This is a genomic window from Occallatibacter sp. (assembly GCF_036502485.1).
Classification (GTDB): domain Bacteria; phylum Acidobacteriota; class Terriglobia; order Terriglobales; family Acidobacteriaceae; genus Telmatobacter.
Window position 1 is genome coordinate 57672 of the sequence record NZ_DASXYM010000061.1, and the last position, 40566, is coordinate 98237.

Here is a 40566-nt window from a genome sequence, read left to right on the forward strand (position 1 = left end):
CGACGTTGAAGTGATTCAACATGTTCGGCGTGATGGTGTGATCCCAGCCGCCGCGAATGTAGTGGGTCTGGAAATCTTGTGGGTAGGTGTTATTGACGTACGGTTCAGGGAGCGAGGGCGATCCGTAGCGGAAGTTGTCGCGCGAGCTGTAAGAGAAGAACACCTTGTTGGAGTCGTTGATCGACTCGTCGATACGCACTGTAAAGGTGGTGTTCTCGTTGGTCCCGGTGCCGGTCTGCACGTAGTTATTGGCGAAGCCGTGGATGCTCGTCGAAGTCGGCGCCTGGTTTGGATCGGGCAGGCCAGCCAGCATGGCTTTTGCGGAGTCGCGGATACCAGAAGGAAGAACGTTGTTGTTGTAGGCCACGGTGCGACAAGGGGTGCCGTCAGGAGATGTTTTGACTGACGAAGGGTCGAATATCTGGTTCTGCAGGGGATACTCTCCCGTGCAGGGATTCACGCCTGCGGATTTGTTGGTGGCGCCCAGAATGGCCGAAAAATCGCCGTTCTTTTCGTCCGCGGTGGGAACGGTGGAGATGCTGGTATTGCCGTAGTTGAACTTGAACTGCTCCCAGGCGAAGAAGAAGAAGGTCTTATCCCGGCCGTTGTAGAGCATACGGCTCGGATGGATTGGATTCAACATGCGCAGCGGGCCACCAAGGGTGCCGCCGTAGTCGAACTTGCTGTCCTGACCTTTGAGGAAGCCGCGGCAGTTCGAGGTGGTGGTTAAGCGATCGCCGGTGCATGCGTCGTAGGCCCAATAAGCGTTGTTGTACCAGGTGTTGGCGTCGAAGGCGGCGTTCTTGATGATGCCGAAGGCCGTGCCGTGATAACCATTGGTGCCGGACTTGGTGGCGAAGCTCTCAAAGCCCGCTGTGCTGCGGCCGAACTCGGCGGACGGGCCGGAGGTGGTGACCTTGAACTCCTGCAGAGCTTCAATGGAAGGCGAGGTTTCGTCAAAGGAAGAGCCGTTTTCGCTGCGGGTGATGCTGGAACCATCGAGCATCACCTCAGTGCCGAAGTTTTGGCCGCCGCCGAGGCGAGCAAAGAAGACGCCGTTGCCGGTGATGGAACTGGGCGACTGGACGGATCCCGCGCCCGGGCCCGTCGTGCCCGGCACGAGAAAGGCGAACGTCTCAGGCGAGCGGAGGCCGCTTACGCCGTTGGCCATGGACAGAGGCAGATCGTTGATCTGCTGTTGAGAGATAGTGCCGCTAATGTCAGAGGACTGAGATTCGACGCTGGGAGCACTGGCGTCTACGGTAACGGACTCGGAGACCGTACCGGGGTTAAGCGTGACGTTCAAAACCGAGGTGGAGTTGATGGTGATTAGCACACCGGAATTGTTGACCGCGCTGAATCCGGTCATGGTTACGGCAATGTCGTAGCGTCCGAGGGCGAGTTCGGGGAACCGGTAGGTTCCGGCAGTGGTGGAGACGGTTTCGTACTTTACCTGCGTCTCAAGCTGCGTGGCAACGATTTTCGCGCCCGGGATGACCGCGCCGGTAGGATCTGTGACGGTTCCGGCGAGGGAGCCTCGGGTGGACTGGGCCCAGCCACAGAGGGAAATCGCCAAGACTGCGAAGGCCCAAAGGCACACTCGCCAGCCTGATTTTGGAATTTGGAACATACTGCCTCCTGATGAAGGTTGCCAAGGTCTTGGCTGCGTGGAAAGTAAATGTTTTCTCGCGCGCCGCTAAAAACTTCCTGTTCTGAGGAACGGCAGGAATTGTAGGCCGGGCAATATACGGCTGTCAAGTAAGCGTTTTCCAAGGCTGGTTGCCCCTTGCAAAGCCTGCCCCACACGGGGAGCTCGAGCCATGTTTTCTCCGCTCAGGCGATAGGTGTTTGTTGTGGACGAGGGCCCATTGGAACTCTGCGAGAAGCGATCCAGGTTCGCGTGCCAGAAATGATCGCAATGAAGAACTTAGGGGAAGCGATTCCTCTCACAAAAAGCATTTACTAAATCGGCTTAGTTAAACGTTTACATTGGCGCATCGGGTAGGAAGCAATCTCGACTATTGCGGCTCTTCCACTAGGAGGGTCTGATCGCCTGAGACGTTACTGAGCAACTGCGAGCGTCCGCTGGGCCACTGAATGTCGATGGAGTCGGCGTGAGTGGCCGAACCCAGGCCGAAATGCGCGCGCGGATCGCTGGAAGACAGATATCCGCTGCTGGTGGTGACCGTCACCCACTGCGATTGGCCCCCAGCGGTCACTTTGATGACCGCTCCGATGCCGTCCCGGTTGCTGGCGTGACCTACAAGCTTGAGGGTGATCCAGTGGCCGGTATCGGCGGTTTCGTTGTGGAGGACGTGGGCAGGTCCGCCGTTGGTGCTGACAACGGCGTCGATGCGGCCGTCGTTGTCGATATCTCCTATGGCCATTCCCCGCCCCACCCAGGCTTGGTGAAAGACCTCGCCAGACATGGCGGAAATATCCTTGAATCCTCTGCCGGTGTTGCGCAGGAGCATCATTGGCTCTCGATAGTGGAGTTGCGGGTAGCTCTTCTCCACCGTGTCGAGGTCGTGGCCCTGAGCAATCAGCAGATCTTTGCGGCCATCATTGTCGTAGTCGAGGAAGCGCAGGCTCCACCCGGAGTGCATGAGGGTCATGGCAGCCACGTCCGTCGAATAGCTGGCGTAGTCGAAGGTGCCATCATGCGCGTTGTGGTACAGCGCATACTTCTGGTTGGCGAGATCGGTCACGACGGCATCCGGGAACCCGTCGTTGTCGTAATCTGCAAAATCGACGCCCATGCCGGCAAATGTGCGGCCGTCGCCGTCGACGGCAACGCCGCTCTCGAGGCCCACCTCTTCGTAGGTGCCGTCCTTCTTCTGGTGAAACAGAAACTCCGGCATGGAATCGTTGGCGACGAAGATATCAGGGCGGCCATCGCGATCGAAGTCGGCCACCGCGATACCGAGGGCCTTGGCTGGCCGATCGAGGCCAAGTTTCTTTGCGATCTCAGTGAAATGGCCGTGACCGTCATTGTGGTAGACCAGCATGGTGATGGGCTGGAATACGTCGGGATGGCAGTAGCCGCGATTGTCGGGCTGACCGCAGAACTTGTCATCCCAGTCCCAGGTCACGTATCGATCGACCACAAGATCGAGGAGACCATCGCGGTCGAGGTCAACCCAGGCCGCACTGCTGGACCATCCGCCGCCCCCCACGCCGGCGGTAGTGGTCACATCCGTGAAGGTGCAGTTGCCGTTGTTGTGGTACAGGTGATTGCTCCCGTAGCCGGTGACGTAGACGTCCTCGTAGCCGTCGTTGTCGTAGTCGGCAATGGCCACGCCCATGCCATAGCCCACGCCTTGAAGGCCGGCCTTTTCGGTGATGTCCTCGAACGTGCCGTCTTTCTTCTGGTGATAAAGCCGGTTCCAGTACTCCGGGCCGGTCTTCTGGGGGATGGTCCCGGGGGGAGTTGGGTCGGGGTAGGGCGCCCCGTTCACGAGGAAGATGTCGAGGCGGCCGTCGTTGTCGCAGTCGAACAGGCCCACACCGGAACCCATGGTCTCGATCAGATATTTACGAGAGGTGTGCGGCGCCTGGTGCTGGAAATGGATGCCCAGTTTATCGCTGATCTCAACGAATTTCCCTGCTGTGCCGGCGATGGGCGCGACTGGCGCGGAGGCTTTGGTCTGGGCAATGGCGGGGAACGCGAGGAAGAGGCTCAGGGTGATTTCAGTGGGGAGGTATATCGCAATGCGGCGACGTTTCACTTGGAGGAAGGTGCTCCTTCTGTTGTCACTGCAGTGCTGGCTACCGACTCTATTCACCCTAGCAGAACCGAGGAATCCGCTTCAGATCGAGTCGAACATCATTTCTGGTCAGCGGCGGAGCCCAGTGCGGCATGCGGCCAGCCATCCTTCCATGCCAGAGTGGAAATTTGCAGGGACGGTCTGCCCGTGGCCGCGTCGTAGGCATGGAAGACGATGATGTCGCCTCCGGGCCGCTGCAGCACCGACTCACCGCCCGGACCGAGCCAGCGCTGGTTGGCGGTAAGCAGGGGAGTGCCGCCTCCCTGCATCATAGGTTTTCGGTCAGCGTCGATATAAGGGCCAGTGACGTGCCTTGAACGGCCGACCATGGTGCGGTAGGTACTGTGAATGCCGCGGCAGCAGAGGTCAAAGGAGACAAACAGGTAGTAGTAATCGCCGTGATGAACGATGAAAGGAGCTTCGATGGCCTGCCAGTTGGCAGGCAGCCCCGGCGGGGCGGGCTCCGGATGCTCGGGAGGCTGGCGTGAGGCGAGGGAGTAGGTCCGCGTGTCGGCAGGCGAAAGCTTGCCGGTTGCCGCATCCAGACGGCGCATTTTGATTCCGGACCAGAAGCTGCCCAGGCTGAGCCACGGCACGCCTTTGCCGTCGAGCACCACGTTGGGATCGATAGCGTTGAAGTCGTCTGTGGCGGTGGATTGCAGCACCAGCCCTTCGTCGATCCAATGGTACTTGGGGCTGGATGGGTCGAGGGTATCGTTGGTAGCTAGCGCGATGCCGGAGACGTTGGAGCCGAAGGAAGAGAAGGCGTAGTAGAGGTGGAACTTGCCTTTGAAGAAGGAAATGTCAGGGGCCCAGAGGTCGCGGGTCTTGGGGCTCTGCTGGTGGATCCAGTCCGGTACTTTGTCGAAGACGCTGCCGCAGCGCTTCCAGTCGGTCAGATTGTCAGAGCAGCGGACTGCAAACTGACCGCCGCCGGGGGCGCCACCGGTGGCAAAGACGTAGTAGCGGTTCCCTTCTCTGGCGATGGATGGGTCGTGTGTACCGGCGACGTCGCCGGAAAGGCTGAGGGCGGCTGGATCCTGGGCGGGAGCGTAGACCCAAGGCAGAGCCAGGAAGGTGAAGAGCGTGAGCAGGCGAGCGTTCATTCGCACCTCGACGTTGCCGGGGAGTGATGCGGCAGCGCAGCAAGCGTTTACCAGACAACCCATGGTAGGGTAGCACCTGCGAAGCAGGCAAGCGGCGGGGCGATGGATCGCGACTCCCTCGAGGGGTTTGACGGGCGCGCAGGATTTGGTTGATACTTGCGCTTTCCGGAATTCAAGCTGATTTCCAGGGGCACTTCCGGCGGATCGAACCGGTTCGTCGATATGTGGGAAGGTGCATCCGAGAAAGCGCTTTCCGCTAAGTTGCTGACGCAACTTCAAGGGAGTAAACGTTGAAAGCTCTTCTTCATGTATTCGTCTCAGCGTGTGCGATAGCAGCTCTGTCGGGTTGCGGCGGAGGCGGGACCTCCACCACAACCGGAGGAGGAGGAGGAAGTACGTCCACTCCTGAGAGTGGAACGCTCACCAGCGTCGGCTTCAACTATCAGTACAAGCTGAAAAGCATGCAGACTGGTGGCGTGCTAGGGATCTCCGGGCAGAGCCAAGCGGCGGGCACAGCGATCGTCACGGAATCGGACGCCGGTGGAACGGATGCGCTGTGGCACTTCATCCCGATGGATAACCAGCAGTTCAATGTCGAGAACCTGCTGACGCACCAGGTAATTGGCATCACGAACGCTTCAAAGACGGCGGCATCGGCGGCGGTGCAGTGGGCGGATAACGGCACGAGCGATCATTTGTGGTCGTTCTATCTTCTCTCGGACGGGAATTACCTCATCAAGAACGTGAACAGCGGGCTTTACCTCGAAAACTCCTCCGGAGCAACGGTGGACCAGGGAGCGCGCGCCACTTCGGGATCGGGTTGCATGTGCCAGGAGTGGGCGCTGAGTGCGACGACGAGCCCGGCCTATCCGGCTCCCACCGCAGTGAGTGGAACCGGGATCTACGTGCATGATCCCTACATGCTTCAGGATCCGGCGACGCATCACTACGTGCTCTACGGAACGCACCAGACGCTGGCCTACTCCACGGACGGCAAGACGTTCACGTACACGAATGGCAGTTCGCCGGAGGGGGCGTGCAGCGCGGCAGATGGAACAGCATGGCTCAGCGCGGATCGGCACTGCCCGATCGTCGGGCCCGATTTCTCAAGCTGGAACGGCTTGCAGGCGCCGCTTGCAGCCAACAGCGGCCTGAATACGGACGTCTGGGCGCCGAGCGTGCTCTATGCCAACGGAGTGTATTACCAGTACTACGCCATTCCTTACGAGCCTTCGACGGGCGCAGAGGCGGTGATCGGGCTGGCGACGAGCACGACACCTTACGGTCCGTGGTCGGACAAGGGGTACGTGGTGACCTCCTGGACTGCGGCCAGCAGCGCGCCGCCGGCGAATAATCCCTGGGGATTCAGCAGCACGTCGACGTGGAATGCCATCGATCCGGCACCCCTTGTGGATGCGGACGGGAAATGGTGGATGGTCTTTGGATCGTGGCAGGACGGAACGCACCTAGTCCAACTGGATCCGACGACGGGATTGCGCATCGACACCAAGATGTATGGCGTCGGGGCGCGGGGGGCGGGTGAAGAGGGGCCGTTTATCTATTTCTGGAAGGGCTACTACTACTATTTCGCGGCGACCAACGCGTGCTGCAACGGCGTGAACACAAGGTATCGGACGATTGTGGGCCGCGCGAAGACGATTACCGGGCCCTATCTGGATCGTGGCGGGGTCGACCTTGCCGTGGGCGGCGGTACTATTCTGGTGAGTTCGCACGGCAACATCATTGGCCCCGGCGGCGCGAGCGTTTTCACGGATACGGGCGTGGACGGCACGGCGTCGCTTCCGACGCTGGTGTATCACTACTACGATGGGGGCAACAGCGGAGTGCCGACTTTGGGATTGAACCGGCTGGTGTTCGACTCCGATGGGTGGCCGGCGGTCCAGTAAATGCTTTGTCAGGATGAGATGAAATCCGATTCGCTTTGCCTCTGGATGGCCGCAGCAGCATTGCTGGTGTGCTGTGTGCTGCCTGCGCCGGCACAGGAGAGCAACGCGGAGAAGGTGGTGGCGCCGAAGCAGAGCCAGACCTTTGCCGGCGAGACGGCGCCGGAGGGCGCGACGCTGGCTGCGGAAGAGGCTGAGCTGAGGCAGAAGGCCGGAGAGAGCCCGCAATCAGGGGATGTGCTGTACCGGCTGGGAATGGTTCTGCGGCTGGAGCGCAAGTACAAGGAGTCGCTGGAGACGTATACGCGCGCGGCCGGACTGCGCAAGCCCGATGTGATGGACCTTCGTTCGGTGGCGTTTGATTATGTGCAGCTGAACGACTATGACGACGCGATCCGCTGGCTGCGCATCGCCTTGGGGATGCAGCCGGACAATGTGGACGTGCTCTACGCGCTGGGGCGGTGCTTTTACACCCAGAACGATTTCATCCATGCCGAGGCGGCGTTTACCCGGGTGCTGCAGCTCAAGCCGGATCATTTGAAGGCTGAGGAGAACCTGGGGCTCACGTACGACGGCCAAAACAAGCCGGAGCTGGCGGAGAAGACGTTGCGCACGGCGGTACTGTGGGCCGATCAGCGCCAGGTGAAGGACGAGTGGCCGTACATCGACTACGCGTCAGTGCTGCTGGATCAATCGCGGTGGGCGGAGGCTTTGCCGGTGCTGCGAAAGGCTGTGATGATTGCTCCCGAGTCGGCGCCGGGGCATGAGAAGCTGGGGCGCGCGCTGCTGGGTTCCGGCCAGCCCGCGGAAGCGGTAGTGGCGTTGGAGAAGGCTGTGAGTCTCGATCCGCAGAATCCGAAGGCGCACTTCGAATTGGGGAAGGCTTATCGGGATTCGGGACAGGCGGGGAGGGGGCGGGCCGAGTTTGAGATCAGCAAGCGGCTGTATGGGACGCATAACCAGGAGTGAGGGAGCCGGGGAGGATGGTTGGTAGGGGGGGGTGGGTATTTACTCTTTCGTTAATCCCCTGGTTGCCGCGCTGGTTCGGATTCTGCCTGAGCTACTGAGAGAGAGGGCCTCGAAATTGTGATCTAAATCACCACTTGGTTTCTGCTAACCTTCGACTGTTGAGCCATTTAGCTTGTTTTCGATGGCAAAGGCAAAAAAACGGACCAGTTAATTTTCTGGTAACAGAGTGCGTCGGAACCGAAGCGGAGGAAGCGAGCGCGCGGATTGGAAATGATATCCATATCGGAGCCAATTGAGGGAGTTCGATTATGGGACCGGGTGGGCCGTTTGGATGTGCTGGTCGTCACGCACGTGTGTGACGCAGGATTGTGTGGCCGGTGAGTGGATTGCGCCGGACGGGAAGGCTGTTGGGATACATTGGGCTATGCCCTTGAGGGTTGGGAACAAGACCATGAGAATGCTGAGCGTTATTCTGACCATGATGACTAGTGTTGCCGCTGCACACGCCGCTGTTTCGCATGCCGATTTCGGCAAGCTGCCGGACGGCTCGCCCGTAACCATTTACACACTCAAGTCTCCGCAGGTGGAGATGCGGGTGATGACCTTTGGCGCGCGGGTGGTCTCGATCACCACACCCGACCGGAACGGCAAGCAGGCCGACGTTGTCCTGGGGTATGACAAGCTCGAGGATTACGTGAAGGACAATAAGACGTACTTCGGTGTGGTGCCGGGGCGATACGCGAACCGTGTTGCGAACGGCAAGTTCACGCTGGACGGCAAGGAGTACCAGCTGAGCGTGAACGAGGGCACCAACACGCTGCATGGCGGCAAGGATGGGTTCGACCGCCGCAACTGGACGGGGAAAGAGATCCCTGGGGGCGTGGAGTTCACGCTGGTAAGCCCGGATGGCGACCAGGGGTTTCCGGGCAAGCTGACGGCGCATGTGCGGTATACGCTGCAGGGCAACAAGGTTGCGATCCACTACAGCGCGACGACAGACAAGCCAACGATTGTGAATCTGACCAACCACACGTATTTCAACCTGACCGGCGCGGGCAGCGGAACGATTCTGAACGAGAAGATGACGATTTACGCCGACAAGATGACGCCGGTGGATGCGAAGCTGATCCCGACGGGCGAGCTGAAGCCGGTGGCGGGTACACCATTCGACTTCAGGAAGGCGGAGACGATTGGGGCGCGTATCAACGCGGACGATGAGCAGCTCAAGCTGGGCAAGGGATATGACCATAACTGGGTGCTGAACGGAAAGATGGGCACTCTGCATCCGGCGGCGCGGGTACAGGATCCGGCCAGCGGGCGCGTGCTCGAGGAAGAAACGACCGAGCCGGGCGTGCAGTTCTACACCGGGAACTTTCTGGACGGTTCGTTCTCCGGGCCGAACGGGAAGTATGATTTCCGCACCGGGCTCTGCCTGGAGACGCAGCATTATCCTGACTCGCCGAATCATTCTTCGTTCCCGAGCACGGAGCTGAAGCCGGGGCAGACGTATTCGAGTGAGACGACGTGGACGTTCAGCGTAGAGAAGTAGCGCGAAAGGGGTTCTGAAGGGCGCGGCCGCGATGGCCGCGCCTTTTTTATTGCCGGCAAACGGGCAATCAGAGCGTCTACAGGACTGCGGTATGATCGCTGCGATCGGAGTTCCTCCCATGAGGCGTGGCGCGGTTTTGCTGGCTGTTTCGCTGATCGCACTCCCCATGGCGGCTCAGCAACCTTCTCTCGAAGTGCAGACGGCGGATGGGCGGACGACGTTCCACACGGGCGAGCCGATCGTGCTTAACCTCACGATTGCTACGCCGGTGGATGGGGTGTATGTGGCGGCCCCGTGGAAGACGCCGCGGGGCGGCGAATTCGATATGGACACGATCGCGGTGAGTCCTGCGACGGGATGGTCTGATCCGCTGGCGCTGTACTTCAAGCAGAGGATGATTCGGATGGGGCATGGCTGGCAATGGCCGCCCCTGGAAAAGGCCAAGCCGGCGGCCATCCCGATGGTTCTGAACGACTGGGTGCGCTTTGAGCAGCCCGGGGACTACACGGTGACCGTGACCACGCATCGCATCTCTGGCAAGACCGACGAGAAAGAACGGCCGACGCCGAGCGCGGCCATCCGCCTGCACATCGAGGCCGCACGTGCGGAGTGGCAGTCGGCTCGCCTGGAGGAGATTCGTTTGAGGCTGCCGGTCAACGATCCTTTGAAGTTCGACGAGGGCGCGCTGAGAGAGCTCAAGTACCTGGGCACACCGGAGGCAATCGACCTGCTCTCCAGGCTGATGCGCAACATTGGGTGGTATGTGGAGTGGGAGGCCGCGATGGGTCTGGACGGTCTCAAGGATGCGATGCGCCCGATTGCACTTCATGCGATGGACAAGCGGATAGCGGAGGCGGATTTCCCTATATCGCCGGAGTTCTTCTCGACCTATTGTTTTCTCCAGGTGCGCCCGGGCTCGGAGATGGAGAGCATAGAAGCACAGATAGGAAGCAGCAGGGCTGCTTTGTGGCCGAAGGTGTTTGCGGCGGTGGCGTCGAAAGAGGGAAAGGCGCGAGCACAGACGGTGCAGACGCTGCTCCTTTTCGGACGCGAGATAAAGACACCGGAGGTGCAAGCGCGGATGGGGTCGCTGCTCTCCTCTTCGTTTTTCGATCTGGATGAGCGGAGCCAAATCGACGATCTGCGCCAGCACTGGGACATGCTGAACTCCGCGGAGTTTGTGGCTGTGCTGCGAAAGCTGGCGGAGATGCCGTTTGAGAACGACGACGCAAATGTGCCCTACTCGAGCACCGACCTGCGAGCGGCGGCGTTCCAACGCTGGCATGAACTTGATCCGGCGGCCGCGCGGAGGGAGGCGCTGCGACAGATTGGAAGCTCATCGCCCACGATGCCGGCACAAGCGGTCGCGTTCCTGGCAGACAAGTCGCTCGCGGAATTCGAACCGACCTGGGCAAAGGCGTTTGTCGAGACGACGGAGCAGTTGACGGAACGCAGACTAGGTTCATTGCTGGTGCGGTTTGGGACTGGTGCGGCGACTCCGCAGATGATGGCCAAGCTGGATGCGCATACGGACGCGTACCCGTGCGACGCACATGTGTATGCACTGGCTTATCTGGCCCGCTTCAATCCAAAGGAAGCGCGGCCGCGGCTGCGTCATGAGGTCGCTGCGGATGAGGGCCGCTGCGGCGGGAGTTTGTTCCAGTGGATCTCACAGCAGACGGCAGCGCCGGTGCTGAATGATGTTGCAGTTGAGAATCTCGCGAACAGCAGCGAAGAAGTTGTGCGCGGCGCGATTGAGTATCTGACAGCTTACGGCAGGCCCGAGGACAAGGCACCCGTGCTGAAGCGCTTCGAGGAGTGGAAGCCGGACTGGAAGAACTATCCGAATTACTTCAACAAGGCATTGGACAAGCCGCCGGCGGACCCGGGCAACTTCATCGTTGGGGAGGAACTGGCGCGCGCGGTGACGGCCAATCAGGGATGGCTGGCAGACAAGGCACTGATCGACAGTGTGGTGGCCCGCTGCGCAGGTGAGGCAATGTGCAGCTCGCTGCGCGGAGTGCAGGTCTCGAGCGGGGCTCCGTATCAGGTGAGGTTGCCGGACACGACGGAGCCTATGGGATTCGCGAATCCATCCGGATTTGGAGTGGCGCAGTACGGGCCGCGCACGATGGAGTTGCTGGACGCGAAGCTGCAGCAGTTCCCGCGCGGAACAACGTTTGCGCTGCAGCCGCTGATGGGAGAGCGCAACAGCGATCGCGAGAGGCTGGAGGCAAAGGTGCGGGCTTTGTTCGCGAAGCGCGGGATGGTTCTCAAGGACACTGGCAAATAGGTGCTGCGATGCTGATGGAAGGGTCTCCGTGCGAGGCTCGTGGTTCGACCGTTGTTCTTCAATGTGCTGCTGAATAATCAGGCCGAGCGCAGCGGGCGAACTCCACGCGAAAGACGCAGCGGGAAGAAGAGTTTTTTATTCTCTGTCACGATTCTGGCGGAGAATTCCACTATCAGGCAGACATTCTCTGGTGCTTCATCAGAGTAAGAACTCCCCTAAAGGAATTGGAACATGAAAACTCTGTCGTCCGCCCTTACGGCGGCTCTAGTCCTTGCTGCGCCTGTAGCAATCGTGGCGCAGAATAGCTTAGCAAATCCGATAGCCACACCGCGTCACCTGCAGCCCAACGAGCACGCGTTGAGTCTGCCGGGTGCTACCACCATTGAAGCGCCTGCGGCCGACTTCGACCCGATCTCGGCATCAGACGAAGAACTTGCGTATCACGGCTTCCCCCCGCGTCCCAATCAGAACGACGTGAAGGCTTATGCGAGCTGGGCGGAAGCGATGCAGCATTCAAAGACCCGGGTGACTCCGAAGCTGCAGCAGACCAGCATCTATCATGGGCCAGCCCAGATCAAGAAACAGGTGAACACAGCCGCTGCGGAGAGACAGCCCGGCCTGGCGCAGCAGCCGAGCAACACTTACTACTCCTCTAACTGGAGCGGCTATGTGGCTCTGAGTGGCGCCACCAGCTACGGTTCCTCCTCCTACTATTACCTCATCAACGACATGGTGGTTCCGATTGCGCAGCAGCGTCCCGGCGCCTGCACAGGCGGATGGGCTTATGGGTCGGAGTGGAATGGCATTGACGGATGGGGATCATCGGACGTGCTGCAGGCGGGAGTGGAGTTTGACGCTTATTGCAGCGGCACCGCGCGCTCGACGTTTTACTCGGCGTGGTATGAGTGGTATCCCTACGGCGAGGTCCGCATCAGCGGTCTGCCGGTGACGGCGGGGGATGATGTGTTCGTCGAAGTGTGGCACACATCGGCAACCCAGGGCTATGCGTACCTGACAAACCTCAACACCAATCAGTCGGTGCAGGTGGGATTCACGGCGCCTGCGGGAGTATCGCTGAAGGGCAATTCGGCCGAATGGGTTGTGGAAGCTCCCACGGTGGGCGGAAGCCTCGCCACGATGGTGGACTACACGCGGGTTCCCTTCTGGGACTCGTATGCCTACACCGAAGCTTACGCATTCTATGACGTGGCTAATTCGACCGCGGTGGACATGGAAGTGGGCACCACGATTGTTTCGTACCCGGAGTACGTGGGTGTGGAAGGCTTTGTGATGCACTTTCAGTAACGAACCTGTTCAAGCGGTATGCATGCGATGGCGAGGGCCGGCGGCCCTCGCCATCGCACGCAAGAAATGGCGGAAGATCAGTGGAACAGGCGGTAGCTTGCGCCCACGCTGAATCCGTTGGGTGAGAGGCCGCGGGGCCCGTTGGTTCCAACGAACCCTGGCCAGATCTGATACTCGTAATCTCCTCGGAGCACGAGGCGAGGGGAGATGCGATATCCCAGGGTAGCCCCGGGCGCGAAAACAGCCCACCCACCCGTGTTGGACCTCTGTTGGAACGTAGCGCCACCGGCCAGGAACTTCGCGTTCAGTGACAGTCGCCGGCCTCCAAGGACCTGGAAGCGCGGACCGATAAGGTAGTTTGATTCCGAAATGCCTGACACCCCGTGCCAGGGCATCCAGCGGGCTTCCCCCTCCATCCCGATTCTGCCGATGAGCCGATTGGCGTCGGCGAACGCCGCGACGCCCAGCAGGCGATGGTCCCAGCACGAGAAGGGCGAGGCATTCGGACAGCCCCAGTCCGGATTGAAGGATGAGAACTCAGCCCCTACCCAGATCGACCTCCGTCCGCCTTCGGCGGATGGAGCCGATTGCGCAAAAAGCGCGGGGGAGAGCAAGAACAACAGGCATGCGAGCAAAACGTTCTTAGTCAACTGCAACAACCTCCTTCGTAGAGAACACAACCGGCCACGGAAACGCGGGGCCGCCCTCTCCTTTTAAGCCTATAGCACGACAATATACAAGGCCAGACGGCTCCCGAACTTGAGGAGTGCGCCGGCCATCCCCGGATTCCGCTTCTCGGGTTAGAACGAGATCTGGGGCACCCGTCCTTCCATTTAGATTCCTGAACCCCGCAAAACTGACGATGTTGCTGTCGAACATCATCGCAATTGCATTTAACTCCCTGCTCCCGAAGTTCTGTTCGGAGCTGACGGCTGGTTCCGGAGGGAATGCCCGAGGCAATCCAGCAGCTCAGACCGGTTCACGCCGCTCGAGATGGATAACGCCAGGCAAGGGGCCAGAGCGACCTGCCTCGCGTTGTCCGAAGATGCCTTATCGTACTGCATTGAATATGGATTACGCAGCATCCGGGGATGGATCATTTTGTACTCCTATATTCAGCGAGCCGTCTTGATTCCCCGCTCGGTACCGGTGAAACTGGCCAGCCGCATCCTGCGTCTGGCTCGTTCACAGCGAGTCGTCAGCGCGGCAGCGGGAGGCACTGGGTACCTTCGCCGCCGCTCCTGCGAATTTACTCAACGGTGACGGATTTGGCGAGGTTGCGAGGCTGGTCGACGTCGCAGCCGCGGCGCACGGCGATGTAATAGGACAGCAGTTGCAGGGGAACAATCTCCAGGAGCGGCGAGAGCAATTCGATTGTGGCGGGGATGTGGATGACGTGCTCAACTAGTTCCCCGATGGTCGTGTCACCCTCGGTTGCAATGGCGATGACGCGGCCGGAGCGCGCGGTGACTTCCTGGACATTCGACAGCGTCTTTTCGTAGCGCAGCTTGGAGGCCGGATCGGTCTCGTCGCGGGTGGCCAGGACCACCACGGGCAGCGTCTCGTCGATCAGCGCGTTGGGGCCGTGTTTCATCTCGCCGGCAGGATAGCCTTCCGCGTGGATGTAGGAGATTTCCTTCAGCTTGAGCGCGCCTTCGAGGGCAATGGGGAAGTGGATGCCGCGGCCGAGATAAAGGAAATCGCGCGCATTGGCAAACTCCTTGGCGAGTTGTTCGCATTGCGGCGAAGACACGCGCAGAATCTCCTCAATCTTTGCGGGCGTGCGGCTCAGTTCCTCCATCAGGGCGACGGAGCGCTCCTTGTCGAGGCGTCCACGCAATTGTCCCAGCTTGAGCGCGAGCAGAAACAGCGCGGTCAACTGCGAGGTGAAGGCTTTGGTGGAAGCGACGCCGATTTCCGGGCCGGCGTGCGTATAGATGGCGGCGTGCGCTTCGCGCGCCACCATGGCGCCCACCACGTTGCAGATGGCGACGGTCTTGGAGCCGAGGGCTTTCATCTCGCGCTGCGCGGCGAGGGTGTCTGCGGTCTCGCCGGACTGGGTGATGAGCAGGCCGAGGGCGTTGCGATCGGGAATGGGATTGCGATAGCGGTATTCGCTGGCGTAGTCGACATCGACTGGCAGGCGCGCGAGGCGCTCGATCATGTATTTGCCGGCCATGCCCGCATGCCAGCTTGTTCCGCATGCCGCGATGTTGATGCTGGAGGCGGCGGCGAGCTCTTCGTCGTCGATGTCCATTTCGCCGAGGTAGACTTTGCCGGAGTCGAGCGAGAAGCGGCCCAGGGTGGTGTCGCGAATGGCGCGCGGCTGCTCCCAGATTTCCTTGAGCATGAAGTGCTTGTAGCCGCCCTTTTCCGCCTGGATGGGATCCCACTGGATGCGTTGCAATTCGCGCTTCACAGGCTCGCCGGCGAAGTTGGTCAGGGTGACGCCGTCGGGCGTGAGGATGGCCATGTCGCCGTCGGCGAGGAAGTACATATTGCGGGTGTGATGCAGGATGCCGGGCACGTCGGAGGCGACGAAGTACTCGCCTTCGCCTACGCCGACGACCACCGGCGGACCGAGGCGCGCGGCGATGATCTTGTCGGGTTCAGAAGAAGAAAGGATGCCCAGTGCGAACGCGCCGGTGAGGTGCTTCACGGCCTCGCGGATGGCGTCTTCAAGCGGGAGAGGCTTGCCGGCGGCTTCCGCATCCTTCTGGACCTGTTCGATGAGGTGGGCGATGATTTCGGTATCGGTCTCGGTGACGAACTTGTGGCCCTGCGCGATGAGTTCGCGCTTGAGCTCAAGGTAGTTCTCAACGATTCCGTTGTGAACGACGACAATGCGGCCCGTGCAGTCGCGGTGAGGATGCGCATTCTCTTCGGTGGGCCGGCCGTGCGTGGCCCAGCGTGTGTGGCCGATGCCGAAGGTGCCCTTGAGCGGTGTATCCCGGAGTACGCCCTCAAGGTTTTGCAGCTTGCCTGGCGCGCGGCACACTTGCAGCAGAGCGCTTTCGGGGCCTCCCACGGCGATGCCTGCCGAGTCGTACCCCCGATACTCGAGCCGGCGCAGTCCTTCAATAATGACCGGAACGACCTCTTTCCGGCCCACATACCCTACGATTCCGCACATGGGGACATTGTAAGGGAGCAGGAATCATTTTCAGGTGAAGGGTCAGTCCCCCAATTGGGTCATTGCCCCTTGGCGGCAGGAGCATCCGCTGTCTTCTCCATGAGGGACTTCATCTTCAAATACACCGAGTTGGTCCAGCCGAAGCCGATCTGGTTCTGCTTGTAGCCTGTAGCCACCTGCACATCAGCGTTGGCCTGGACGACGTTGTACTTTTCGCGGATGGTTCCCTCCTGCGCAAAGCCGCGATCGACGGTGTGATTGAACTTCTTCGCAATCCGCGCGGCCTCCTCGTGGAACCCGGCCGTCTCAAGGCCCGACACCGAGATCCAGTTGGTGGGAGCCCATCCAAAGGGCTCGTCCCATTGCAGGCCGGTGTTGGTGTTGCTCATGGAGAGGCCGCCCTGGCGCTCAAACAGACCCAGCTTGGCTACAACCTGCCGCGCTTCGCTCTCGGTGGCGACGCCGGCCCACAACGGGTAGAGCGACGAGATATAGGCGTACTGATCAGGCTTCGAGTGCTCAAAATCCCAGTCGGCAAAGACGCCTTCCTTCGGCCACCAGAGATATTTGTGGATTGCCGCGTTCCGCTTCACCGACCTGCGGCCCCATCGCACCGCGTCCTGCGGCTTGTTCATCAGGTTGGCCATGTGCTCCATGTCGCGCTCGTAGCGATAGAGCAGGCTATTGAGGCACACCGGTGCGAAGTGGTGCGTCTCGCCGCTGAAGGGACCGAACCGGTTGCTGGGGTCGAAGCCCGACTCGCGCATGGCGCGATCGCCCAGATAAAAGTCCTTGGTGAGCCGGTATCCGGCGGCCCAGGCGCGCATGCACACCACGCTCGCATCCACGTCGCAGCTGGTCTGCTTCAGTTGCTCCGACTCGGCGGCATTGGGATGCTCTCTGCCTTTGAGGAGGAATGCTTCGCCGCCCGAGTGGGGATGCGCAACAATCCAGCGGATCACGTCCGGGTAATAGCTGTTGTCGTCGGCCATCTCCGGGACCGGGCCCTTGCCGTAGTCGAAGTAGCGGGCCAACCCAGTGGCGCCGGCCAGGTGCTCGGGACGCGTCCAGGTGGAGTAGTCCTTCTCCGCGAGCATGTAGGCCTGCTCCAGCCACAGGCGGGCATCGGCACGGCCTTGCGGAGTCCGCGGGAAGCTGGCGGGATTGTCATAGACGGCGAGGATCATGGACGTGAGAAACGGCGGCTGCGAACGGGTCAGGTAGTAAGTGCGGTTGGCGTTGAGGACGCCGCCGTAGTTCTGAATCTCGAACAGAAAATTGTCGACCATGTTTTTGGCAAGGGCCTCGCGATGATCGGCCTCGAGTCCCAGGAGGATGAAGAAGCTATCCCAGCCGTACATCTCGTTGAAGCGGCCGCCGGGCACCACGTAAGGCTCCGGCAGATAGAGCAGCCCCGCGTCGGGGAGTGCCTTCGGGTCCAGGTCGCCGAGTTTCTGGATCGGCTTGGGAAGCGAGAGAACGCGCACGTGGCACTTCTCGGTCAGTTCGCGCACCGGCGAGGGCATGGGCAAGCCGGCAGGCAAATAGAGGATGGGATTGCTTGTGACTTTGATATCGACTAACGAGTGGCAGTCGGTCATCGAGCGTGTCAGCGTATCCCACGCGCCATGGATGTATTGCAGAGTGGCTTCAGGGTTGGGACCCTGCGCTCGATCCTGGGCGCCTGCGATGTGGATTGCGACTACAGCGAAAACAAACAATCGAAGCAGCTTCATTTCTAACCCCGCCAGGTTGTTCCCGGTCATCGACCGGAGTTTACAGTACGCAGAATACCGTCCGCCGCACATTTCTTCTTTGCTCTGGGAACAGTTTCACGGGAGGCGGTGTCTACACAAGCACAGTGGTACCGAACGGGATGTGCGGAGTGAAGCCTCGGAGGACTAAACGCCGACGAGGCGGGTGAGGTCCGTTCGCCGCGCGTGATTGCGCAGCGACCGGCAGGGACCCTCGCGCGCCGAAAAACGGCTCTGCCTCCCGCGCGGCGACCTTGAAGGAGGCAGGCCATGTTTGAAGATTCCACCTTTGAATCGGCACACCGCATTCGCACCCGCAGCCGCGGCTGGAGTCTGGCGGCATTCGTCTTCAACGGAGCCATTCTGGCGGCGCTTATTGCGATTCCGCTGATCTATCCTGAGGCGCTGCCGCAGCAGATGATGAGTCTACTGCTGGTGGTGCCGCCGCCTCCGCCGGCTGCGAGCCATCCAGTGCAGCAACAGCAGAGGGCTGAAACCTTCCATGGGACGCACGAGTTCGCGGACATGCGACTGACGGTGCCCCAGCGAATTCCAGGCGCCATTAACAATCACATCGAGGAGAGCGCACCGGGCAATGGGGAGACTCTTTCGATGGGCGACGGCGGCACTGTGATTGGCGCCGATCCATTCGGGAAATCCATCTACAAACCGCCCGTGGTTGTGCGCCAGGAGCCGCGCGGCCTGTACACGATTTCCCGCGGCGTGGCTGAGGGCATGCTGATCAACCGCGTTGTTCCGCATTATCCACCCATCGCGTTGGCATCGCGCACGCAAGGGGCGGTGGTGCTGCAGGCCGTGATTTCAAAGGCAGGAGCCATTGAGAATCTGCGCGTGGTCAGCGGCTCTCCGATGTTGCAGCAGGCGGCGCTCGAGGCTGTCAGGCAGTGGCGCTACCGCCCTTACCTGCTGAACGGCGAACCTGTGGAAGTGGAGACCACCATCCATGTGGTCTTCAATCTGAACTAGTGATTGCAGGGTTGGCGGCACGGCTGAGCGAGACCGTGCCCGCCGCCTTCGCCATGGGAGGCCACACGCTCCCTGGCGAGGTTCGATCGGCGCCGCAGGTCGGCTGAGCCGGAGAGGCGAGCACCCCTCCTCTGGAGAGTCGTTTCTTCGGCGCTGCTTAGATTGGTCAACACGGATTCCGGCATTTGCCGGCGTGTCATTCGTAGCGAAGCGCGATGACTGGATTCACAGAAGTAGCACGTCTAGCCGGGATGGCGCAGGCCAACAGAGTGACCAGCAGGAGCGCGCTTGAGGCAGCAAGCATGAGGATTGGATCGCGCGAGCTCGCCTGACTCTCCGGCGACCAGTGCGCCATGACCCTGCTGAGGGCAACGCTTAGAACGAGTCCGACGCCTGCTCCCACTCCGACGCTGCCGACCATCGACAGGAAAACCAGCTTGAGGACGTGGGAACGCGGAGCCCCGAGCGCCAGACGAATCCCAAGCTCGTTGGTGCGCTGCGCCACGGTATAGGAGACAACGCTGTACAGGCCGACGGCGGCAAGCGCGAGGGCGAGTGCGGCGAAACCGCCAAACAGCCACGCGACGAGATGGCCACGGGCCCACTCAGGTGTTTCCTGAATCCAGTGCTCAAGATCGCGCACCCTGGAGTTGGTCTGCTGCGCGTGGTCGATGGAGTTGATTTTGACCTGAATGGCATGAAGCAGCCCCATGGGTGCGGCCTGGGACTTGACGAGGATCTGAGTGTACATGGTGGTGAGGAACGGATAAGGCACGAAGAGTTCCGGCGCGACAGGTTTGGCGAGCCCGTCGTCGAGTTTGTCTCCCACCACGCCGATGATTAGAACCGGGCCTGTGGCCGCAGGTGAAAGCAGCAGGAAGGGAGGCCTGGCGACCGATGCAAGCTCGGGAACCTTGATGGAGTGGCCGATGGCATCTCCGCTGGGGAAGAAGCGCCGTGCCAGTGCCTGGTTAATCACGCCTATAGCCATCCCCTGGTGATTTTCATCGGCGTTCCAAAGACGGCCCTGCAGAAGCGGAACGCTGAGGACGCGAAAGTACTCGGGGCTGACCAGGTTGAAGCGCACTTCCCGATCATGACTGGAGGGCTGGCCTAAGATTTCAAAATGCGTGCGGAATCCGTTATCGGGCGGTGTTGCATTGGAAGACATCGCGGCCGCAGAAACGCCGGGCACGCTGCGGACCCCGTCAATCAGTTTTTCGAAGTAGCTGGCACGCTCGGCCCAGGTGCCATAGGTACCTTGATGAATGGGAATGCCCACCGACATGACGTTGTGCGGATCGTAACCGAGCGGTGTCTGGGAGAGGCGGACGAATCCTTCGATGGCCGCACCGGCACCGGCGAGAAGCAGCAGGGTAAGGGCGATCTGGCCGGAGATGAGGGCGCCGTGGAGACGTTGCCGGCCTGCCGCGGCAGTCGTCTTTCGAGAACTCGCCTGCATGGCTTTGGCGATGTCGGGGCGGGAGAGCTCAATCGCCGGCCACAGCCCGAACAGGATGCCGGTGGCCATAGCAAGAGAGATGCTGAAGACCAGCACTGGAATGTTCAGATGGATGGCTGCTTCGTGGGGGAAGGAGAATTCCGGCAGGTTGGCTACGATCATCCCGATCAGCTTCCAGGCCAGCAGCACGCCGAGCGCGGCGCCGGTGAGCGACAGGAGGAGAGCCTCTGTCAGCAGTTGGCGAACCAGACGGCGGCGGCTGGCGCCAATTGCGGCGCGGACTCCAAACTCGCTGCGACGGCCGGTGGCGCGTGCCAGGAGGAGAATCGAGACGTTCCCGCAACCGATCAGGAGCAGCAGCGCGACGGAGCCAAACATCAGGTACAACGTACCGCCGATGTCGTGCATGAAGTCGTCGTTCAGGCCGATGACCGTGAACTTCATTTTTTCATCCGGGAAGTGCTTCGGAGTTTCCTGGCGGAACTGATCGATGAGAGGCGCCAGCGCGGCGTTCGCCTGATCGTGCGTCACCCCAGGCTGGAGACGCAGCCCGACGTAGTAGCCGGGGACCGTTTCCTGGGTAATCTTTTTGGGCAGGTAGACGTCGGAGTCGTCCCAGGTAAAGCGGGGGGCAGCGATGCCTATCACGGTGTAAGTGTGGTCGATGAGACGAATGGTTTTGCCGATGACCGAGGTGTCGCCATTGAAGTGGCGCATCCAGAACTTGTAGCTCATCTCCGCGACCGGCTGCGGATCCTGGCCATCGATTGCATCGGAGGGCTGGAGATTTCTTCCCACATAGGAAGGCACGCCCATGAAGCTGAACGTATTGGAGCTGACGTAATCGGCTTCCACATCTTCAGGAACGTCGGTTCCGGTGATGGTGAGGCTCCAGGTCCCGTCGGTAAGGAAGGCATCCTCCACCACGGGGGACTGACGGATGCGCTGCCACTGTCCTCCTGTCAATCCGAAGCCGCGATTGGAGCCATCGGGCTTGAGCAGCCGCATGTGCACCATCCGATCCGGATTGGCGTAGGGATAAGGGTCGACAACGATGGCGTAAACCACGCTGAACACGGCTGTGGTCGCTCCAATGCCCAGTGCCAGCGAACACACGGCAGTAAGTGCAAAGCCCGGCGTTTTAGCCATCTGACGAAGACAGTAGCGCAGGTCCTGAAGGACAGTTCGCATCAATTGCCGCCTTTGGATGGTGATTCTTTGGGATTCCGGTAAGTGCGGTGCGAAGGATGGGGGCCCGGTGACTGCCGGTCACCGCAGGGACAACTGCACCACGCAGTTTCCTGCGATCACTCAACTACGAGAACATTCGTACTTATGCACGCCGGCTGCCAGCAGCAAAACCGCTAAGTTGCACATTCGCGGGGACGGTGTTGGACGGCGGGAAATGGGAAGATGTTCAATCCTGATTGTCACTGTCCGAAACCGGACAGACATGGAGCCGGCACGCCTGTTTCGAAACCTGATGCTAGGCTGGGACGCATGCGTGCCGTCATACAGCGTGTCTCGAGAGCTTCTGTCACTGTGGATGAAAAGGTTATTGGCGAAATCGGGCCGGGCCTACTGGTGCTGCTGGGTGTTGCCACCACGGACGCCGAAGCGGATGCCGACTATCTGGCTGATAAGATCGCGGGGCTGCGCATCTTTGAGGACCAGGACGGCAAGATGAATCGGAGCGTGGGGGAGGCCGGCGGGGCGGTACTTGCCGTCTCGCAATTCACGTTGTATGGCGATGTCCGGCGCGGCAAGCGGCCTTCGTTCGATAACGCGGCCCGCCCGGAGCGTGCCCGCGAGCTATACGAGTATTTCGTGGCCCAGATCCGCCACCGTGGTCTGCACTGCGAGACGGGCCAGTTCCAGGCCATGATGTCCGTGGCCCTGGTCAATCAGGGGCCGGTGACGGTGCTGCTGGACAGCGCGAAAGTGTTTTAGCTCAGGAAGTTTGTCGCGCCGCGCGGGCTGCGCGATGTGGCTGCGCAAAGGAGGCTGAAAGCAAACAAGCCCCGCTCCCGGTCTTACGGGTGAGCGAGGCTTGCAGTACTCAGTTTTCGGCGATGCTTAGGAGTGAACCGGCTTGGCTGCTTCGCCGGCGGGAGCGGCCGCGGGCTGGTTCTTGGCATCGGGTTTGCGAATGTCGATGCCGCCCTTGAAGAACGCACCGTCTTCAATGCTGATGCGGGCCGCCGCCACGTCTCCGGTGAGGGCGCCTTCGGCGCGAATATCCACGCGATCGGTCGCCGTAACATTGCCGCGGACCTTGCCGAGCACAACCACTTCGCGAGCGGTGATGCTGGCGGCCACATGGCCATTACGGCCCACCGTGACGCGATTGCCGTTCAGGTTGACGCTGCCCTCAACCTTGCCGTCGATGAACAGCGATTCAGACCCGGAGATCTCGCCTTTGATAAACAGACCTTTGCTGATGGTGGCCTGGTCACCTGCAGTCGCGGAGCCGCCAGCGCGGCCGGCTGTTTCCATTGCCGCTGAAGGGGGGGCCGGACGCACCGGCTCTTGGGGAGTGTTAGACACGGGGGGCTCGGGTTGGCTTGGTTTCCACATACGATTCAGACAATTCCTTTCCTGGCCGCTCGGGGGATTAACGTACAAGCAGGGCGATAGAACGACACGCGGCTGTCACCATTCTAAATAGCCGTCTCCTCACATACCTGCGGCTTTTCTGGATTCGCCCGGAGCAAGGCTGGCAAAACTGCAATGGAATGATTCTCGCACATGGGGCTGTGGAGCGGGGCAGCCTGGCGGGCCTTCGATCCCCTGGGCCATTTCTCGTCACCTGCACTCGAAGCCTAGACGTGGACGGGGTCCGCCGGCTCAATTTCCTGCGGAATGTCAGGAGTCTGGACGGCGACCGGCGCATCGTCCCGCCGGATGTCGATGCCCCCACGAAAGTACGCGCCATCCTCAATGCTTACCCGAGCCGTGCTCACGTCCCCGGCGAGCGTCGCATGGGCGCGCAGATCGACACGGTCACTGGCGACAATGCTGCCGGTCACCGATCCCATGATGACGATTTCGCGGGCGGTGATGCAGGGTCCTGGATGGTCTTTCGCGGCGACTACGTTTCCATCGTGACCGATGGTGACGCGCTCGCCGGGGATGTGAATCGTTCCCTCCACTGTGCCGTCCACATGGAGCGGATCAGTGCCGGTAATGTCTCCACGGACGACGATGCCCTTCGCGATGGTCGCCTGGTCAACCCTGGCTCGAATCGCGTTCGGCCGGACATCCGCGGTCTGTAAGGGGGTGGGGACTCGCACAGGTTCAGTGGGAACAAACGGCTGACTGGAGACGCTCTCTGATTTCTGCTTCCACATGGGTCTTTCCTTTCGGGACTATCGCAGAACGTGCTCACACCAGATGAATCGCCCGCTCCAGAATGAGCTTGGGGGCTGCATGGAATCTGCGGGCCTCGGCGCGAACTCAGAGCGGAAATCTCGCCAGTGAAGCTGGATGGATTCTCGCACAGCCGGACTTTTGCCGCACCTCGTTCGATACGAACGCGACGAGGTCCTTTGCGGCGATGTTCCACATTGAACCCCGTTCCTCAATACTCGTCCCCATCTTCTCCAATGGGCTGGCCCGGCGGGGTGGGGAGCTCCAAAGGGAGAGCGAATTTGGAGGGATCCTGCCGGAAGCGGTCGATCTCAGCGATAGCGGCTGAACGGTGAGCAGCCCCCTCCGCCGAGCTGCCCGACTCACTGTCCTTGAGCCAGCGGTCCAGTTTGTCGATCTCCGCCATCGCGAGCGCACGCGCTTCAGGCGATGCGGCGCCGCTTGCCCCGCTGCCGCCGATGCGGATGCCTGCGGGGAATGCCGCGCCCGCGGCCTGGCCTGCGCCACCGCCGGAGGCCGCCAGGCGGATCAGGTGATCGAGAACGATGTCCTCCACCGTGAACTGCGTTTGGGCCTCAAGCCCGGATTTGCGAGGCGCCTGCCAGGTGGCCTGAACAATGGAGTCAAGCACCTCCTGCAGGGACGGCTGTTGCTCCTGGCGCGCATGATGCTCCACCAGGCGCGAGGCGCGCTCCGGATTGAACAGCAGCGAACATGCGAGCGAGGCGGCCGCTTCCACTGGCCCCTCGGCATCGAACGTCAGCCCGGTGCGGGCGCCAAACGATTCGCGCGTGCGCGGATAGCCCGGCGGGCGGGGAGGAAATATCTTCAGCAGTGGCTCAGGCAGTGTCAGGTTCTCCGGCGAGAGCGTCTCCAGCACCGCCTTGAGCGCCTCACGCTGCTGGTCCGCGGGAAGGAACCCCGTGACCATGCCGCCATCGCCGCGCATCGCGTAGCGATAGTCCAATCCACCAACCCACTTGGAAGCGGCCTCCGTCTGATAGCGATGCAGCAGGTAGAGGGGAACGAACGTGTCTTCAAGCTGCGCCATGGGTGTGCCGGTGCGGATGGCGTTCTCACTGAAGCGGGCCAGCGCTGCTTTGCGAACCGCGAGAATGCGCCTAAGTTCGGCAGGAGGATAAGAGCCGTTGTCCCAAAGGTGCGCATAGGGGTGTCCGCCGCCGAGGGGGCGTGCATCTTCATCGGTCATGTAGCGCAGGCCGTTGGCTTCGGCATCCCGCAACATCTTGTCGAGAGCGGCATGCTGGTCCGTCTCCGCAGGGAACTGCGCGTAGCCATACTTGATGGCCGCCTTGTCCCATGCGCCAATCCCAACGGCGTACGCATGCGACAGATCCGGCCGGCCATTGGCGTCGACCGTGATCCACGGATGCGGATAGTCCATCACCGACGTGCTCTGCGCGATGGACGATGCCGCGAAATTGTGCATCAGGCCCAGCGTGTGCCCTACCTCATGCGCGGCCAGCTGGCGCGTGCGGGCCAGCACCATCGCTTCCATGTCTTTGGGGATGGGTTTGCCTTCAGCGTAAGGGGACAGCAGGGCCTCGGCAATCATGTAGTCCTGGCGCGCGCGTCCGCTGCCGAGCGTCACCTGCCCCTTGATGATTTCGCCGGTGCGCGGATCGACCACGCTCTCGCCGTAGCTCCAGCCGCGCGTGTAGCGATGCACCCACTGAATCATGTTGTAGCGAACATCCATGGGGTCGGCGCCTTCCGGCAGCACTTCCACTTTGAATGCGTTCTTGAACCCGGCTGCTTCAAAGGCCTGCGCCCACCAGTTTGCGCCTTCGACGAGCGCTGAGCGGATGGGCTCCGGCGCGCCCCGATCCACGTAGTAGATGATGGGCTTCACCGGCTCGCTCACTGCGGCGTTCGGATCTTTCTTCTCGAGCCGATGGCGGGCGATGAAACGCTGATCGAGCGGCTCTCCAAGCGGCGCGGAGTAATCGCGATAGTCCACGCCGAAGTAGCCTGCGCGCGGATCGAAGCGCCGCGGCCTGTAGCCGGGCTCGGGGAGTTCAACCATCGAAGTGTGCTCGCGCACCGTGACCGCATGCGGATCGGGTGTGACGTCGGCAACGTACTCGCCCTTCGGTGTGCCCTCAGATGCGAAGGTCAGCAGGGCCTCAACCTCAGTGTTGTTCGGGAAGTCTTTCGTGTTGTCGAGCGCGATGGCGCTGCGCGTTGCGTCCACTTTGTATGCGCCCTGGCCCGTGGCTTGCAGAGTCTCCGCCACGCCGTGCGGGTCGCGCAGAAAAAAGCTGGTCGCATCGACCAGGACGCGCCCGTTCTCCTCCGCCTCAATCGAGAATCCCCAAAGGACGGACTCGGCAAACGATTGCGTCACCGCCATGCGTTCGTCTGGATCTTTTGCCGACGAGCGGTACGCCAGGTTCGGCTCGATCAGCAACACCTTGCCACCCACGCGTGAGAAGTGCGCCACGCGGCGGCGGCCCAGTTGTCCACGATCGAGGCCGATGTCATTGGAACCGATGCCATACGGAAGCTGGTCGAGCAGCAGGAAGTCCTGATCGAAGCGCGGAATCTCCAGGTAGAGCTTGCCGGCTTTTGCATCCCAGTCGAGCGGGAAGTAGCCGTCTTTGTGCTCCATGCCCGCGATCTTTTGAGTGAGCGTCTGCGTTGAGTCCGCCGCGCGCGCGTGGATGGCGCCGAGTGCGAAGGTGGAAACGGCAGCGGCAAACAGCACGGGGGCGAATCGGCTCATCAAAGACCTCGTGGGGACGGCAAGGGTAAACTTTCAGTAGCACTTGATAGGTATATACAAGATGCGGCCGCGCAAACTGAAGCATCCGTTTCATTTTTGAGAAACATCTTCATCAACTGCCTGCAGCATTGGCTGGCATCAGAGCTGTAAATTGCACCGCATCCGTTGAGTTATTTTCAGGAGTCTGGGTACGTGAACGAAATCTTCTGGATTAAAGGGAAAGCTGGGGAAGCCGCTCCGCATCTCGCGATTGTGCTCCGCCCGCGTGGAAATAATTGTCTTGAAGACGACCTCCGAGGTTTGCGTCAGGGCGGCATTCAAACGATTGTGTCTCTGCTTGAACCGGATGAAGCAGAGTGGGTTGGTTTGAAAGATGAGCAGGGCACAGCGATGCGAGCGGGGCTGAGTTTTCTCTCTTATCCCATTCCAGATGCGCAGGTGCCCGAAGATGTCCTTTCCTTTCGGCAGTTCATCAACGGCATTGCGGATCGGGTTGCAGCCAGAGAAACCGTGGGCGTGCACTGCCGTGGCTGCATTGGCCGCGCGACCGTCACCGCCGCGTGCTCGCTCATTCATCTTGGTTGGAATCCGGCTACTGCCCTCGCGGCTATCCAGCGTGCTCGCGGCGTGAGCGTGCCAGACACGCCCGAGCAGAAGGCGTGGATCCTGGCCTACAAGGCGCAGCCGTGACTGCGGAGATTAACCTTCCCTTCCCTCATGCCTGGAAGGCGGAGATCCTGCCCGCACGCCCTCTCATCCTGCCACCGCGGCATTATGTGTATCCGCGCGAAGTGGAGGAGATTGAACGCGGCGCGCTTGAAGTGCTGGTGCGGCCCGCGGCGGAAGGAGCGCGGCCCTTCCTCGCCACTTGTGCTCTGGGCTTCCGCGACCCCATCGTGCCGAGCGGCATCTGGTCCACTCCGAGCCAGCAGGAACTCTGCGCAGTGTCGGGCGGCTATGCCTACATGATCGACACCACCGCACCGGAGTGCTTCACGATGATTCCCTATCGTCCCGTGTTGCAGGTGCTTCCCGCTGTCGACGCCGGATTGCTGCTGTTCATCGCGAGCCGCACCATCCTGGCCTGGGGCCGCAACGGCCAGTGCTGGGAGTCTCCCAAGTTGTCCGATGAAGGCGTGACCGTGCACGCGCTCGAAGGGGGCACGCTTCACGGGCTTGGCTGGAACATGATGAGCGATAAAGAAAGCGCCTTCTCACTCGACCTGCGAAACGGCACCCTGGTCGCATAGACTCGCGGCACGCCGGCCATGGGGCAGAACGCCCTCGTATCCCCGGTACACGCCCTCGAACACGGCATCCCAGCTCGCCGTTTCCGCATGAGTTCGCGCCGCTTGCCGCATCGCGTTATGCTTCGCCGGATTGGAGAGCAGTTCCGCGATGGCCGCGGCGAAAGAACCGTCGGCCACTACGCGTCCCGTCAGGCCGTCGCGCACGATGGATTTCGGTCCGCCATCCGGAGTGACAATCGCCGGAACTCCACTGGCGAGCGCTTCGAGCACCACATTTCCAAATGTGTCGGTGTGCGAGGGAAACACGAACAGATCCATGTTGGCGTAAGCCCGCGCGAGCGCCTCGCCGCGCAGCACGCCCGTGAACTTCGCCCCGGGCAGACGTTGGCGCAGCCACGTCTCCTCCATGCCATGCCCCACGATCATGAAACGAAAATCGCCCACGCCGGCCTTCTCGAGTTGTTCCTGCACTGTGGCGAGAAGCGCTACGTTTTTCTCTACGGAGAGCCTGCCCACAAATCCCAGCACCCGCGGCCGTTCGTCCTCCGGGCGGGTGCGCCTTTGGGGATGAAAAAGCTCAGCATCCACTCCGCGTGGCATGAGGAGGCAGGGTTTTGCAGCGTGCCGGGCCAGCAACGCGCATAGGTCCTGATTGGGCGCGAAGAGCACATCCGCGGAGGCATAAAACTTTGTCACCATCGCGAACGACATCTCTTCGATCTTTTGCCCCGCGGCTTCAGCCTGCCAGCGCGGCAACAGGTGCAGGAGCCACTCCGAGCGCCGTGCCGCATACTCGTGCAGATTGGTATGCCAGCTTGCTGCCAGCGGCAGATCGAGCGCAAGAGCAAGCCCGGCGCCCACCACGCCAACGTCGCTCGGCCCCGTGACGTGGATCAAGTCCGGCTGGAAACGCGCCAGCACATTTTCAATCTGCGGAATGTGACGAAGGAAAGCGGGATCGAGTCGCAAGTCCTTCTCGAGTGCGAAGGAGAATATTCCCCGAGGCAGTTCCAGGGTCCACACGCTGCCATCCTGCAACAACTCCGGCTCCCGATCGCCCGCGCGGATGCAGAGGAACGGCAGGCCGTGTCTTCGTGCGAACTCCTCGAAGTTGCGGCTGGTGTGTGCAACACCATTGACTTCATGGAACGAATCAGGAAAATACGCCACCCGCGGCATGTGTCTCTCTCGTCGGGTGAACATTGTGTTGTTGTCGATCAGCCTTCTTGCTCGCCGAGTGCCATGCGCAGTTCGCGGGAGTCGTTCCACGCCATGCGCAGCCCGCTCGAAACCGGCCTGCTGCCCATCAACAGCACCATCGCCATCATCCAGCGAATTGCACGGGGAGCTTCACCGCTGGGCCAGATCTCGCTCAGCGGGCGGGTGGCGCCGCCTGCATCAGGGTGATACACGCGCTCATCCCACGTGCGCGATCCCTGCGGGAACTCCGGATAGGTGCGCACCGCATCCAGCGTTGACTGCAGCAGGCGGTGTTTCCACGGCTGCGCATATTGCGGCATGAACAGAATGTTGCTGCGCTTCTCTCTCCGCACTTCATGCGTAAACTCCGTAAAGCTTGTCGCATTCGTCAGATTGACGTTTGCGTTTGGCTCCACGCCGTGTCTGTCCCCGCCGGAGATCAGCAGCATGTTCCATTTCTCTGCCAACGATCGCACCGCACGGTTTTCTTCCCATGGCCTTAACCCGTTGAGTTCCAGCGCATGCAGGTAGTTGCCGTTCTTCAGGAGGAACTCGTTCACCAGAAACTCGTGCTTCTTACTTCCTATCAGGAACAGATCCCACATGGGGTGATTGAAGACCACCAGCACGTTGGGCTCCTCGTTGAGCGCCACCAGGATCTCCGTGAGCCGCTGATCGCTGGGTCGCCGGGTATATGCAGCCAGGGTCTGCATCCAGTGCTGCGCGCGCGCACTGGGCAGATTGTGAATGCCGAGATGAAAGTCCTGCACGCCGCTATAGGGAGCGCTCCACTCCACCGAAACGGGAATCTGCCGCGCGCTCGGCACGGTGCGCAGCAGCATAGGGGCGTTGATATTGTCGTGATCGCTAATCGATACCATCGACTGCAGGTCGAGATCCTCGATCTGCTTGCTCTCGAGATTGAATGCAAGCTTAGGGGTCATCGGCGGAGTCCAGTAACTCGCCGCGTAATCTATGCGCACTCCATGAAACTTCTGCGAGCGATTCTCCAGCCGCGCGAGCAATGGCCGGATCAGCGGATACTGGTTCCCCAGGTTAGCAAGAAAGTCGAGCGTCTCATGCGACTGGTTGGTGTGACTATGCAGAGAAACGCCGGTGCGAAAGCCACGGGCTGCGTTCTTGTCGCGCCACAGATACGAGACGGTTGAGTTGGGCATGGCTGCTCCTCATTCCGCTTGCCTGTTCGATTTACTTACAACCAAGTATTTCCGGCAGCCGTCAATGCACGGTTAATGCACCACGAACAGGCGTTCAATTGAGCGCAGGAACCTGAAACATCAACAGGTTGGAGTGCGCGCCAAAATACGTTGCGATCGGTCCGCGGAACAGCGCATAATGGCGACCGCGATCGATCACATCGCCAATCCCCAGGCGAGACCGTTACTGCTGCTTCCGCTTCGACCTTTCCCGATCTGTGCCCAGCCCAGACCGAATGAGGAGATACTATGCACCCGTTACGAATGGCTCTGTGTGTCTCAGTGCTGAGCACCGCTGCTTACGCGCAATTCAACCCCACCTTTCATGTGGACTGCTCACATGGAGAATCCCTTCAAACTGCCGTCACGTTCGCTTTGCCCGGCAGCACTATCGTTGTGAAAGGAAACTGCATTGGACCGGTGTTGATCATCACTCCGGGCCTCACCCTGGACGGCCGCGGTACGGCGGCAATCCTTGGCGCGGGGCGCGATGCCGTCACAATCAATGGCGCACCGCGGGTCACGCTCAGTGGACTCTCCGTACGCAGCGGGAACAACGGCGTGGTTGCGCAGAATGGCTCCGGCGTCACATTGCGCAGTGTCAGCGTAAGTGGCAACGCATTCAGCGGGATTCTGGTGCGGGCAAACTCCGCCGCAACCCTGAACGGCGGCAGCAGTTCAGGCAACGGGCTGTACGGGGTGGACGCTGAATCCACCTCGTCGCTGAACATTGTGGGCGCGTTCGCCAGCACCGGGAACGCAGTTTTCGGGCTTCAGGTTAACAACGGCTCCAGCCTTAATTTGGCCGCCGGCAACCTTACCGCGACCGGCAACGTTGTGGGCGTGCAAGTCGGCACGAATTCGGCGGGATTTCTCGATGGCGCTTCCAGCATCAACGCCTCAAACAACTTTGCAATCGGACTGACCATGGTATCTGGAGCGCACATGGTGGACTTCGGCGGGGCCATCACCGCCAGCGGAAATGGCTTGCAAGGTATTGCGCTTGATTCAAAATCCGGGCTCGATCTGGACGCAGGAGCACAGGTCCAGGCGAATGGAAACGGAGGAGACGGAGTTCACCTTGAAGCGCTATCGGTCATGACGATCTTCAATACGCCGCAGTTCTCGGGATCGTCGAGCACCACCACGCTCCGCGCGCAGGGAAACCAGGCTAACGGCGTCAATCTGCTGGCCAATTCCGCCATTTTCGATACCAACTATGCAGCCCTGCAGGTATCCGGGAACAGCGGCGCCGGCATCGCCCTGGACGACGGCAGTGCAATCAACTTCGCGCAGACGGTTCCGGTCAGCGGAGTGCAGACAAATGTCACAGGCAATCACCCCGACCTGAGGATCACTTTCGCCTCGCGTGCCACCACTCTCTCAAATGACACGGTAGGCACGGCGAACTGCGACGCCACATCTCTCGTGAGAGGAACGCTCGCAATCACTTGTCCGCACTGAGATGGAAAAAGATGAGGGCGCTATCGGCGCGTTCTGGCGACTTCAGGAGGGAGGTATTCTTCAATGCTCACGCCGGGCAGCAATTCCGGCTCGGTGCTGATCTCCGGACGGCGGCCGCCGGCCGCCTCCGGAGTCAGGTAGTTCTCAGTCAGCCCATGTTTGAGTATCTCGAACGCTTGCTCTGGCGTGTCGGCAAACTGGAACAGATCGATGTCTTTGGGTGAGATGGCTCCCGTGTCGACGAGCGCCTGCAGGTTGAAGATCTTCTTCCAATACTCGGATCCGTAAACCACCACGGTGATCTTCTTTGCAAGCTTCTCAGTCTGCGCCAATGTAAGGATCTCGAACATCTCGTCGAGGGTTCCGAATCCGCCCGGGAAAACCACCAGCGCCTTGGACAGATACGCAAACCACAGCTTGCGCATGAAAAAGTAGTGGAACTCGAAGTTGAGCGATGGAGTGACATACGGATTGGGCGTCTGTTCAAACGGCAGCCGAATGTTGAGTCCGATCGTCTTGCCGCCTGCTTCATACGCGCCGCGATTGGCGGCTTCCATAATGCCCGGCCCACCGCCCGAGGTAACCACAAACCGATGGCGGCGCGACGGAATGGCCTTGGACCATTGCGTCAGCAGAAACGCGAGACGCCGCGCATCTTCGTAGTAGCGCGCCATCTCCACCGCTGCAACGGCCCGCTTGCGCTGCAGGTCTGTAGCTTTACCGTCGCGAATATCCGGAATGCTGGCCGGCTGCTCTTCGCTCGGCGCCGGCCTGGTCGCGCCGGTGTTATCGAGCAGTTCAAGCTCGTGGTCGGCTTCTTCTTTGCCGCGAAAACGCGCCGACCCGAAGAACACCACAGTGTCCTGAATCTGCTCGCGCCGGAATCGCGCCAGCGGTTCAGTATATTCCGCCAGAATGCGAATGAGGCGCCCATCGGCGCTGTTCAAGAAAGTTGAATTTTCATAGGCCAGCGGTGCGCGATCCAGCGGCGGCGGCGCGCTGCCCGAGGGCAGCTTCGCTTCCGTCGCAGGCTCAGGTTCCGCGGCCTGCTCGGTCCGGCTGCTGTGAGCCGGCTCCTGCTGAGTCACTTCCATGTCTATCCGTCCCGATGTCGAATCGCATCACGAAATGCGATCCAGAGATTCAACAACCCCAGACCCGATATGATGCCGCGCACGGCACCATTGGCCGCATAAGCGCCGACGCTGGGGAATTGGACGAAGATCGGATTCTGATCCCAGAACGCGCGAAACCAGGGCGCAAGACACACAGCCAGACCGATGTAAAGACGCAGCAGGACCCGCAGGAACAGCTCCGCCCGTTCCAGCCAGCGGGGAATCCGTTGCGAGCCATGTTTATGTGCGGTTGAAGAGGCCGGTGTATCCGCTAAGACCCGCGGCGCGGGGTTTGACTCGGTCCCAGCCTGGGCGGCCGGGTTCGCGGGGATGGGCGTCAATTCCGGCTCCTCAGACATTCAATCGCTTGCCCGGATGGTCGCCAAACCTCAGCGCTGCCAAGCATATACTCCCTTTGACGCACCCGCCGGCCATTGCGTTTGGCGCCTCCGCCAAGCCATGCCCGACAACCCTTTTGAGGACTGGCGCAGCAACGGGCTTAGTCCCACGGTAACACAGCGCACAGAACGCGAATGTCCTCCGAAAAGACAGACAGCACCAACGCTTGAATACGAGAAAGACACGGCGTATCGTGGTGACGTCGACGCTTCTTGCCGTGTCAAAAGAAGCAGAAGGAGTGGGGCCATGAACGTCAGGTCAACGCTGCTCGCAGGCTTGCTGGTTGCGCCTTCCCTGCTCATCGGACAGCAATCGGCCGGGTCCTTCGGAGTGGCAGGCATGGAGTCCTCGACCTCCGCAGATTCCCGGTCCGGCACCGTGTTCATCACCGTTCCCGGAGGACAGGCGTGCCCGGTCGGTCTGCAGGCCAAACAGGGGAGCGCAACTGATCTGGTGAAGGTGCGGAAAGGGCCCGATGCGGATACAGGCAATCCGCCCAAGCCCGGCCAGCTCATTCAACTGATCCTCACAAATCCCGTTGACAAGTCCTCCGCGTTGAAGATCGTCGGGGCGACGGTAACAGCACGCGGCCTCTCGGCTCGCGGACGCATCGAGAACGCCTCCGGCTCGCGTTCGGCGGATATTCGCCGAACGCTGAATGTGACCTTTACCTCGGCGCCGGAGGGTGGTCTCGCGACCGAGTTGGTGCTGCCCGGCTTCACGGCGGTAAAGTCCATCAAGATTGAAGCGCTTGAATACGCTGACGGATCCACCCGCGACCTCGCCGGGCAGAAGCTGTGCATTGTCCAGCCCGCTCCGCTGATGCTCATCGCCGGCCGCTAAACCAGCTACGCAAGCCAAGGAAAGAGCCTGAGCGATTGGCGCTCAGGCTCATTCGGAGACGGCACGGCTTACACCGCCGCCGGCTCCTGCTGATGCATGCCTGCGGGCATCTCATCCGCGCTCGGCCCCCAGCTTGACGGTACGGGAATGTCGAGAAGCCGCAGGTACACGCTGAACTGCCCACGGTGCTGATACCAGTGGCTCAGCATCACGTCGCGCAGAAACATTGCGCGCGGCATGGCGAGCACTTCGCTGCCACCGGCCTGCATACGCCAGATCTCTTCCATGTTGGCATCGTCAGAGCCCGACAATATATTTCGCACCGTTTCGATGCTCCCGTCGAGTGTCTTCAGCACTTCATCCAGACTGGCCGGCTGGTGAAAGTTGAAGTCTGGGGCCTGGGCAGGATTGCTCTGCACAAACTGCGCCACACCGCCAGGCACTGAGGCAAGGTGAAACGCAAGCTGCCCCGCCGTCATTGATTTTGCATGCGGCTTCCAGCTCAGCTTCTCTTCCGGCAGCCGCTCAAGAAACCGGCGCGTCACCGGCGCCTGCATTTCGAATTCAGAAAGTAACGTTTTTGCGATGGGAATGATGACCCTCCTGTTTGGTGGAAGTAGATGGGGGAGTTCCTTGTTAGCGAGAGGAATGAGCTCGCTCGGCGCGCTGCCGTGCCTGCTCGTGGATGTGGTTCCAGCCTGTCGTTACGCCCTTCTTGTGCTCCTCCTGAATGAGGCCGAATGCGGAATGACGGAAGCTGATCAGGGTGCCGCCATCCTTTTGGGCGAGCCGGTACTGCACGTTGTTGATGGCCGGATAGGACATGAACAGCGGGCCGGACAACTCCAGCAGGGTGGGCTGCCTGATGGCCTGTACGGTGGCCCAGAAATGGCCGTTGTCGCCGCCCAGGTCGCGATACCAGCGGCCGCCTGGCCGAAGCTCGAGCTTCATCGGCATAGGCGTGCCGTCAGGGTGCTCGTTCGCCGTCGACAACTGTTCAAGCAGCGCTGCGAAGGTGGTTTCAAGCGGCGCATTCACGTGAATTTCCTGCGTGATGTTCAGCGTCAGGTCTTCGATTGCCGGTGCTGTTGCGATCATTCTTTCTCCTTGTGTATTGTGGATTTTTTCTGGTCCGGTTGAGCCATCTGCTCGGCCCTCTGCTTGACGCGCAGGAGCTGACTGCTCCAGTAGCGCTCAAAGGTCGAAGCCCACTCGTGCAGGGGGCGGATGCCGTCGGCGCGCGTCTGGTAAAGCTTGTGCCGGCCGTTGCGCCGCATCCGCACAAGGCCCACTTCATGCAGCACGCGCAGATGTTTCGAGACGGACGGCTGATCGAGCCGTATGGCCTGCACGATTTCCGTCACAGGCCGTTCGCGGTCGAGCAGGAGAATGAGAATCTGCCGGCGCCGCGGTTCGGCTACGGCATTGAATACGTCCGAAGTGGTTGCGGCTCTCGCCATGAAGAGACGATAACATTCCTATATGGGAATATGTCAACGCCTTTTTTTGGGCTGGACGCCATCCATAGCGCCCAGCCCGAAAAGTTTTGACTAAAGCCGGATGAAGATGCCGACCATCGGTTGAGCTGTGTGGGTAAACTTGTCGGCGGACGTAAAGAGATCCGTCACGTCCGGTGGCTTATAGAGATTGCCGCGATATTGGAAACGCAACCCGAAGTGCGGAATGACCGTAACGTCCAGCCCCGCTCCGTAGACATAAACCACCTGAGAGCCTGTTTTGGTGCTGACCTGCGGATCGGAGCCCTGGGGAACGTTGAACAACCCTCCAATGCCGAGTACCCCAAAGGGCCGGAGGTTCAGCACGTGAACCGACGGAACCCAGTCGACGGTGACCTGATGGGCGTCGGCTTTGATTGTGCCGAAGGTGACATCGCCACAGGATGTTGGGCATACATAGTGCCGATTGGCGCGATTGTAAGAGTAGGTTCCCTCGAATCCGAGGATAGGGTTTGCGATGTGGCGTAATTCGAAAATGCCGCCGGCGGTGGCGGCGGGACTCTGCGTGATTCCATTCTCATCGACTGTTCCGGAGAACGCGCCGTAGAGGCTCAGACCAACATCGGTCTGCGCCGAAGCGCAGGCGCTTCCAACGACTGCAACAACCGCGAAGATTGCGGAAGTGAGTTTCACACCCATATTGACCTCCCGAGTTTGATCCGGTTGCAGGCAACCGATCAATCTACCTATTCTCCGTTGGACTTAGAACTTGCGAACCTGTAAACCTTTGCAGAGATCGACCTGTCAATTTACGATTGCCCGGACATGAAAAAGCTGCTTTTCTGCCTGCCTCTGCTCGCGCTTGCTGCGAGCCCGTTAGTACCCGCGCAATCCTCAAGCACGCCAACTGATCCACTTGCTCCCACCCTGGGGGTCAAGTCTGCCGCCGCGATCGATCGCGAGTGGCAGCGGTCCGTATCGAAGTATGATGCAGAACGCAGCCGTCTGCTCAAAGAAGCCGATCGCCAGGCAAACGACGGCCCCTATCGCCCCGACTGGGCCACCCTCATGAAGTACCAACAGCCGCAGTGGTACAAGGACGCCAAATTCGGCATCTTCATTCACTGGGGCGTCTACGCGGTGCCTGCCGCCGAAAACGAGTGGTATCCGCGCAATATGTACCAGACCAAAGAAGGCGCGTATAAAGACTTCCGCAATCGCTTTGCGAAAGGCGATGAGTCGAAGGGCTACAAGGACTTCATCCCGCTCCTCAAAGCGGAGAAGTTCGATGCCACGGCCTGGGCTAAGCTCTTCAAGGAATCGGGCGCGCAGTATGTGATTCCCGTAGCCGAGCACCACGATGGCTTTTCCATGTATGACTCCGGCCTTTCCGACTGGACCGTAGTCAAGATGGGTCCGAAGCGTGACACGCTGGGTGAGTTATCAAAAGCGATTCGTGCGGAAGGCCTGCACTTCGGCCTCAGTTCCCATCGCGCCGAGCACAACTTTTTCTATGATGGCGGGCGCACCATGCGCTCTGACGTGAACGATCCCAAATACGCCTCGTTTTACGGCCCAGCCCACCAGTGGTTTCCTCCGGCCGGAGACGGCCACGATCTGGTTAACGACTGGACCTATGTGAGCCGGGCATGGACCGAGGACTGGCTGGCCCGCGACACTGAACTCATAGAAAAGTACAAGCCGGAAGTCGTCTACTTCGACTGGTGGATCGGTCAACCCGTGTTTCGTAACGCGGTGGGGGAGTTTGCTGCCTTTTACTACAACTACGCTGCCGCCCACGGCTACACGGGCGTGATCGACTTCAAGGACTACTCGCTCAACTGGAAGGCAGGCGTGCGCGACTTCGAGCGCGGCCAGCAGGATCACATCATCCCCGATCACTGGCAGACGGACACGTCGATTTCGAACGCAAGCTGGGGATACCTTGAGCACGACACCTTCAAGTCGCCGGAATTCCTCGTGCACCAGCTCGTGGACATCGTGAGCAAAAACGGCAACCTGCTGCTCAACTTCGGCCCGCGCGCGGACGGCACCATCCCCGATGAAGTGCAGAACACGCTGCGCGAAATGGGCGCATGGCTCAAGGTGAACGGCGACGCGATCTACTCAACAACGCCGTGGAAGACGTACGGGGAGGGCCCCACGAAGATCGTGGCCGGCGCGTTCCACGACACCGACACGAAGCCATACACGGCGCAGGATTTCCGTTTCACGGCAAAGGGCAATGCCGTCTACGCCATTGGCATGGCGTGCCCCAGCGATGGCAAGGGCACGATTCACGCAATGGGCAGTTCGGTCCTGCCGGTGGGGAATGTCGAGCTGCTGGGCTCTTCGGACAAGGTGGCCTGGAACCAGACTGCCGACGCGCTGGAGGTGACGCTGCCTTCGGGCGCAAGCTGCAAATACGCCTACACGTTGAAGCTCATGGCAAGATAATCCGCGTCTGTGCAGCGCCTCAATCGCGATCCGGACGACCGGATCGCGATTGCTTTTGCGGCACGAATCAGCTCAGGGTTTAGGCGCGGCGGCTGCGGGAGCGGCGCATGCGCGGCCTGCCGCCGCCGACATGAGAAGAACGACGAAGACGTGACACGCAGAAACGTCGCGGCACCGCCTTTGCAGACACCGTGCAGAGAACTTATTCATGGACATGGCCTTTCCTGCCGGATTCTAGCACCGCATTGCGCGGGTATAACCAGCGCGCCGCGTGCTATTCTCCCCGCATGAACGCGCTGTCTTCTTCAGCATCGGCGGCAAGGCGCAGCGGCTTATGAGCACGCGGCGAGGGTTTATTGCCGGGCTTGCCGGAGCATCCACTGTGGCGGTGTGGCCGCGTGCGTTGCGGGCAATGATGGAGGCTGACGCCGCCGCGATTGCTCACGATTTGAATCGGCCTGCGTGCCATCTGCTGCCGCCCCACAACTGGATGAACGACCCCAACGGGCCGATTTTCTGGAAGGGGAAGTATCACCTCTTCTACCAGGTCAATCCGCACGCCGCGGTTTGGGGCGACATGCATTGGGGCCACGCCGTCAGCACCGACATGGTGCACTGGAAGCATCAGCCGATTGCGATGGCGCCCACCCCCGGCGGCGCGGATAGCGAAGGCTGCTTCTCCGGTTCGGCGGTGGTGTTCAACGGCAAGCCCACCTTCATTTACACCGGCGTGCAGAACGCGCCGCGCGAGCAGGTTACCATCCGCGATGGCGGTGACAAGCTGCGCGAGACGCAGATGATTGCCGTAGCGGAAGACGACGATCTCCTCCACTGGAAGAAGGATGAGCAGCCCATCATCCCGCTTCCTCCGCCGGGCGTCCAGGTGACGGGGTTTCGCGATCCCTGCCCGTGGAAGGAAGCCGATGCCTGGTATCTCGGCGTGGGCTCAGGGGAGCGTGGCAAGGGAGGCTGCGTGCTGCTCTACCGCTCGCACGACCTGCGCCAGTGGGAGTATCTGCACAAGATGGTGGAAGGCAAGCCTAACGGCAAGCAGGCGACGAATCCCTGCGACTCCGGCGAGATGTGGGAGTGCCCGGACTTCTTCCCCCTGGGCGACAAACACTGCCTCATTTACTCCACTGAGAACAAGGTGCTGTGGACCACGGGCCACTACGACGCGCAGGCACACACCTACACGCCTGAGCGCAACGGCGTGCTGGATCACGGCGCTGCGTACTACGCGCCCAAGAGCTTCGCCGCGCCCGGCAGCCGGCGCATTCTGTGGGGATGGTTGCGCGAGACGCGCCCCGAGGCGGAATTCTCCGCGGCCGGCTGGTCCGGCTGCATGTCGGTTCCGCGTGTGCTCACGCTGGGCGCGCAGGGCCAGCTTGAGATGCATCCGGCTAAAGAAGTGGAGAGCCTGCGCGGTCCCGCCGAGAGCGTGAAGGTGAGCGAGAGCACGCCGTTCCGCCGCAAGCTGGACGACCTGCAGCGCGAGTTGTCGTTGCACCTGAGTCTGCTCACCGATACGGTGCTCACCATCCGGCTGATCTCGAATGGACCGGCAGCCTGGGAGCTCACCCTCGATGTCCCGGCAAAGCAGGTTCGCTGCGGCGACATCGCATTTCCCTTCCCCGCGCTCCCATGGCCGCATCCGGATCTGCGCATGCTTCTCGATGGCTCGGTCATCGAGTCCTTCATCGGGGAGCGGGAAGCACTCACCAGCCGCGTCTACGGCCTGAAGCCGGGCGAAACCCAGCTTGAGGTGAGCATGAAAGGTAAAGGATCTATCGGAATGCAGACATGGCCTTTGCGCGCCATATCACCCGACAAGCTGACAAGTTGAGCGCACGCGTCTGACTCCGCCAGTTCCGCTGGCTTTCAGCCCAGCTTCGGATGCTGCTTGTGAAAGTCTGTGGCATGCTGATACGCCTTGCCGAAGGCCGCAAGCTTCGCATCGTGATAAAGGCCGGCGAGGAACGTGATCGACACCGGCGTACCGGGGCCGCCGATGTTGTCGTCATTGCCGTCGTCTTCCTTAGGCGGATGCGGCGCGTCCGATCCGCGGAAGCCGTTCGGCACGATGAGCGCTGGATGCCCGGTGAGGTTGGTGACGACCAGTTGCGTGCTCTCCGTCGGCGCCACAATGATGTCGACCTTCTCGAACAGCGCCGCAACCTGCTGCACGGCGAGCGTACGGGCCCGTGCCGCCTGGATGTATTCGACGGCGGGAAAAAAGCGCGCCGTGCGGAAGGAGTTGGGCCAGTCTTCCGGCCCCTGCTCGGTGAGCAGCTTGTCCCGGCCACTCAGGGTGAGCTGGTCAAACGCGGCCGCCGCCTCGCATTCCAGCATCGTCACCATCGCGCCATAAGGCAGCCTGGGCAGCTCCACAGGAATGAGGTTGACTCCCATGCTCTTCAACTTGTCCAGCGCGGCCACGGCGAACTTGTGGTCGTAAGCTGTGCGTGTACTCCGCGCCTGCATATACGCATTGCGATCTTCGCGCTTCTTCTTGTCTTCTGCCGATTCCGTCGCCGGCGCCTGCTCTGGTTTGAACGGCTTTGGATCGTCAAAATCATTCTTGAGATAGCCCACCCGCAGCGAGCGCCAGTCGAGGCCGGGGTCCCACAAGAAACCCGCGTAGGGGGAGACCGACGTATCTTTCCCATCCCCGCCCCAGATCGCGCCCAACACCAGGGCGCAGTCCTCAGCCGTGCGGCATATCGGCCCCAGCTTATCCATCGTCCAACTCAGCGCCATGGCGCCGGTGCGCGGAACGAGACCAAAGCTCGGCCGAAGCCCCGAGTCGCCGCAGCGCGT

At 61.0% G+C, this 40566-nt stretch carries 32 protein-coding genes (1 of these 32 cut by a window edge); 13 read left to right on the forward strand and 19 right to left on the reverse strand.

The window, feature by feature from the left end; all coding sequences use genetic code 11:
* From VGL22_RS09475 to VGL22_RS09485, 3 genes are all read right to left on the reverse strand, one after another.
* On the reverse strand, positions 1-1576 hold the 5' portion of the coding sequence (locus VGL22_RS09475; RefSeq protein WP_465266666.1) for a TonB-dependent receptor. 2255 nt of this gene lie to the left of the window's left edge; 1576 of the gene's 3831 nt are visible here — the first part of the coding sequence; its start codon is at positions 1574-1576; the stop codon falls past the left edge of the window.
* A gap of 442 nt (positions 1577-2018) precedes the next feature.
* On the reverse strand, positions 2019-3728 hold the full coding sequence (locus VGL22_RS09480; protein WP_465266667.1) for a CRTAC1 family protein: 1710 nt from the start codon (positions 3726-3728) through the stop codon (positions 2019-2021).
* Positions 3729-3826: 98 nt separating this feature from the next.
* Positions 3827-4873, reverse strand: a complete 1047-nt coding sequence (locus VGL22_RS09485) for an arabinan endo-1,5-alpha-L-arabinosidase (protein WP_465266668.1) — start codon at positions 4871-4873, stop codon at positions 3827-3829.
* Between the two features lie 290 nt (positions 4874-5163).
* On the opposite strand from VGL22_RS09485, the gene VGL22_RS09490 reads away from it, so the two are divergent.
* The 5 genes from VGL22_RS09490 (at position 5164) to VGL22_RS09510 (ending at position 12893) form a co-directional block, all read left to right on the forward strand.
* The gene (locus VGL22_RS09490) at positions 5164-6780 is read left to right on the forward strand and encodes a family 43 glycosylhydrolase (protein ID WP_465266669.1); all 1617 of its coding nucleotides are present in this window, start codon (positions 5164-5166) and stop codon (positions 6778-6780) included.
* Positions 6781-6798: 18 nt separating this feature from the next.
* A complete protein-coding gene (locus VGL22_RS09495; RefSeq protein ID WP_465266670.1) occupies positions 6799-7746 on the forward strand; it encodes a tetratricopeptide repeat protein in 948 nt (315 codons plus the stop codon).
* Positions 7747-8197: 451 nt separating this feature from the next.
* The gene (locus tag VGL22_RS09500; RefSeq protein WP_465266671.1) at positions 8198-9295 is read left to right on the forward strand and encodes an aldose epimerase family protein; all 1098 of its coding nucleotides are present in this window, start codon (positions 8198-8200) and stop codon (positions 9293-9295) included.
* Positions 9296-9413: 118 nt separating this feature from the next.
* Entirely contained in the window at positions 9414-11588 is a 2175-nt protein-coding gene (locus tag VGL22_RS09505) for a hypothetical protein (protein ID WP_465266672.1), read from the forward strand.
* Between the two features lie 231 nt (positions 11589-11819).
* Positions 11820-12893 (forward strand): G1 family glutamic endopeptidase, encoded by a 1074-nt coding sequence (locus tag VGL22_RS09510; protein ID WP_465266673.1) that lies wholly within the window; start codon positions 11820-11822, stop codon positions 12891-12893.
* A gap of 77 nt (positions 12894-12970) precedes the next feature.
* Here VGL22_RS09510 and VGL22_RS09515 read toward each other — a convergent pair whose 3' ends face one another.
* The 3 genes from VGL22_RS09515 to VGL22_RS09525 form a co-directional block, all read right to left on the reverse strand.
* Positions 12971-13543 carry a hypothetical protein gene (locus tag VGL22_RS09515; protein ID WP_465266674.1) on the reverse strand — a complete coding sequence of 191 codons (573 nt, stop codon included), beginning with the start codon at positions 13541-13543 and terminating at the stop codon, positions 12971-12973.
* A gap of 599 nt (positions 13544-14142) precedes the next feature.
* Positions 14143-16026 (reverse strand): glutamine--fructose-6-phosphate transaminase (isomerizing), encoded by a 1884-nt coding sequence (gene glmS, locus VGL22_RS09520; RefSeq protein WP_465266675.1) that lies wholly within the window; start codon positions 16024-16026, stop codon positions 14143-14145.
* Positions 16027-16085: 59 nt separating this feature from the next.
* Entirely contained in the window at positions 16086-17762 is a 1677-nt protein-coding gene (locus VGL22_RS09525; RefSeq protein WP_465266676.1) for a trehalase family glycosidase, read from the reverse strand.
* A 288-nt stretch (positions 17763-18050) separates the two neighbouring features.
* Here VGL22_RS09525 and VGL22_RS09530 point away from each other — a divergent pair, with 288 nt between their 5' ends.
* Positions 18051-18767 carry an energy transducer TonB gene (locus tag VGL22_RS09530; protein WP_465266677.1) on the forward strand — a complete coding sequence of 239 codons (717 nt, stop codon included), beginning with the start codon at positions 18051-18053 and terminating at the stop codon, positions 18765-18767.
* A 196-nt stretch (positions 18768-18963) separates the two neighbouring features.
* On the opposite strand, the gene VGL22_RS09535 is transcribed toward VGL22_RS09530, so the two are convergent.
* Positions 18964-21420 carry an ABC transporter permease gene (locus VGL22_RS09535; RefSeq protein WP_465266678.1) on the reverse strand — a complete coding sequence of 819 codons (2457 nt, stop codon included), beginning with the start codon at positions 21418-21420 and terminating at the stop codon, positions 18964-18966.
* A 309-nt stretch (positions 21421-21729) separates the two neighbouring features.
* On the opposite strand from VGL22_RS09535, the gene dtd reads away from it, so the two are divergent.
* A complete protein-coding gene (gene dtd, locus VGL22_RS09540) occupies positions 21730-22179 on the forward strand; it encodes a D-aminoacyl-tRNA deacylase (protein WP_465266679.1) in 450 nt (149 codons plus the stop codon).
* Positions 22180-22305: 126 nt separating this feature from the next.
* On the opposite strand, the gene VGL22_RS09545 is transcribed toward dtd, so the two are convergent.
* From VGL22_RS09545 to VGL22_RS09555, 3 genes are all read right to left on the reverse strand, one after another.
* On the reverse strand, positions 22306-22806 hold the full coding sequence (locus VGL22_RS09545) for a bactofilin family protein (protein ID WP_465266680.1): 501 nt from the start codon (positions 22804-22806) through the stop codon (positions 22306-22308).
* Between the two features lie 245 nt (positions 22807-23051).
* Positions 23052-23579: a bactofilin family protein gene (locus VGL22_RS09550; RefSeq protein ID WP_465266681.1), complete on the reverse strand. Its 528-nt coding sequence runs from the start codon at positions 23577-23579 to the stop codon at positions 23052-23054.
* 230 nt (positions 23580-23809) lie between these two features.
* Entirely contained in the window at positions 23810-26344 is a 2535-nt protein-coding gene (locus tag VGL22_RS09555; protein ID WP_465266682.1) for a zinc-dependent metalloprotease, read from the reverse strand.
* A gap of 192 nt (positions 26345-26536) precedes the next feature.
* Here VGL22_RS09555 and VGL22_RS09560 point away from each other — a divergent pair, with 192 nt between their 5' ends.
* Together VGL22_RS09560 and VGL22_RS09565 are read left to right on the forward strand one after the other, a co-directional pair.
* Positions 26537-27034 (forward strand): phosphatase domain-containing putative toxin, encoded by a 498-nt coding sequence (locus VGL22_RS09560; RefSeq protein WP_465266683.1) that lies wholly within the window; start codon positions 26537-26539, stop codon positions 27032-27034.
* On the forward strand, positions 27031-27594 hold the full coding sequence (locus VGL22_RS09565; protein WP_465266684.1) for a hypothetical protein: 564 nt from the start codon (positions 27031-27033) through the stop codon (positions 27592-27594). Before VGL22_RS09560 ends, VGL22_RS09565 begins: the two co-directional genes overlap by 4 nt.
* Here the strand turns inward: VGL22_RS09565 and VGL22_RS09570 are convergent.
* Positions 27559-28773, reverse strand: a complete 1215-nt coding sequence (locus VGL22_RS09570) for a glycosyltransferase (protein ID WP_465266685.1) — start codon at positions 28771-28773, stop codon at positions 27559-27561. The two genes, VGL22_RS09565 and VGL22_RS09570, sit on opposite strands and share 36 nt — an antisense overlap.
* Positions 28774-28811: 38 nt before the next feature.
* On the reverse strand, positions 28812-29972 hold the full coding sequence (locus VGL22_RS09575; RefSeq protein WP_465266686.1) for a hypothetical protein: 1161 nt from the start codon (positions 29970-29972) through the stop codon (positions 28812-28814).
* A gap of 288 nt (positions 29973-30260) precedes the next feature.
* Here VGL22_RS09575 and VGL22_RS09580 point away from each other — a divergent pair, with 288 nt between their 5' ends.
* Positions 30261-31475 carry a hypothetical protein gene (locus tag VGL22_RS09580; RefSeq protein ID WP_465266687.1) on the forward strand — a complete coding sequence of 405 codons (1215 nt, stop codon included), beginning with the start codon at positions 30261-30263 and terminating at the stop codon, positions 31473-31475.
* A gap of 20 nt (positions 31476-31495) precedes the next feature.
* On the opposite strand, the gene VGL22_RS09585 is transcribed toward VGL22_RS09580, so the two are convergent.
* Both VGL22_RS09585 and VGL22_RS09590 read right to left on the reverse strand, forming a co-directional pair.
* Positions 31496-32569, reverse strand: coding sequence for an LOG family protein (locus VGL22_RS09585; RefSeq protein WP_465266688.1), 1074 nt, complete (start codon positions 32567-32569; stop codon positions 31496-31498).
* Between the two features lie 2 nt (positions 32570-32571).
* Positions 32572-32949 (reverse strand): hypothetical protein, encoded by a 378-nt coding sequence (locus tag VGL22_RS09590; RefSeq protein ID WP_465266689.1) that lies wholly within the window; start codon positions 32947-32949, stop codon positions 32572-32574.
* A 286-nt stretch (positions 32950-33235) separates the two neighbouring features.
* Between VGL22_RS09590 and VGL22_RS09595 the strand changes: the two genes are divergently transcribed.
* A complete protein-coding gene (locus VGL22_RS09595) occupies positions 33236-33832 on the forward strand; it encodes a hypothetical protein (protein WP_465266690.1) in 597 nt (198 codons plus the stop codon).
* 68 nt (positions 33833-33900) lie between these two features.
* Here VGL22_RS09595 and VGL22_RS09600 read toward each other — a convergent pair whose 3' ends face one another.
* The 4 genes from VGL22_RS09600 to VGL22_RS09615 form a co-directional block, all read right to left on the reverse strand.
* On the reverse strand, positions 33901-34482 hold the full coding sequence (locus VGL22_RS09600) for a DinB family protein (RefSeq protein ID WP_465266697.1): 582 nt from the start codon (positions 34480-34482) through the stop codon (positions 33901-33903).
* Entirely contained in the window at positions 34469-34930 is a 462-nt protein-coding gene (locus VGL22_RS09605) for an SRPBCC family protein (protein ID WP_465266691.1), read from the reverse strand. Before VGL22_RS09605 ends, VGL22_RS09600 begins: the two co-directional genes overlap by 14 nt.
* Positions 34927-35292, reverse strand: coding sequence for an ArsR/SmtB family transcription factor (locus VGL22_RS09610; RefSeq protein WP_465266692.1), 366 nt, complete (start codon positions 35290-35292; stop codon positions 34927-34929). Before VGL22_RS09610 ends, VGL22_RS09605 begins: the two co-directional genes overlap by 4 nt.
* Before the next feature lie 90 nt (positions 35293-35382).
* Entirely contained in the window at positions 35383-35988 is a 606-nt protein-coding gene (locus tag VGL22_RS09615) for an outer membrane beta-barrel protein (protein ID WP_465266693.1), read from the reverse strand.
* A gap of 126 nt (positions 35989-36114) precedes the next feature.
* Between VGL22_RS09615 and VGL22_RS09620 the strand changes: the two genes are divergently transcribed.
* Complete coding sequence (locus VGL22_RS09620) at positions 36115-37746, forward strand: alpha-L-fucosidase (protein ID WP_465266694.1); 1632 nt, start codon at positions 36115-36117, stop codon at positions 37744-37746.
* A gap of 334 nt (positions 37747-38080) precedes the next feature.
* Positions 38081-39592 (forward strand): glycoside hydrolase family 32 protein, encoded by a 1512-nt coding sequence (locus VGL22_RS09625; protein WP_465266695.1) that lies wholly within the window; start codon positions 38081-38083, stop codon positions 39590-39592.
* Positions 39593-39627: 35 nt separating this feature from the next.
* Here the strand turns inward: VGL22_RS09625 and VGL22_RS09630 are convergent.
* The coding region (locus VGL22_RS09630; RefSeq protein ID WP_465266696.1) for an amidase family protein at positions 39628-40566 on the reverse strand (939 nt) is incomplete at its 5' end.

Coding starts and splice junctions, on each gene's coding strand:
- VGL22_RS09575 (WP_465266686.1), bottom strand. CDS start 29,972: ATGCCCAACTCAACCGTCTCGTATCTGTGGCGCGACAAGAACGCAGCC.
- VGL22_RS09550 (WP_465266681.1), bottom strand. CDS start 23,579: ATGTGGAAGCAGAAATCAGAGAGCGTCTCCAGTCAGCCGTTTGTTCCC.
- VGL22_RS09605 (WP_465266691.1), bottom strand. CDS start 34,930: ATGATCGCAACAGCACCGGCAATCGAAGACCTGACGCTGAACATCACG.
- VGL22_RS09555 (WP_465266682.1), bottom strand. CDS start 26,344: ATGAGCCGATTCGCCCCCGTGCTGTTTGCCGCTGCCGTTTCCACCTTC.
- VGL22_RS09590 (WP_465266689.1), bottom strand. CDS start 32,949: ATGTCTGAGGAGCCGGAATTGACGCCCATCCCCGCGAACCCGGCCGCC.
- VGL22_RS09620 (WP_465266694.1), top strand. CDS start 36,115: ATGAAAAAGCTGCTTTTCTGCCTGCCTCTGCTCGCGCTTGCTGCGAGC.
- VGL22_RS09610 (WP_465266692.1), bottom strand. CDS start 35,292: ATGGCGAGAGCCGCAACCACTTCGGACGTATTCAATGCCGTAGCCGAA.
- VGL22_RS09505 (WP_465266672.1), top strand. CDS start 9,414: ATGAGGCGTGGCGCGGTTTTGCTGGCTGTTTCGCTGATCGCACTCCCC.
- VGL22_RS09495 (WP_465266670.1), top strand. CDS start 6,799: ATGAAATCCGATTCGCTTTGCCTCTGGATGGCCGCAGCAGCATTGCTG.
- VGL22_RS09535 (WP_465266678.1), bottom strand. CDS start 21,420: ATGCGAACTGTCCTTCAGGACCTGCGCTACTGTCTTCGTCAGATGGCT.
- VGL22_RS09615 (WP_465266693.1), bottom strand. CDS start 35,988: ATGGGTGTGAAACTCACTTCCGCAATCTTCGCGGTTGTTGCAGTCGTT.
- VGL22_RS09500 (WP_465266671.1), top strand. CDS start 8,198: ATGAGAATGCTGAGCGTTATTCTGACCATGATGACTAGTGTTGCCGCT.
- VGL22_RS09595 (WP_465266690.1), top strand. CDS start 33,236: ATGAACGTCAGGTCAACGCTGCTCGCAGGCTTGCTGGTTGCGCCTTCC.
- VGL22_RS09485 (WP_465266668.1), bottom strand. CDS start 4,873: ATGAACGCTCGCCTGCTCACGCTCTTCACCTTCCTGGCTCTGCCTTGG.
- VGL22_RS09580 (WP_465266687.1), top strand. CDS start 30,261: ATGCACCCGTTACGAATGGCTCTGTGTGTCTCAGTGCTGAGCACCGCT.
- VGL22_RS09510 (WP_465266673.1), top strand. CDS start 11,820: ATGAAAACTCTGTCGTCCGCCCTTACGGCGGCTCTAGTCCTTGCTGCG.
- VGL22_RS09530 (WP_465266677.1), top strand. CDS start 18,051: ATGTTTGAAGATTCCACCTTTGAATCGGCACACCGCATTCGCACCCGC.
- glmS (WP_465266675.1), bottom strand. CDS start 16,026: ATGTGCGGAATCGTAGGGTATGTGGGCCGGAAAGAGGTCGTTCCGGTC.
- VGL22_RS09525 (WP_465266676.1), bottom strand. CDS start 17,762: ATGAAGCTGCTTCGATTGTTTGTTTTCGCTGTAGTCGCAATCCACATC.
- dtd (WP_465266679.1), top strand. CDS start 21,730: ATGCGTGCCGTCATACAGCGTGTCTCGAGAGCTTCTGTCACTGTGGAT.
- VGL22_RS09545 (WP_465266680.1), bottom strand. CDS start 22,806: ATGTGGAAACCAAGCCAACCCGAGCCCCCCGTGTCTAACACTCCCCAA.
- VGL22_RS09585 (WP_465266688.1), bottom strand. CDS start 32,569: ATGGAAGTGACTCAGCAGGAGCCGGCTCACAGCAGCCGGACCGAGCAG.
- VGL22_RS09625 (WP_465266695.1), top strand. CDS start 38,081: ATGAGCACGCGGCGAGGGTTTATTGCCGGGCTTGCCGGAGCATCCACT.
- VGL22_RS09570 (WP_465266685.1), bottom strand. CDS start 28,773: ATGCCGCGGGTGGCGTATTTTCCTGATTCGTTCCATGAAGTCAATGGT.